Annotated in this window: 51 protein-coding genes and 1 tRNA gene (1 of these 52 cut by a window edge); 23 read left to right on the forward strand and 29 right to left on the reverse strand. The window is 66.3% G+C overall.

The window, feature by feature from the left end:
• Positions 1–568 precede the first annotated feature (568 nt).
• The 4 genes from rplI to U1701_RS05030 form a co-directional block, all read right to left on the reverse strand.
• Positions 569–1,165: a 50S ribosomal protein L9 gene (gene rplI / locus U1701_RS05015; protein WP_332781455.1), complete on the reverse strand. Its 597-nt coding sequence runs from the start codon at positions 1,163–1,165 to the stop codon at positions 569–571.
• Positions 1,166–1,176: 11 nt separating this feature from the next.
• Positions 1,177–1,401: a 30S ribosomal protein S18 gene (rpsR, locus tag U1701_RS05020; RefSeq protein WP_031393978.1), complete on the reverse strand. Its 225-nt coding sequence runs from the start codon at positions 1,399–1,401 to the stop codon at positions 1,177–1,179.
• A 2-nt stretch (positions 1,402–1,403) separates the two neighbouring features.
• Positions 1,404–1,838 (reverse strand): 30S ribosomal protein S6, encoded by a 435-nt coding sequence (gene rpsF / locus U1701_RS05025; RefSeq protein ID WP_332781456.1) that lies wholly within the window; start codon positions 1,836–1,838, stop codon positions 1,404–1,406.
• A 192-nt stretch (positions 1,839–2,030) separates the two neighbouring features.
• Positions 2,031–2,387 (reverse strand): RcnB family protein, encoded by a 357-nt coding sequence (locus tag U1701_RS05030; protein WP_332781457.1) that lies wholly within the window; start codon positions 2,385–2,387, stop codon positions 2,031–2,033.
• A 185-nt stretch (positions 2,388–2,572) separates the two neighbouring features.
• On the opposite strand from U1701_RS05030, the gene fabD reads away from it, so the two are divergent.
• The 6 genes from fabD (at position 2,573) to mltG (ending at position 7,586) form a co-directional block, all read left to right on the forward strand.
• Positions 2,573–3,532, forward strand: a complete 960-nt coding sequence (gene fabD / locus U1701_RS05035; RefSeq protein ID WP_332781458.1) for an ACP S-malonyltransferase — start codon at positions 2,573–2,575, stop codon at positions 3,530–3,532.
• A 49-nt stretch (positions 3,533–3,581) separates the two neighbouring features.
• Entirely contained in the window at positions 3,582–4,010 is a 429-nt protein-coding gene (locus tag U1701_RS05040) for a GxxExxY protein (protein WP_332781459.1), read from the forward strand.
• 1 nt (position 4,011) lies between these two features.
• The gene (gene fabG, locus U1701_RS05045; RefSeq protein ID WP_332781460.1) at positions 4,012–4,749 is read left to right on the forward strand and encodes a 3-oxoacyl-[acyl-carrier-protein] reductase; all 738 of its coding nucleotides are present in this window, start codon (positions 4,012–4,014) and stop codon (positions 4,747–4,749) included.
• A 144-nt stretch (positions 4,750–4,893) separates the two neighbouring features.
• Positions 4,894–5,130, forward strand: coding sequence for an acyl carrier protein (locus U1701_RS05050; RefSeq protein WP_258890172.1), 237 nt, complete (start codon positions 4,894–4,896; stop codon positions 5,128–5,130).
• 117 nt (positions 5,131–5,247) lie between these two features.
• Positions 5,248–6,507, forward strand: coding sequence for a beta-ketoacyl-ACP synthase II (gene fabF / locus U1701_RS05055; RefSeq protein ID WP_332781461.1), 1,260 nt, complete (start codon positions 5,248–5,250; stop codon positions 6,505–6,507).
• Positions 6,508–6,617: 110 nt separating this feature from the next.
• The gene (gene mltG, locus U1701_RS05060) at positions 6,618–7,586 is read left to right on the forward strand and encodes an endolytic transglycosylase MltG (protein WP_332781462.1); all 969 of its coding nucleotides are present in this window, start codon (positions 6,618–6,620) and stop codon (positions 7,584–7,586) included.
• Positions 7,587–7,724: 138 nt separating this feature from the next.
• On the opposite strand, the gene eda is transcribed toward mltG, so the two are convergent.
• The 8 genes from eda to U1701_RS05100 all read right to left on the reverse strand — a co-directional run bounded on the left by eda (position 7,725) and on the right by U1701_RS05100 (position 15,122).
• Positions 7,725–8,333 carry a bifunctional 4-hydroxy-2-oxoglutarate aldolase/2-dehydro-3-deoxy-phosphogluconate aldolase gene (gene eda / locus U1701_RS05065; RefSeq protein ID WP_332781463.1) on the reverse strand — a complete coding sequence of 203 codons (609 nt, stop codon included), beginning with the start codon at positions 8,331–8,333 and terminating at the stop codon, positions 7,725–7,727.
• Positions 8,330–9,298, reverse strand: a complete 969-nt coding sequence (gene glk / locus U1701_RS05070; protein ID WP_332781464.1) for a glucokinase — start codon at positions 9,296–9,298, stop codon at positions 8,330–8,332. Before glk ends, eda begins: the two co-directional genes overlap by 4 nt.
• Before the next feature lie 107 nt (positions 9,299–9,405).
• Complete coding sequence (gene edd, locus U1701_RS05075; protein WP_332781465.1) at positions 9,406–11,217, reverse strand: phosphogluconate dehydratase; 1,812 nt, start codon at positions 11,215–11,217, stop codon at positions 9,406–9,408.
• 108 nt (positions 11,218–11,325) lie between these two features.
• Positions 11,326–12,030, reverse strand: a complete 705-nt coding sequence (gene pgl / locus U1701_RS05080) for a 6-phosphogluconolactonase (protein ID WP_332781466.1) — start codon at positions 12,028–12,030, stop codon at positions 11,326–11,328.
• Positions 12,031–12,085: 55 nt separating this feature from the next.
• On the reverse strand, positions 12,086–13,555 hold the full coding sequence (zwf, locus tag U1701_RS05085) for a glucose-6-phosphate dehydrogenase (protein WP_332781467.1): 1,470 nt from the start codon (positions 13,553–13,555) through the stop codon (positions 12,086–12,088).
• Positions 13,556–13,562: 7 nt separating this feature from the next.
• Entirely contained in the window at positions 13,563–14,489 is a 927-nt protein-coding gene (gene argC / locus U1701_RS05090) for an N-acetyl-gamma-glutamyl-phosphate reductase (protein WP_332781468.1), read from the reverse strand.
• Positions 14,486–14,695, reverse strand: coding sequence for an SH3 domain-containing protein (locus tag U1701_RS05095; protein ID WP_332781469.1), 210 nt, complete (start codon positions 14,693–14,695; stop codon positions 14,486–14,488). Before U1701_RS05095 ends, argC begins: the two co-directional genes overlap by 4 nt.
• Positions 14,696–14,813: 118 nt before the next feature.
• Positions 14,814–15,122 (reverse strand): MarR family transcriptional regulator, encoded by a 309-nt coding sequence (locus U1701_RS05100; RefSeq protein ID WP_332781921.1) that lies wholly within the window; start codon positions 15,120–15,122, stop codon positions 14,814–14,816.
• 224 nt (positions 15,123–15,346) lie between these two features.
• Between U1701_RS05100 and secG the strand changes: the two genes are divergently transcribed.
• Positions 15,347–15,742: a preprotein translocase subunit SecG gene (secG, locus tag U1701_RS05105; RefSeq protein ID WP_332781470.1), complete on the forward strand. Its 396-nt coding sequence runs from the start codon at positions 15,347–15,349 to the stop codon at positions 15,740–15,742.
• An 85-nt stretch (positions 15,743–15,827) separates the two neighbouring features.
• On the forward strand, positions 15,828–17,462 hold the full coding sequence (gene pyrG, locus U1701_RS05110; protein ID WP_332781471.1) for a CTP synthase: 1,635 nt from the start codon (positions 15,828–15,830) through the stop codon (positions 17,460–17,462).
• A gap of 464 nt (positions 17,463–17,926) precedes the next feature.
• On the opposite strand, the gene U1701_RS05115 is transcribed toward pyrG, so the two are convergent.
• Positions 17,927–18,394: an Hsp20 family protein gene (locus U1701_RS05115; RefSeq protein ID WP_332781472.1), complete on the reverse strand. Its 468-nt coding sequence runs from the start codon at positions 18,392–18,394 to the stop codon at positions 17,927–17,929.
• Positions 18,379–18,561, reverse strand: a complete 183-nt coding sequence (locus U1701_RS05120) for a hypothetical protein (RefSeq protein ID WP_332781473.1) — start codon at positions 18,559–18,561, stop codon at positions 18,379–18,381. Before U1701_RS05120 ends, U1701_RS05115 begins: the two co-directional genes overlap by 16 nt.
• A 53-nt stretch (positions 18,562–18,614) precedes the next feature.
• Between U1701_RS05120 and U1701_RS05125 the strand changes: the two genes are divergently transcribed.
• A complete protein-coding gene (locus tag U1701_RS05125) occupies positions 18,615–21,017 on the forward strand; it encodes a TonB-dependent receptor (RefSeq protein WP_332781474.1) in 2,403 nt (800 codons plus the stop codon).
• Positions 21,018–21,099: 82 nt separating this feature from the next.
• Here the strand turns inward: U1701_RS05125 and U1701_RS05130 are convergent, their stop codons facing one another.
• The 4 genes from U1701_RS05130 to U1701_RS05145 form a co-directional block, all read right to left on the reverse strand.
• Positions 21,100–22,419 carry an OmpP1/FadL family transporter gene (locus tag U1701_RS05130; RefSeq protein WP_332781475.1) on the reverse strand — a complete coding sequence of 440 codons (1,320 nt, stop codon included), beginning with the start codon at positions 22,417–22,419 and terminating at the stop codon, positions 21,100–21,102.
• Positions 22,420–22,465: 46 nt separating this feature from the next.
• A complete protein-coding gene (locus U1701_RS05135) occupies positions 22,466–22,876 on the reverse strand; it encodes a DUF2147 domain-containing protein (protein ID WP_332781476.1) in 411 nt (136 codons plus the stop codon).
• 306 nt (positions 22,877–23,182) lie between these two features.
• Positions 23,183–25,501, reverse strand: coding sequence for a 3-hydroxyacyl-CoA dehydrogenase/enoyl-CoA hydratase family protein (locus tag U1701_RS05140; protein ID WP_332781477.1), 2,319 nt, complete (start codon positions 25,499–25,501; stop codon positions 23,183–23,185).
• A complete protein-coding gene (locus U1701_RS05145; RefSeq protein ID WP_332781478.1) occupies positions 25,501–26,637 on the reverse strand; it encodes a thiolase family protein in 1,137 nt (378 codons plus the stop codon). Before U1701_RS05145 ends, U1701_RS05140 begins: the two co-directional genes overlap by 1 nt.
• Before the next feature lie 149 nt (positions 26,638–26,786).
• Between U1701_RS05145 and U1701_RS05150 the strand changes: the two genes are divergently transcribed.
• From U1701_RS05150 to U1701_RS05160, 3 genes are read left to right on the forward strand one after another with little or no spacing between them, the layout of a single operon-like run.
• A complete protein-coding gene (locus U1701_RS05150) occupies positions 26,787–28,469 on the forward strand; it encodes a long-chain-fatty-acid--CoA ligase (protein ID WP_332781479.1) in 1,683 nt (560 codons plus the stop codon).
• Entirely contained in the window at positions 28,466–28,861 is a 396-nt protein-coding gene (locus tag U1701_RS05155) for a MerR family transcriptional regulator (protein WP_332781480.1), read from the forward strand. Before U1701_RS05150 ends, U1701_RS05155 begins: the two co-directional genes overlap by 4 nt.
• Positions 28,862–28,911: 50 nt before the next feature.
• Positions 28,912–29,559: a UPF0149 family protein gene (locus tag U1701_RS05160; protein WP_332781481.1), complete on the forward strand. Its 648-nt coding sequence runs from the start codon at positions 28,912–28,914 to the stop codon at positions 29,557–29,559.
• An 88-nt stretch (positions 29,560–29,647) separates the two neighbouring features.
• On the opposite strand, the gene U1701_RS05165 is transcribed toward U1701_RS05160, so the two are convergent.
• Entirely contained in the window at positions 29,648–30,313 is a 666-nt protein-coding gene (locus U1701_RS05165; protein WP_332781482.1) for an RBBP9/YdeN family alpha/beta hydrolase, read from the reverse strand.
• Positions 30,314–30,438: 125 nt separating this feature from the next.
• On the opposite strand from U1701_RS05165, the gene U1701_RS05170 reads away from it, so the two are divergent.
• From U1701_RS05170 to proC, 5 genes are all read left to right on the forward strand, one after another.
• Positions 30,439–31,200 (forward strand): TlyA family RNA methyltransferase, encoded by a 762-nt coding sequence (locus U1701_RS05170; RefSeq protein WP_332781483.1) that lies wholly within the window; start codon positions 30,439–30,441, stop codon positions 31,198–31,200.
• 123 nt (positions 31,201–31,323) lie between these two features.
• Positions 31,324–31,842, forward strand: coding sequence for a TspO/MBR family protein (locus U1701_RS05175; RefSeq protein WP_332781922.1), 519 nt, complete (start codon positions 31,324–31,326; stop codon positions 31,840–31,842).
• A 24-nt stretch (positions 31,843–31,866) separates the two neighbouring features.
• Positions 31,867–32,121 carry an accessory factor UbiK family protein gene (locus U1701_RS05180; RefSeq protein ID WP_332781484.1) on the forward strand — a complete coding sequence of 85 codons (255 nt, stop codon included), beginning with the start codon at positions 31,867–31,869 and terminating at the stop codon, positions 32,119–32,121.
• A 97-nt stretch (positions 32,122–32,218) separates the two neighbouring features.
• Positions 32,219–32,728 carry a type III secretion system chaperone family protein gene (locus U1701_RS05185; RefSeq protein WP_443026007.1) on the forward strand — a complete coding sequence of 170 codons (510 nt, stop codon included), beginning with the start codon at positions 32,219–32,221 and terminating at the stop codon, positions 32,726–32,728.
• The gene (gene proC / locus U1701_RS05190) at positions 32,725–33,537 is read left to right on the forward strand and encodes a pyrroline-5-carboxylate reductase (RefSeq protein WP_332781485.1); all 813 of its coding nucleotides are present in this window, start codon (positions 32,725–32,727) and stop codon (positions 33,535–33,537) included. Before U1701_RS05185 ends, proC begins: the two co-directional genes overlap by 4 nt.
• A 28-nt stretch (positions 33,538–33,565) precedes the next feature.
• Here proC and U1701_RS05195 read toward each other — a convergent pair whose 3' ends face one another.
• Complete coding sequence (locus tag U1701_RS05195; RefSeq protein ID WP_332781486.1) at positions 33,566–34,054, reverse strand: MarR family transcriptional regulator; 489 nt, start codon at positions 34,052–34,054, stop codon at positions 33,566–33,568.
• 59 nt (positions 34,055–34,113) lie between these two features.
• Between U1701_RS05195 and U1701_RS05200 the strand changes: the two genes are divergently transcribed.
• The 4 genes from U1701_RS05200 to U1701_RS05215 all read left to right on the forward strand — a co-directional run bounded on the left by U1701_RS05200 (position 34,114) and on the right by U1701_RS05215 (position 36,946).
• Positions 34,114–35,232: a branched-chain amino acid aminotransferase gene (locus U1701_RS05200; protein ID WP_332781487.1), complete on the forward strand. Its 1,119-nt coding sequence runs from the start codon at positions 34,114–34,116 to the stop codon at positions 35,230–35,232.
• Between the two features lie 73 nt (positions 35,233–35,305).
• Positions 35,306–35,380, forward strand: a tRNA-Gln gene (locus U1701_RS05205).
• Between the two features lie 101 nt (positions 35,381–35,481).
• Positions 35,482–36,186, forward strand: coding sequence for a hypothetical protein (locus U1701_RS05210; RefSeq protein ID WP_332781488.1), 705 nt, complete (start codon positions 35,482–35,484; stop codon positions 36,184–36,186).
• Complete coding sequence (locus tag U1701_RS05215) at positions 36,083–36,946, forward strand: site-specific integrase (RefSeq protein ID WP_332781489.1); 864 nt, start codon at positions 36,083–36,085, stop codon at positions 36,944–36,946. Before U1701_RS05210 ends, U1701_RS05215 begins: the two co-directional genes overlap by 104 nt.
• Before the next feature lie 68 nt (positions 36,947–37,014).
• Here the strand turns inward: U1701_RS05215 and U1701_RS05220 are convergent, their stop codons facing one another.
• From U1701_RS05220 to U1701_RS05240, 5 genes are all read right to left on the reverse strand, one after another.
• Positions 37,015–37,425: a winged helix DNA-binding protein gene (locus U1701_RS05220; protein ID WP_332781490.1), complete on the reverse strand. Its 411-nt coding sequence runs from the start codon at positions 37,423–37,425 to the stop codon at positions 37,015–37,017.
• A gap of 122 nt (positions 37,426–37,547) precedes the next feature.
• Positions 37,548–38,732, reverse strand: coding sequence for a beta-barrel domain-containing protein (locus U1701_RS05225; RefSeq protein ID WP_332781491.1), 1,185 nt, complete (start codon positions 38,730–38,732; stop codon positions 37,548–37,550).
• Positions 38,729–40,882 (reverse strand): type I secretion system permease/ATPase, encoded by a 2,154-nt coding sequence (locus tag U1701_RS05230; protein ID WP_332781492.1) that lies wholly within the window; start codon positions 40,880–40,882, stop codon positions 38,729–38,731. The genes U1701_RS05225 and U1701_RS05230 overlap by 4 nt, the downstream gene beginning before the upstream one ends.
• Positions 40,879–42,168 (reverse strand): TolC family protein, encoded by a 1,290-nt coding sequence (locus tag U1701_RS05235; protein ID WP_332781493.1) that lies wholly within the window; start codon positions 42,166–42,168, stop codon positions 40,879–40,881. The genes U1701_RS05230 and U1701_RS05235 overlap by 4 nt, the downstream gene beginning before the upstream one ends.
• Before the next feature lie 145 nt (positions 42,169–42,313).
• Positions 42,314–51,721 carry a BapA/Bap/LapF family large adhesin gene (locus U1701_RS05240; RefSeq protein WP_332781494.1) on the reverse strand — a complete coding sequence of 3,136 codons (9,408 nt, stop codon included), beginning with the start codon at positions 51,719–51,721 and terminating at the stop codon, positions 42,314–42,316.
• A gap of 404 nt (positions 51,722–52,125) precedes the next feature.
• Here U1701_RS05240 and U1701_RS05245 point away from each other — a divergent pair, with 404 nt between their 5' ends.
• Positions 52,126–52,449: a hypothetical protein gene (locus U1701_RS05245; protein ID WP_332781495.1), complete on the forward strand. Its 324-nt coding sequence runs from the start codon at positions 52,126–52,128 to the stop codon at positions 52,447–52,449.
• A 27-nt stretch (positions 52,450–52,476) separates the two neighbouring features.
• Here U1701_RS05245 and U1701_RS05250 read toward each other — a convergent pair whose 3' ends face one another.
• Together U1701_RS05250 and U1701_RS05255 are read right to left on the reverse strand one after the other, a co-directional pair.
• Positions 52,477–53,826 carry a M16 family metallopeptidase gene (locus tag U1701_RS05250; protein WP_332781496.1) on the reverse strand — a complete coding sequence of 450 codons (1,350 nt, stop codon included), beginning with the start codon at positions 53,824–53,826 and terminating at the stop codon, positions 52,477–52,479.
• A gap of 466 nt (positions 53,827–54,292) precedes the next feature.
• Positions 54,293–54,697 carry a winged helix-turn-helix transcriptional regulator gene (locus tag U1701_RS05255; RefSeq protein WP_332781497.1) on the reverse strand — a complete coding sequence of 135 codons (405 nt, stop codon included), beginning with the start codon at positions 54,695–54,697 and terminating at the stop codon, positions 54,293–54,295.
• Between the two features lie 89 nt (positions 54,698–54,786).
• Between U1701_RS05255 and U1701_RS05260 the strand changes: the two genes are divergently transcribed.
• Positions 54,787–55,368 (forward strand): FMN-dependent NADH-azoreductase, encoded by a 582-nt coding sequence (locus U1701_RS05260; protein ID WP_332781498.1) that lies wholly within the window; start codon positions 54,787–54,789, stop codon positions 55,366–55,368.
• Between the two features lie 67 nt (positions 55,369–55,435).
• On the opposite strand, the gene U1701_RS05265 is transcribed toward U1701_RS05260, so the two are convergent.
• Both U1701_RS05265 and U1701_RS05270 read right to left on the reverse strand, forming a co-directional pair.
• Positions 55,436–55,990, reverse strand: coding sequence for a DUF4337 domain-containing protein (locus tag U1701_RS05265; RefSeq protein ID WP_332781499.1), 555 nt, complete (start codon positions 55,988–55,990; stop codon positions 55,436–55,438).
• Between the two features lie 343 nt (positions 55,991–56,333).
• Positions 56,334–57,001, reverse strand: the end of a protein-coding gene (locus U1701_RS05270; RefSeq protein ID WP_332781500.1) for a carboxylesterase/lipase family protein. 892 nt of this gene lie beyond the right edge of the window; only the last 668 of its 1,560 coding nucleotides appear in the window; its start codon lies off the right edge, out of view; its stop codon occupies positions 56,334–56,336.

The following is a 57,001-nucleotide window of genomic DNA, read 5'->3' on the forward strand; positions in this document are numbered from 1 at the left end:
GGATCGACCCGCGAAGCCCCATGATGCGGCGGCCCATGCCGACCGCGAAGACGACCATGCCCCGGCAGACGACATCCACACACCAAAATGCGCTTGCCAAGCCCGCTATTAGACGACGGCAGCTAATCAACAAAATCGGACAATCGGGCTCGCGTCGGTATTGCGTTTTGTGACTCCACCTTGGTGAAGCTGCAGCACGGCGACATCGAGAAGCTGTTCGGACGGCGCTGAGCGGGCGGAAGGCCACAAAGGTCACACGGAAGAGGGTGTTTCGGGGACGTGTGGTGATGCGCGGCGCTGGGGTTTGTAGTCTGGACGTAAGAAAGAGCGGCGGACGGGGTGCTTCCACTTTTCCAACATTACAAGCGTCGGAAAAGGACCGGTCGCGCCCAACGTTCCGTCACCCCGGCCTTGAGCCGGGGTCCCGCTTTTTCGTCAGGCGGTACAAGAAGCGGGACCCCGGGTCGAGCCCGGGGTGACGGGCTGGTGGTGTCTGCCCCAAACGAAAAAAGGCCGCCCGGATTGCTCCGGACGGCCCTTTTCGCGTTCGACGGATGAAGAGTCGGGCTCAGCCCTGGGCTTCGTCCTGCGGCTCGTCCGAGACTTCGGCCGTGGCGCCGGGTTCGGCGTTGGGGTCGTAGTCCTCGACGAAGCCGGCTTCGTCGCGCTCGAACATCGACGACATGACGTCGACGCCCTGCGCCTGCATCTCGGCCTCTTCGGGCGAGCGGGCGACGTTGACCTTGACGGTCACCGAAACCTCGGGGTGCAGCGAGACCTTGACGGTGTAGACGCCGATCGACTTGATCGGCTTGTCGAGCACGATCGCCGACTTGCCGACCTTGTGGCCGTCCGCGACCAGCGCGTCGACCAGATCGCGGACCGCGACCGAGCCGTAGAGCTGACCGGTGTTCGACGCCTGACGGATCAACGTCACCGAAGCGTCGTTGAAGGTCTTGGCTTCGGTCTCGGCATCGGCACGACGCGATGCGTTGTCCGATTCGATCCGGGCACGGTTGGCCTCGAAGACCTTGCGGTTGGCGTCGTTCGAACGAAGCGCCTTTTTGTTCGGCAAGAGGAAGTTACGGGCGTAGCCGTCCTTCACCTTGACGACGTCGCCGATGGCGCCGAGTTTCTCGACGCGCTCAAGCAGAATGACGTCCATGGGGGCGCTCCTTACTTAACGATGTAGGGCAGCAGGCCCAGATGACGCGCACGCTTGATGGCCTGGGCCAGTTCGCGCTGCTTCTTCGCGGCAACAGACGTGATGCGCGAAGGGACGATCTTGCCACGCTCGGACACGAAGCCCTGCAGCAACCGGACGTCCTTATAGTCGATCCGGGGAGCGTCTTTTGCGGAGAACGGGCAGCTCTTGCGGCGGCGGAAGAATGGACGTGCCATGGTTATTCTGCTCCCTCTTCACGATCACGGCGCGGGCCGCGCTCGGGGCGATCGCCACGATCCGGACGGTCGCCACGACCACCCTCACGGTCGCCACGACGCTCACGGTCACGATCCTGCTTGCGCATCATCACGGTCGGGCCCTCTTCGAGGGTGTCGACCTTGACCGTCATGTACCGAATGATGTCTTCGTTGATCTGGGTCTGGCGCTCCAGCTCGACGATCACGCTGCCGGGAGCGTCGATCTCGAGCATGACGTAATGCGCCTTGCGGTTCTTGGCGATCTTGTACGCCAGCGAACGCAGGCCCCAGTTCTCGGTCTTGACGACCCGACCTTCGTTGTCGTTCACGATCTTGGTGGCGATTTCCGCCAGCGCGTCCACCTGCGCCTGTGCCAGATCCTGGCGCGCAAGGAACGTGTGCTCATACAGAGCCATGTCTCGTCCTTCATTACCGATCGCTGATGCACGCCCCGTGCGTACACCCCTCCGGCTGTCGTTCCGAAATGCAAACCGGGGCGAGGGAACGAATCCCTCACCCCGGTGGAGTGTGCCTTAGCGGATTATCCGCCAAAGGCAAGGTTGGATCCGCCACCCGGGATCAGGCCCGATGTGGCGGAAGGGTCTTCCTTACCGGAACGCGCCGTTGCGGATCTGGACGACGTTGCCGCGGGCGTTGATCAGGACCGCGTCGTTGCCCGAACGGACCCACTGGCTGCCACGCGGAGGAGCGGCAAGGCGATAGTTCTTGTAGGTCGTGATCACGCGGTAGTTCTGCGCGCGGTTGCGGTCGAACCGCTCGCCGGCGCGCCAGGCGCGCGACTGGTTCGGCTTCACGACCGTCTTGTGGGTGACGACGGTGCGGCCGTTCGCATTCTGGCGGACGACCGTGGTCTGGCGCTGCGCCTGCGCCGAGGCGGGGGCGGCGGCAAGCAGCGGGCTGGCGACGAGGGTCGTGGCGAGTGCGCTGAGGATGAACTTGTTCATGAGAAACTCCCGTTTGAAACGGCGCCGGTTACTGCGGCGTCGGAACCCAATTTGGCGCCCATCTGTCGCAGGCGATTGTCGCCGATCGCTACAAATGGTCGCGGAGTGTCGCAATCCGTCCAGGTCCGTTCAGGTTGCATGTGGCCGCGCACCTTTCTAGGGCGCCGGGCCAAAGGAGAGGCAAGATGCGTGCTTTCATTTTCCCGGGTCAGGGAAGCCAGTCGGTCGGCATGGGCAAGGCGCTCGCCGAGGCCAGCGCGGTCGCGCGCGAGGTGTTCGCGGAGGTCGACGAGGCGCTGGGGCAGAATCTCTATCGGCTGATGAGCGAGGGGCCGGCGGAGGATCTGCTGCTGACCGAGAACGCCCAGCCCGCGATCATGGCGAACGCGATCGCGACGCTGCGCGTGCTGGAGAAGGAGGGCGGCGTGCGGCTGGCCGACAAGGCGGACTATGTCGCGGGGCACAGCCTGGGCGAATATAGTGCCTTGTGCGCGGCGGGGGCGCTGGACCTGGCGACGACCGCGCGGCTGCTGAAGCTGCGCGGACGGGCGATGCAGGCGGCGGTGCCGGTCGGCGAGGGGGGGATGGCGGCGCTGCTCGGGGCCGACCTGGAGAAGGCGCAGGTCATTGCTGGTGCCGCGGTGGATGCGATCCTGGCCGAGGGCGGGGCGGAGCTGGTGTGCACCGTCGCGAACGACAATGATCCGGGGCAGGTGGTGATCTCGGGGCATCGCCTGGCGATCGAACGGGCGATCGCGTTGGCCAAGGACTTGGGCGCCAAGCGGGCGGTGCTGTTGCCGGTCTCGGCGCCGTTCCATTGCCCGCTGATGCAGCCAGCCGCGGGGGCGATGGAGGCGGCGTTGTTGGAGGCGGACCTGCGCGCGCCTCTGGTGCCGGTGTTCGCGAATGTCGATGCGGTGGCGGTGGCGGATCCGGGGGTGATCCGGGTTTCGCTTGTCGCCCAAGTGACGGGGATGGTGCGGTGGCGCGAATCGGTGCTGGCGATGCAGGCTGCGGGCGTCGAGCGGTTCGTCGAATTCGGCGGCAAGGTGCTGGCGCCGATGGTCAAGCGGACTGCCGCGGATGTCGATGCGCTCAGCGTGGTGACGATGGACGACATCGAGGCTTTGGTTAAAGTGATTTAATAGGAAGAATTTGTTCGCGCAGAGGCGCGGAGACGCAGAGGGGGGCCCGATGCACGATATCGATGTGGTCAGCGGCGACGTGGTCGACTTGGCGATACGACTGCACCGGGAGCTTGGTCCGGGACTGCTCGAAAGCGTGTACGAGACGGTATTGGCCGGCAAACTGGCTGCGATGGGATACCCGGTCGCGCGGCAGGTGCCGGTCGATATTGAGTTCGAGAGCATGCGCTTCGAGGCAGCCTTTCGGATCGACCTTCTGGTCGATCAGCGTCTCATCATCGAGATCAAGTCTGTAGAGCGGATAAGCTCCGCTCACGCAAAGCAACTGCTGACCTACCTCCGGCTTACCAAGCAGCCCGTCGGGCTGCTGATAAACTTCGGCGGCGCAACGCTTCGGGAAGGGCTTCGCCGGCTCGTCAATAACCATCACCCCTCTGCGTCTCCGCGTCTCTGCGCGAACCAAATCAACGGAGAATAGAATGTTCGACCTTACAGGCATGACGGCCCTCGTTACCGGCGCTTCGGGCGGGATCGGGTCCGAGATTGCGAAGGCGCTAGCTGCGCAGGGGGCGCGACTGGCGGTGTCGGGGTCCAATGCGGAAAAGCTGGAGCAATTCCGCGCGTCGCTGGGCGGCGATCATGTGGCCTTGCCGTGCAACCTGTCGGACGGGGCGGCGGTGGATGCGCTGGTGCCGTCGGCCGTGGCGGCGCTCGGGCGGCTCGATATCCTCGTCAACAATGCCGGCGTCACGCGCGACAATTTGGCGATGCGGATGAAGGACGAGGAGTGGGATACCGTTATCCGCGTCAACCTGGAGGCGGCGTTCCGGTTGATCCGCGCCGCGGCCAAGCCGATGATGAAGGCGCGGTTCGGGCGGGTGGTTTCGATCACGTCCGTCGTCGGGCAGACCGGGAACCCCGGGCAGGCCAATTATGCGGCGTCGAAGGCCGGCCTCGTCGGCATGTCCAAGGCGCTGGCGCAGGAGCTCGCCAGCCGGAACATCACCGTCAACTGCGTCGCGCCAGGCTTCATAGCGTCGGCGATGACCGACGCGCTGCCCGAGGCGCAGACGGTCGCGCTGACGGCACGGATTCCGGCGGGGAAGCTTGGCGAGGGGGCTGACGTGGCCGCCGCAGTCGTCTACCTTGCCAGTCGCGAGGCGAGTTATGTCACCGGCCAGACCATCCATGTGAATGGCGGCATGGCGATGGTGTGAGACCCGATCGTCCCCGTTCAGTTCGACGCCGATTCGGCGCGAGCCGGGGCGGGGACCGGATGAACTGACGCTTGCCACGAAACGGACCCCGTTCTACGGGCGTTCAGGTAGAACGAATAACCCCCAAGCGAAGAGGGAACGAACATGAGCGAGACCGCAGACCGCGTGAAGAAGATCGTCGTCGAGCATCTCGGCGTCGAAGCCGAGAAGGTGACCGAGGACGCGAGCTTCATCGACGACCTGGGCGCGGACAGCCTCGACATCGTCGAGCTCGTCATGGCGTTCGAGGAAGAGTTCGGCGTCGAGATCCCCGACGACGCGGCCGAGAAGATCGCGACCGTCAAGGACGCCATCACGTACATCGACGAGCACAAGGCCTAATCGGGGCTTCGGGTCCGAACTTTCGGACCTGCCCTGACGGGTCGGATTTGAGCGGCTCCCCGTCCTTGGGCTAAGAGGACGGGGAGCCGTTTCGTTTTGCATCACGGAGTTTATGGCATGCGGCGTGTCGTCGTCACCGGACTAGGCATGGTTACCCCCCTCGGCGCGGACGTCGAGACGGTGTGGGCCAACATCATCGCGGGTAAATCGGGCGCAGCCACGATCACGCGCTTCGACGCGAGCGACTATGTCTGCCGCATCGCCTGCGAAGTGAAGCACAAGGACCACGAATACGGGTTCGATCCCGGCAAGCGCGTCGACCACAAGGTCCAGCGCCAGGTCGATCCGTTCATCATCTATGGCATCGACGCCGCTGGCCAGGCGTTGGAAGACGCTGGGCTGCTCGATATGACGGTCGAACAGAGCTGGCGCGCCGGCGTCTCGATCGGGTCGGGGATCGGCGGGCTACCGGGGATCGAGAGCGAGGCACTCGTGCTGCACGAGAAGGGGCCGCGTCGCGTCTCCCCGCATTTCGTGCACGGGCGGCTGATCAACCTGATCTCGGGCCAGGTTTCGATCAAATACGGCCTGCGCGGGCCCAACCATGCGGTCGTTACCGCATGCTCGACCGGCGCGCATGCGATCGGCGATGCCGCGCGGATGATCGCGATGGACGATGCCGACGTGATGCTCGCGGGCGGCGCTGAGGGCACGGTGTGCCCGCTCGGCATCGCCGGGTTCGCCCAGGCGAGGGCGCTGTCGACGAGCTTTAACGACACGCCCGAAAAGGCGTCGCGGCCGTACGACAAGGATCGCGACGGCTTCGTGATGGGCGAGGGTGCCGGCGTGCTGGTGCTCGAGGAATATGAGCATGCCAAGGCACGCGGCGCGAAAATCTATGCGGAAGTTATTGGATACGGGTTGTCGGGTGACGCGTATCACGTGACCGCACCGCATCCCGATGGCGATGGCGCGTTCCGGTCGATGCAGATGGCGGTGAAGAAGTCGGGCCTGAAGCTCGAGGACATCGATTATATCAACGCGCATGGCACCTCGACGCCGCTCGGCGATGAGTTGGAACTGGGCGCGGTGCGTCGGCTGTTCGGGGATGCGATCTCCGGCCTTTCGATGTCGTCGACCAAGTCGGCGATCGGGCATCTGCTCGGTGGTGCCGGCGCGGTCGAGAGCATCTTCTGCATCCTTGCGCTGCGCGACCAGATCGTGCCGCCGACGCTCAACCTCGACAATCCGAGCGAGAGCTGCGTGGGCGTCGACCTGGTGCCGCATGTCGCGAAGAAGCGCGAAGTGCGCGCCGTGCTGAACAATTCGTTCGGCTTCGGCGGCACCAACGCGTCGCTGATCATGACGCGGGTCTGAGGCTGTAAATCTACTGCTCCCCGGCGAAGGCCGGGACCCAGTTGGGATAGCTTGGCGATAGAAGCGGACCGTTCGCCCAACTGGGCCCCGGCCTCCGCCGGGGAACTAGAATGAGAAAGATCGGCTGTTTCGGACTCATCCTAGGTCTCGGCCTGATCGTCGCGCTGTTCCTTGTCGTACAGGGCTGGGGTGGCGCTGGTCCTGCACCGCGGACGCTGACTGTGCAGGTGCCGGAAGGCGCGAGCCTTACCGCGGCCGCCATCGAACTGGAAAAGTCCGGCGCGATCCCCTCGGCCTCGCGTTTCCGGCTCTACGCGCGCGTGTTCGGGTCGGGCGATCCGATCAAGGTCGGCGAATACCGCATCCCTGCGCATCTGAGCCAGGCCGACATTCTGAAGATGCTCCAGGGCGGCAAGACGCTGCAGCGGCTCGTCGTGGTACCCGAGGGCTATCCGTCGGTGATGGTGCATGACGCGCTGATGAAGGCCGACGGGTTGGTCGGTCAGGTGGCGGTGCCGGCCGAGGGCTCCGTGCTTCCCGACAGCTACGCGTTCCAGCGCGGCGATACGCGCGCGTCGGTGGTGGCGCGGATGCAGAAGGCGATGCGCGACTATCTCGCCGCGGCCTGGGCCAAGCGCAAGCCGGGCATCGCGGTGACGACGCCGCAGCAGGCGATAGTCCTCGCCGCCATCGTCGAGAAGGAAACGGGCAAGCCGTCCGAACGGCGCACCGTAGCGGCGGTCTATGGCAACCGGTTGAAGCTCGGCATGCCGCTGCAGGCGGATCCGACGGTGATCTACCCGATCACCAAGGGGCGGCCGCTGGGGCGGCGGATCCTGCGGTCGGAGTTGCAGGCGAAGAACGGGTACAACACCTATGCCGAGGCCGGGCTGCCGGCCGGGCCGATCGCCAATCCGGGGCGGGCGAGCATCGATGCGGTGCTCGATCCGGCGCCGACGCAGGCGCTGTATTTCGTGGCGGATGGCACCGGTGGGCACGTGTTCGCGGATACGCTCGATCAGCATAATGCGAACGTGCGGAAATGGTATGCGATCCGGCGGAGCCGGGGGGAGATGTGAGCAAATCCTCCCCGGTACGGGGAGGGGGACCGCGACGCGTAGCGGCGTGGTGGAGGGGGCTCGCCACCGGCGCAGCATTTGCCGCACGCCCCCTCCACCATGCTGCGCATGGTCCCCCTCCCCGCGAGCGGGGAGGATTTAGCCGCGCAACGCGTTCGCCGCGCGTGCCTTCAACTCCACCTCGGCCATCGTGCCGCCGGTCACCCAGCTGCCGCCGACGCAAAGGACCGGCTTGAAGGCGAGCCATTCGGGGGCGTTGGCTTCGGTGATGCCGCCGGTGGGGCAGAACTGGCACTGATAGAAAGGTGCGGCGAGCGCCTTCAGGGCCTTCAGGCCGCCGCTCGCTTCGGCGGGGAAGAACTTGAAGTGCGTGAGGCCCAGGTCGAGGCCGCGCATAATGTCGCCGGCGTTGGCGATGCCGGGCAGGAACGGCACCTTGCTGTCGATGATCGGCTTGGCGAGTGTTTCGGTCAGGCCCGGCGAGACGATGAACTCGGCGCCGGCGTCCATGACCTGCGCGAATTGTTGCGTCGAGACGACCGTGCCGGCGCCGACGATCGCGCCCTCGACCTTCTTCATCTCGGCAATCGCCTCGAGAGCGGCACCGGTGCGCAAGGTCACTTCGAGCACGCGCAGCCCGCCGCGGACCAGCGCTTCTGCAAGCGGACGCGCGAGCGCCGCGTCTTCGATGACAAGCACCGGGATGACCGCGCTGGTCTGCATGATGTCGGCGATGGTGACGGTCATTGGGTGTGCTCCTGGGCGAAGGCGGCCGCGGCGCCGAACAGGCCGGGCTGGGGATGGGTGATGAGTTTGACGGGCATCGCCGCCATCATCGTCTGGAACCGGCCCTTGGCGACGAAGCGCTGGTCGAACCCCGAGCGGATCAGGCGATCCTTGATGCGGAAGCCGAGGCCGCCGGCGATGACGACGCCCTTCGCGCCCTGTGCCAGCGCGAGATCGCCGGCGACCGCACCGAGCGCGAGGCAGAAGCGGTCGAGGGCGGCGAGCGCGATCGAATCGGTGCCCTCCAGCGCTTCGCTCCAGATTGTCTTGTCGTCGTGGCTGGGCACGGCGCGGCCTTCAAGCGCGGCGAGCGTTTCGTAGATCGCGACGATGCCGGGGCCGGCGACGACCCGTTCTGCAGATACGCGCGTGAAAGTCTTACGGAGCCGCTTGAGCAGTGCGTCCTCGATGCCGTCGAGCGGGGCGAAGTCCATATGGCCGCCCTCAGTCTCCAGGACCTCGTATCCGGTCTTGTGACGCAGAACCTGTGCGACGCCCAGACCGGTGCCGGGCCCGCAGACCGTCGTGATGCCCTCGCCGGGAAGCGGCGTGTCCGGGCCGCAGAGATGGATGAAATCGCTCGCCGGCACCTGCGCGACGGCATGGCCGACCGCGCCGAAATCGTTCACTACGACCCATTTGTCGGCGTTGAGGCGCTCCTGGATCAGCGACTTACGGATGATCCAGGGGTTGTTGGTCAGGCGGATGACGTCGTTCGCGACCGGCGAAGCGACCGCGATCGCGATCGCGCGGGGAAGGGGCCGGCCGACGCCCGCGCCGAACGCCTGGTACGCGGTCTGCAAGGAAGCGTGGTCCGCGGTCTTCAGTGTGGCGGGTTCGCCGAGTGAGACGACGCGGCCGTTCTCGACTTCGGCCAGAGCGAAACGGGCGTGGGTGCCGCCGATATCTGCGGCTACGATCTGCATGCGTCTCTCCAGTTTCCGTCATCCCAGCGAAGGCTGGGATCTTTTTGTGGCAGGCGTGGCGCCCGTGCGGTGAGAGATCCCAGCCTTCGCTGGGATGACGTATAGGGTTACAATCCCGCTCCCGCGAGCATTGCGGACGCACCCTTTTCGGCTTCGTCGGCGCCGCTACGGAACATGCCGAACAGCTCGCGGCCCATACCCGACGCAGTGGCGGGCGCAGGGGCCGGTTCGCGGGCTGCCCATTCGTCGGCGTCGACCAAAGCCTCGAGCATGCCGTTCTCCGCGTCGACGCGGATCAGGTCGCCGTCGCGGATCCGGCCGATCGCGCCGTCGAGCAGCGCTTCGGGCGAACAATGAATCGCACAGGGCACCTTGCCGCTCGCGCCCGACATGCGGCCGTCGGTGACGAGCGCGACGCGGAAGCCGCGGTTCTGGAGGACGCCCAAAGGCGGGGTCAGCTTGTGGAGCTCGGGCATGCCATTGGCGCGCGGGCCCTGGAAGCGGACGACGACTACGACGTCGCGCTCGAGTTCGCCACGCTTGAACGCTTCGAGGACGTCGAGCTGGTCCTCGAACACCGCGGCAGGCGCCTCGACCACCCAGCGATCGCGCTCGACCGCGCTGATCTTGATGCAGGCGCGACCGATATTGCCGGCAAGGATTCGCATGCCGCCGTCGGGCGCGAAGGGCGCGGCAGCCGGGCGGAGAATGGTGTCGTCGCCGCTGTCGCCGACCGGGGTCCAGCCGAGCGTGTCGTTCTCGACCGAGGGGGTGTGCGCATAGGCGGACAGGTCGCCGCCGGTGATCGTCGGGATGTCGGCGTGGAGAAGCCCCGCGCCGATCAACTCGCGGATCACGTAGGGCATACCGCCCGCCGCCTCGAACGCGTTCACGTCGGCGGAGCCATTGGGATAGACGCGCGCGATCGTCGGCACCGCGCGGCTGAGGCGATCGAAATCCTCCCAGTCGATGACGATGCCGGCCGCGCGGGCGATCGCGGGGACGTGGAGCAGATGGTTGGTCGAGCCGCCGGTCGCGAGCAGGCCGACGGCGGCGTTGACGATCGCCTTTTCATCGACGCAGTGGCCGAGCGGGCGATAATCGTCGCCCCGCGCGCCGATCTGCGCGAGCCGGTGGACCGCGGCGCGCGTCAGTTCCTGGCGCAGCTTGGTGCCCGGGTTGACGAAGGCGGCGCCGGGCATGTGCAGGCCCATCACCTCCATCATCATCTGGTTGGTGTTGGCGGTGCCGTAGAAGGTGCAGGTGCCCTTCGAATGATAGGCGCCGATCTCCGCGTCGAGGAGTTCCTCGCGGCCGACCAGCCCTTCGGCGAATTTCTCGCGGACCGCGGCCTTGGCCTTGTTGGGCAGGCCGGTCGGCATCGGGCCGCCGGGGATCAGCACCATCGGCAGATGGCCGAAACGCAGCGCGCCCATCAGCAGGCCGGGGACGATCTTGTCGCAAATGCCGAGCAAGGCGGCGCCCTCGAAGGTGCCGTGGGAGAGGGCGATTGCGGTCGACAGCGCGATGGTGTCGCGGCTGAACAGCGACAGCTCCATGCCGGGATAGCCCTGCGTCACGCCGTCGCACATCGCGGGGACGCCGCCGGCGACCTGTGCGGTCGCGCCGACCTCGCGCGCCCAGATTTTCATCAGTTCGGGGTAGCGATAGTAGACCGCGTGGGCGCTCAGCATATCGTTGTACGCGGTGACGATGCCGATGTTCATGCCGGCGTCCGCCTTCATGGCGTCGCGGTCTTCGGCGGTGCCGGCATAGGCATGGGCGAGGTTCGCGCAGCCTAGATTCGGGCGGCGGACATGCGTGTCGCGCTCGCGTTCGATGAGCGCGAGGTAGGCGGCGCGGCTGGGCCGCGAGCGTTCGATGATGCGGTCGGTTACCGCGGAAACTTCGGAGTTCATCTCATCCTCGTCATGCCGGACTTGGTCCGGCATCCATCGTGCCGCACACTTACTGGCCGTTTGGTTTGCGGCACGATGGGCCCCGGAACAAGTCCGGGGTGACGTTTGCTACGCCGCCCAGTGGATATCGATCGGCAGTTCGACGTCCGCGAGCACGCGGCCAATCGGATATTCCGATAACGGGCCCTGCTTGATCGCCTTCTCGATAATGTCGCGCTTGGCCTGGCCGGTGACCGCGATCATCACCGCGCGCGCCGTCACGATGGCCTCGCGGCTCAAGGTTACGCGCGCGACGGGGGCCTCAGGCGGCAGCGGGTCGGGCATGACGCCCAGCGCGCGGCGTTCCTTGGGGCCGGCGACGGCTTCCTCGTAATCCGGGCCCGGGAAGATCGACGCGGTATGCCCGTCACCGCCAACGCCAAGCAGGCAGAAATCGAGCGGCCAGTGCAGGTCCTGCATCAGCGCGTCGGCCGAGCGGCCCGCGGCCTTATAGTCCTTGGTCGCCTCGGGAACGATCGGCTTCACCCGGGCGCCCTTAGGGAGGAAGATCTTGGCGAGCGCCGTCACGTTGGAGAGCGGGTCGCCGAGCGGCACGATCCGTTCGTCGCCGGGGATGATCGTGACCTTCTTCCAGTCGAGCTTCGCCTCGGCGAGCAGCTTGTACGCCGGTAGCGGGGTGTTGCCGCCCGCCAGCGCGATCACTGCCGAGCCGCGCGCGTCGATCGCACTCTCTATGATAAACTGGATGTCGCCGGCGACCGCCACGGCCATCTCGTCCGCGTCGTCATAATCCCACCATTCGATCTCGGTCATGTCTTCATTCCTTGAAATTTCATTCGGTCGGCCCCTCATGTGCGAGGACCAGCGCCTAATCGTCCTGCCAGGTCACCCCGTCGCGCTCGGTCAGCGCGACCGCGTTCGATGGGCCCCAGGTGCCCGAGCCGTAGCTCTTAGGCTTGGTATCGTTCGCCTTCCAGCCGGCACGGATCGCGTCGATCCAGGTCCACTGCGCCTCGACCTCGTCGCGGCGGACGAACAGTGTCTGGTCGCCCTCGATAAGGTCGAGCAGCAGACGTTCATAGGCGATCCGGCGGCGCGTGCCCTTGAACTCGCTGTCGAGGCTGAGGTTCAGTGGCACTTCGCGCAGGCGGATACCCTCGCGGTCGAGCCCGGGCTCCTTGGCCATTACCAGCAGCTGGACATATTCCTCGGGCTGCAGGCGGATGACGAGCATGTTGGGCTGCAGCAGTCCGCCGCGCCCGGCGAACATCGAATGCGGCACCGCCTTGAACTGGATCGCGATCTCGCTGCGGCGCGCGGGCATGCGCTTGCCGGTGCGCAGGTAGAAGGGCACGCCCTGCCAGCGCCAATTGTCGACATGCGCCTTGATCGCGACGAAGGTCTCGGTGTTCGACGGCTTGTCGAGCTCCTCGACATAGCCCTTGACGATCTGCCCGCCCGACGCACCTTGCGCATATTGGCCGGTCACGGTGCAGTTGGGTACGTCGGCCGGTTCGATGACGCGCAACGAGCGGAACACCTTCGCCTTCTCGTCACGTATCGCGGTGCCGTCGAAGCGCGCGGGCGGCTCCATCGCGACCAGCGCGAGCAACTGTAGGATATGGTTCTGGACCATGTCGCGCAGCGCGCCGGTGTCGTCGTAATAGCCCGCGCGCTCTTCGAGCCCGACGGTCTCGGCGATGGTGATCTGGACGTTGTCGATCCCGCGCGCGTTCCACACCGGCTCGAAGAAGCTGTTGCCGAAGCGCAGCGCGAGGATGTTCTGGACGGTCTCCTTGCCGAGATAATGATCGATCCGGAAGGTGCGCTCCTCGGGGAATACGGCGGCTACCGCGTCGTTGATCGCCTTGCTCGACTGGAGGTCGTAGCCGAGCGGCTTTTCGAGCCCGATCCGCACGGTTTCGCCAGCTAGCCCGACCTTGGCCAGTCCCTTGATCGCGCGCTCGAACAGCGACGGCGCGGTCGACAGGAAGATCGCGAGACCGCCCGATACGACGCCGACCTTTTCGGCGAGGCCCGCATAGCTTGCCTCGTCGGACAAATCGACATTGTGGTACACCACGCGCGCCAGGAAGCTGTCGATCGCATCCTGCGCCTTGCGGTCCTTCGACAGATATTTGTCGAGCGCCTCGCGCGCGAACCGCCGATAGTCTTCATCGTCGTGGTCCGCACGCGCGGCGCCAGTGATGGTCAGCCCGTCGGGCAACAGGCCGTCGGCGTGGAGGCCGTAGAGCGACGGCAGCAGCATGCGCTGGGCAAGATCACCGGTAGCTCCGAACAGGAGCAGCTTAGCCACGGGGTTGCGGATCAAAGGCATATCCTAGTCAGAGGATCAGGCCGGCATGGGTATCGAGCCCGGCCATGATGTTGAGGTTCTGCACGGCAGCGCCGCCGGCGCCCTTGCCGAGATTGTCGAGAGTCGCGACTAGCCGGGCATGCCCGGCCGCCGCGTTACCGCAGACTCGGAGCGTTAGGCGGTCGGTGCCGGCATTCTCGGCGATATCGATCGCGCCGACGTCGCCCGATCCGATCGCCACGAGCGGGGATCCCTCGAAGGCGGCGCGCAATGCGTCTTCAAGCGCATCGAGGGTGGGCGTGCCCGGCAACGCGTAAAGGTGAAGCGGCACCTCGACGACCATGCCGCGATAAGTGTTGGCAACCGCTGGCGCGAAGATCGGCGCGTGGGTCAGGCCGGCATGTGTCGTCATCTCGCCGACATGCTTGTGCGCGAGCTGCAGCCCATAGGGGCGAAAGGCAGAAGCGGTGCCGCCTTCGAACTCGGCGATCATCGCCTTGCCGCCGCCCGAATAGCCCGACGTTGCATTGATGCTGAGCGGCTGGTCGGGGGGGATCAGCCCGACGCGAACCAGCGGCGCGACCAGTGCGAGGAAGCCGGTCGGGTAGCAGCCGGGATTGGTGACGCGTGTCGCACCGGCGATTGCTGCCGCGTTACCCGGCGCGAGCTCGGCGAAGCCATAGGTCCAGCCGGCTGCGACACGGTGCGCGCTCGACGCGTCGATCACGCGGGTGCGCGGGTTGTCGATCAGCGCGACCGCTTCGCGTGCAGCGTCGTCGGGCAGGCAGAGGATCACGAAATCGGCGTCGTTGAGCGCCTCGCGCCGCGCGGCGGCATCCTTGCGTCGTGCCTCGTCGAGCATCACCACGCTCAGGTCGGTGCGGCCGGCGAGCCGGTCGCGAATCTCGAGCCCGGTGGTGCCGACCGCACCGTCGATGAAGACTGTCGCGGTCACGCCGCGATCGCCGCGGTGCCCGGCAGGTCAAGCGCGTCGCGGTCCATATAACCGACCAGGCCAGGCCCGACCGCTACGCCCCATCCTGAAACGCCGGCGATCTCCAGAACTTCGAACACGTCACCGGGCTGCAGCGCGGCGACTACTTCGCTGTCGGGCTCGCGCGCCAAGCGCAACGGCGCCGCACGATTAAGCACCGCGGGCATCGGAACGGCATAATGGGGAGCAAAAACCTGCTCGGCAAGACGGATATCGGCGATATCTCGCCGTACCCCATGGCGACGTGGGTCCAGAACGACCGACCGTCCGGTCAACGCAAAGCTGCTACGCGTGGGCGGCGCCGTGGTTTTCGCCGATGAATTGCCCGAATTCTTCAAGAAAATCTGCCCCTTCGGTCGTCCGCGCGACGAAGATGTTGCGCTTGTCGCTATCGTCGCGTTGTCGGCGCAGATAGCCGAGCGCACCCAGCCTGTTCAAGGCGCGTGTCACCACCGGCTTCGATACGTTCAGCGCGCGCGCCAGACCGCGCACCGTATGGGGCCCCGGTTTCAGATATACGAGCAGCAAAAGCGCCATTTGCCGGTTGGTTAGATCGGGCTCGCCCGAGCGGACATAGTCCACCAGCGCGCTCATCCAGTTCGATAGGGTTTCGACTGCCATTGATGCCACAGCGTTGATCCGCCAATTCTTGATGCCAGGGTTAAGGCTTCATTACGGAGGCATAACGCCCGCTTGCGCGGCTTGTTTCCCTCGCTTTGCGATCGGGTGTCGGATTGCCGCAGGTCGCGCCCGGTTGATCGCCGCGGCTGGCTCGCCTATGTGCCGGCCTTCGTAAAAGTTCCGGGGTCTCCTGCGCAATGTTCGCCTTCCTGCTCGTCGTCCACGCGATCATCGCGGCCGCTCTCGTCACGGTGATCCTCATGCAGCGGTCGGAAGGCGGCGGTCTGGGCATGGGGGGCAGTCCTTCAGGCCTGATGTCGGCACGTGGCGCGGCCGATTTCCTGACCCGCGCGACCGGCGTTCTGGCGACGATGTTCGTGCTGTTCTCGATCGCGCTCGCGGTGTTCGCAGCGACCAAGCGGTCGACCACGACGATCGACACCTCGCTGGCCCGCACGCCAGCCGCAGCAGCGACCGGGGTTCCAACCGCGGCACCCACGGGCGATGCCGCACCGTTTGCGGGCGGCGGCGAAAAGCCCGTTGCACCGGGCACCGCGCCTGCCGATAATTCGAGCGTCCCGCTCGCCAACTAAACCCGGCAATCTGTCGCATATTCGCGCGTCCGCGTTTCGCGGACGCTTGTCGTTCGTCCTCAAAACACGCTAGGCATTTCTCCCCATGGCGCGGTTCATTTTCATCACCGGCGGCGTGGTCTCCTCGCTCGGCAAGGGTCTTATGGCAGCGAGCCTCGCGGCTCTGTTGCAGGCACGCGGCTACCGCGTGCGTATCCGCAAGTTCGATCCCTATCTGAACGTCGATCCGGGTACGATGTCGCCGTACCAGCACGGCGAGGTCTATGTGACCGACGACGGCGCGGAGACCGACCTCGATCTCGGGCATTACGAGCGCTTTACCGGCGTGCCTTCGCGCCAGTCGGACAATGTGACGAGCGGGCGGATCTATCAGCAGATCATCGCACGCGAACGTCGCGGCGACTATCTGGGCGCGACCGTACAGGTGATCCCGCACGTCACCGACGCGATCAAGGCGTTCGCCCGTGCGGAAACCGACGATGTCGATTTCGTGCTGTGCGAGATCGGCGGCACCGTCGGCGACATCGAATCGCTGCCGTTCATCGAGGCGATCCGCCAGCTCAAAAACGAGGAAGGCCGCGGCAACGCGATCAGTATCCACGTGACGTTGGTGCCGTACATCGCGGCGGCCGGCGAGCTGAAGACCAAGCCGACCCAGCATTCGGTACGTGAGCTGGCGGCGCTCGGCGTGCAGCCCGACGTGCTGGTGTGCCGCTGCGAACACCCGCTGCCGCCGCAGGAGCGCGCCAAGATCGCGCTGTTCTGCAACGTGCCGGCGAGCGCCGTCATTCCCGCGCTCGATGCCAAGAGCATCTACGCCGTGCCGATGCAGTATCACGCTGAAGGCCTCGATTCGGAGGTGCTGAAGGCGTTCAACATCAAGCCCGAGGGATCGCCGGACCTGTCGCGCTGGATCGAGATCATGGACCGGCTGACCAACCCGCAGGGCGAGGTCACGATCGGCGTGGTCGGCAAATATGTCGGTCTGCAGGATGCCTACAAGTCGCTCAACGAGGCGCTGGTGCATGGCGGGATCGCGAACCGGGTGAAGGTCAACGTCCGGTGGATCGATGCCGAGCTGTTCGAAAATGCCGACAGCGATATCGCCGGCTCGCTCGAGCCGTGCGATGCGATCCTGGTGCCGGGCGCGTTCGGCGAGCGCGGGGCGGAGGGCAAGATCGCATCGGTCAAGTTCGCGCGCGAGCGGAAAATTCCGTATTTCGGGATCTGCTTCGGGATGCAGATGGCGTGTGTCGAGGGCGCGCGCGATACCGCGGCGATTCCCGATGCGTCGTCGACCGAGTTCGGGCCGACCGACCAGCCGGTGGTCGGCATGATCACCGAATGGATGGGTCGTGAGGGCTTGGAGACGCGCGCGGCCGAGGGCGACCTGGGCGGCACGATGCGGCTCGGCGCGTATGATGCGAAGCTCGACGGCAACAGCGTGGTCGCGTCGATCTATGGCGGCACCGAGATTTCGGAACGACATCGCCATCGGTACGAGGTCAACACGCATTACCAGGCGGCGCTGGAGCAGGGCGGGCTAGTGTTTTCGGGGATGTCGCCGGACGGCACGCTGCCCGAGATCGTCGAACGGCCGGATCATCCGTGGTTCGTCGGCGTGCAGTTCCATCCGGAGCTGAAGTCAAAGCCCTTCGATCCGCATCCGCTGTTCGCGAGCTTCATCGGGGCGGCGGTGAAGCAGAGCCGGCTGGTTTGAAGGCAGGTTGGTTCACGTTAAGCCGCGAAGACGCTAAGAGGGTGCGTTTTCCGAGCGCGTAGCGCTCATTCTGCAGCGATGGGCGGCGGGCGGAACCCCGTTCCGTACGCGACACCTTCGTCTTCGCGGCTTTGCGTGAATCACCCTTCTTCGGACCGACGTAGAAGAAGGTTTGTTCGCGCAGAGGCGCAGAGACGCAGAGGGTTTGGCGGCCTGCTCGGCTCTACTGCTCGATGCTGGTGGTTTCGTCTTTTGAGAAGGTCGCTGGCGCGGCGGGAGCCAATCTCTGCCCCTCTGCGCCTCTGCGCGAAACCCTGCTTCTTCTTTCCGTCGCAGGCCGTGTTCCCTTTGCTCCACCGCGTCGATGGGGCCTGTAGGTCAGCCTGTCTGGATCCCCGCCTCCGCGGGGATGACGGAAAAGAGGGCGCCCGAACCTCTCGGTGCGGACGCCCTCGGTGTATCGTTTACGCAGCTTGGTCGATTGCCGCATTGTCCTCGACGGCGGCGAGCGGTGCGCCGGTCTTGATCGCGACGGTCTTGGGCTTCATCGCCTCGGGGACCTCGCGGACCAGGTCGATCACCAGCAGGCCGTCGTTGAGGCGCGCATCCTGCACCAGCACGAAATCGGCCAGTTCGAAGCGGCGCTCGAACGCGCGGTTGGCGATGCCGACATGGAGCAGCTGGCCCTCGGACTGGGCCTCGTCCTTCTTGCCCGCGACGAGCAACAAATTCTGCTGCGCGGTGATCTCGATATCGTCGCGCGTGAAACCGGCCACCGCGAGCGTGATGCGGTAGCGGTCCTCGGCGATGCGCTCGAGGTTGAACGGCGGATAATTGTCGGAGGGCGCGGTGCGCGCGTTGGTCTCCAGCATGTCGAACAGCCGGTCGAAGCCCACGGTCGAGCGGCGGTAAGGAGTCAGGTCGAGTCGCATTTCAAATCCTCCAATGAGCGAGTTGAACACAGGTCGGCGCCCCATCCGGCGACGCCGCCACGCGGCCCCGAAGGCACCGCGCGGCGCAGATTTGGGATGGCCTGAAAGCCGTTCAAGATGCATTTTTTTCGAAGAAGCGAAACTTTTTCGCCCCCAAGCATCGCCATGTTTGATCTCCTAGCGACTCGGGGGAGATTGCGGGACGAACAAGGGGATTTCGATGTCGATCACGCTCGCGCTCATACTCGCCGCTCAGGCTACCACCCCGCCGCCGACGCAGGCCGAACCGGCGCCTTCGGAGACGGGTCGGCTGGGTACCGCGCAACAGGGGGGCGGCGACATCGTCGTCACCGCGCGGCGGCGGGTGGAAACCGTGCAGACCGTGCCGATCGCGATCTCGGTGATCGGCGGGCAGGCGTTGGCCGATACCGGCGCGTACAACGTCAACCGGCTAACGCAGCTGCAGCCTACGCTGCAATTCTATTCGACCAACCCCCGAAACTCGGCGGCCAACATCCGCGGATTGGGCGCGCCGTTCGGACTGACCAACGACGGGATCGAGCAGGGCGTCGGCATCTATGTCGACCAGGTCTATTACAGCCGGATCGCGTCGGCGACGTTCGACTTCACCGATACCGAGCGGATCGAGGTGCTGCGCGGCCCGCAAGGGACGCTGTACGGCAAGAACACCACGGCGGGGGCGATCAACATCTACACGCGTGCGCCCAGCTTCACGCCTGAAGCGCGGATGGAGTTGACGACGGGCAATCTGGAGTTCGTCCAGGCCAAGGCGTCGGTGTCGGGGCCGCTGGTCGACGATAAACTGGCGTTGCGACTATCGGCGTCGATCACGCGCCGCGACGGGACGATCCACAATGTCGTTACGGGCAAGAATCTGAATGCGCAGGATAACCAGAGTTTGCGTGGACAGCTGTTATGGCGGCCCACGGCGAACCTCGACCTGACCCTGTCGGGCGATTTCAACAACCAGAACCCAGATTGCTGCGTGCAGTATTACGTCCGCACCGGCGCCACGCAGCGGCCGCTCAACCGCCAATATGCGGCGCTGGCGGCGGCGCAGGGCTATGCGGTGCCATCGACCGACGCGTTCGACAGGGTAACCGACGTCGACACGCCGCTTCAGGCGAAGCAGCGGCTGGGTGGGGTATCGCTGGTCGGCAATCTGGATCTGGGCGCGGCGACGATCACCTCGGTCAGCGCGTGGCGGTTCTGGGACTGGAAACCGTCGAACGACCGCGACTTCATCGGCCTGCCGGTGACGACGGTGTCGGCCAACCCGTCGCAGCAGGAACAATTCAGCCAGGAGCTGCGGGTTGCGTCGAACGGCACCCGCAAGCTCGATTATGTGCTCGGCGCGTTCTATTTCTACCAGACCATCGATACCCAGGGGCTGCAGGTCCAGGGCAACGCGGCGAGCGCCTTTCTGCTGAATCCGACCAGCGCGAGCGGACGCAACCCCGCGACGCTCGACGGGCTGACGTCGCGCAACACCATCGGGTTCAAGAACACCAGTGCCGCGCTGTTCGGCAAGCTAACCTGGCAGGTCACCGACCGGTTCCAGATCGCACCCGGGCTTCGGCTCAACTATGACAAGAAAGACGGCGACTATGTCTCGGTGGTGACCAACGGTACCGGGACCGCGCTGACCGCCGACCAGCGCGGCGTGCTGGCGCCGCAAAGCTATCAGCCGAAATTCGACAGCTGGAACCTCTCCGGCGATCTGACCGCGGCGTATGAGGTGGCCGACGACATCCACGCCTATGCGACCTATGCGCGCAGCTACAAGTCGGGCGGGATCAATCTGGCCGGGCTGCCGCTGGACGCAGCCAACACCCCGATCCTGTCCTCCGCGACGGTCGAGCCGGAGACGGTCAACCATTACGAACTGGGGCTGAAGACCCAGTTTCTCGACCGCCGCGTAACTCTCAACCTAGCCGCCTTCTGGACCGAGATCAGCGATTACCAAGCGACCGTGACCAACGGCCAGCTCGGCGTGCTGCGTGGCTATCTGGCGAATGCGGGCAAGGTGCGGACGCGCGGGATCGAGTTCGACTCCGCGTTTCGACCGACGGCGCGGTTCAGCCTCTATGCCAACGGCGCCTATACCGATGCGAAATACGTCAAATTCGTCGATGCGCCATGCCCGCCGGAATTGTCGGGCGGTACCACCGCGACCGCCGGGCAGGCGGCCAGCGCGCCGGGCACGCCGGGCGGTATCAGCCCGCAGAACTGCGACATTTCGGGGCAGCGCCTGCCGGGGGTGTCGAAATGGGCGTTCTCGTACGGCGCGCAATATGATCTTCCCGCCAAGATCGGCGATCTCGAAGGGAGTTTCTATCTGGGTTATGACGGCAGTTATCGATCGAGCTTCTCGTCGAACCCCTCGCCGTCGGCCTATACCAACGTGCGCGGCTACATGCTCGGCAATGTCCGGTTGGGCTTCAAGGCGACCGACGGGCTGAACGTGTTCGGCTGGGTGCGCAATGCGTTCGATCGCAAGTATTTCGAACTGCTGGCGTTGCAGTCCGGCAGCACCGGCCTGGTGGTGGGCCAGCCGGGCGATCCGCGGACTTACGGACTGACCGTATCGCGGTCGTTCTGAGACCGCGCGACGCAGGCTATGTTGTTCAAGATCCAGTGCCACGGCTGCGTGGCACTGGATCTCTCTGTCGACGGTAGATCGATCAGAAGGTCAGGCGACCGCCCAGCGAGACTTCGAGCGCATGCGCGTTCTTGAGGAAGCCGTTGGTGATGATGTTGGTCTGCGCGAGCGTGCCGGCATAGGCCGCGGTGACGCGGTCGACCGTCGCGTTGGAGAAGTCGATATAGTTCGCACCGGCATCGAGCGCGATGTGCGGGGTCAGCTGATAGCTGCCGCCCGCCGCATAGGTCCAACGGTTCGCATCTGGCACGCGCGCGTCGCGCAGGCCGTCCTGGGTCGGCGTCTTGGCACGCTGGATGCCCGCGCGGATCGTCGCCTTCGGGGTGACGTCATAGTCGAACCCGCCCGCCAGGCTCCAGCTGTCGCGATACATTTCGGGGATCGCCGTGTTCAGCGGTGCGCCGAGATCGATCGTGTCGAACTTGCTCCAGTTGTACGCGACGACCTGTGCGTTGAGCGTCAGCTTGTCGGTGCCGCGGAAACGACCAGCTACGATCACCTGACCCGGCGTGTTGAAGCTCGCTTTGACGTTGTCGAGCGCGACGTTCGAACCGGCGAGCGGTCCGACCAGGCCCGTGATGTTCAGGCTGCCCTTGAGATTGTGGCGGATGCTCGACTTGTAGCTGATGCCGACGGTCGCGAAATCGTTGTGCAACTGCACGCCCGCGGTCCAGCCGAGATCCCAGCCGTCGCCCTTCAGCTCCTGGAAGCCGTCCGGCAGCGCCGCGGACACATTAGGCAGCGCGTTGTTGAGGGTCGCATCGGTGTATTCCACGTTCAGCGCGCCGCCGACCCGCAGCCAGTCGGTCACGGCGATGCCGATCGAGGGCTGGATGTCGATCGTGCGCAGGCGCGTCTTGTCGGCGCTGTAGCGCGCCCAGCTGTTCGCTTCGTAGTTGGTGGTGAAGCTGAACGGCGAGGTCACCGCGACGCCGATCGCGATACGGTCGGTCAGCGGATAGGCGACCGAACCGGAGGGCACGACGCCGTTGTTGATCGGATCGCTGGAAATGCTGTTGCCGCCGACGGGACGATAGGTGACCGGCGTCGCCGAGAAGGTCGGGCGGCCGATGACGGTGCCGTTGTCGATCACGTCGCCCTTCGGGCGGATCGCGGTCGCAGCGATCGCGGCGCTGCCGTCGCGGATGCCGGCGATTGCGGCGGGGTTCCACCAGAGCGATGCGGAGCCGGTGTCGGCGCCTTCGCCCGAATAGGCACGGCCGGCACCGCGGGCCGACTGCGCCTGCAGGTAGAAGGCGTTGGCATAGGCTGCGCTCTCGAAGCCGAAGGCCGAGACGAGTGCGGTGACGGCCAGAAGCGGGGCCTTGGTACGAAGCAACATATGGGGAGTCCTAGTCGGGAGTTGGCATCAGAATAATGGGTGCGTTTTAGCGGACGCGGGTCCAGGTCTGGGTCTTGCAGAGCGGGAAGAACACGCAGCCGCGCAGCTTCAGCTGGTTGGTGCCGAGCGGGGTGATCTTGCCGCTATAGGTCTTGCCGTCCTCGGCATTGTAGACCTGGCCGCTGCCCCACACACCGCCGCCCTCGGGCTTGAATCCGGAGAGCATCTGCATGCCCTGGATCGGGCGGCTGCGCAGTGCGACGTTGCTGTTCTTGGCGTCCTTCATCGACGGGTTCGCCCGGATCGCGTCGGAGGTGAGGATCTTGCCGCAGATCGACGAGCCGCAGCGGGCAATCTCGACGATGGCGTTGTGGGTTTCGGTCTTCCAGCGGCCGATGACGGTATCCGCGGTCGCGGGAGCGCCGGCGAGCAGGGCGGCAGCGATGATCAGCGACATCTTAGTTCCTCTCCAATACCCGCGGGGGCACGGGTCGTGTTCACGACGATCGTGGCGGCGCCGCACATGTACGGTCGCCGGAATAAGGTGGGTCAGCGCCGTAAAGGCTAGCCTGTTGCCGTATACGGCAATTGGTTCCCGCCTAGTTTCGTAAGCGGGCAAGTCAAGCACTCTTACCCAATTCAGGGTGAAAAAGCGTTCATGTAAGGGGGTTGGAGCGCGGCCGTTCTCCCGCGAAAGCGGGAGTCCAGGGTCACGCGCGGTACCGCCCGTGGCTCCTGGACCCTCCCCTTCGCGGGGGACCATTCAGTTGCGCAGCGGCTTGCCGGTCTGGAGCATGTGGACGATGCGAGCCTGGGTGCGCTGGTCCTTAACGCTGGCCATGAACGCGGCGCGTTCGAGGACGAGGAGTTCGTCCTCGGTCACGGTGTCGACGAGGTCGGCCTCGCCGCCGGTCAAAACTTCGCCCAGACGATCGGCGACGACGATGTCGTACTCGGTCGCCATGCCCTTCTTGTGGAAGTCTGACACCGCCATTTCGAGCCCGGTGCGGCCGCTGGCGCCCGCCATGCGGAAGGTCGGCTTTTCGGGGGCGGCATAGTTCTCGACCAGCGACAGCGCCTTTGCCTTGGCGTCGGCGAGCAGGCGGTCGCGGTTCATCGTGATGCCGTCGTCCTTGCGCAGGATCATCATCTCGCGCGCTTCCGCCGCCGACTTGGCGACCTGCGCGGTCGAGATCATCTGGAAGACCTTCGACAGCACCGGCATCGGCCCGTTGGGCAGCGTGCCCGATTTGGTCCAGCGGTCCATCATCTCGCCATTGCCGCCCCAGCCCGGGATCAGCCCGACGCCGCATTCGACGAGGCCCGTATAGGTCTCGGCATGCGCCTGGATCGCGTCGGAATGCAGCAGGACCTCGCAGCCGCCGCCGAGCGCAAGGCCCGCCGGCGCGCTGACGACGGGGAAGGGGGCGTATTTGAGCGCCTTGTACGCCGCCTGGCCCTTCGCGACGGTCGCCTCGACCATGTCCCACAGCCCTGCGCCGACCGCGAACATCGCGGCGCCCAGGTTCGCGCCTGCCGAGAAGTTGCTGGCTTCGTTATACACGACCAGCGCCTTGAAGCGGTCCTGCACGACCGGGATCGCTTCCTCGATCAGCGCGATGACCTGATCGTCGAGCGCGTTCATCTTGGTGTGGAACTCGAGCGCGGCCACGCCGTCGCCGACATCCCACAACGATGCCGACGCGTTGGTCAGGACCGGCTGCGAGCGCAGCTTGATGTCCTCGAGCAGTTCGACGCCTTCGCCACGCGGCACGTCGGCATAGTCGCCAGCGGTCGTCAGATACTGCCGCTTGCCGTCCTCGACGCGGTAGAAGGGCCGATCGCCCGCGGTGGTCAGGATCGCCGGCACGTCGCGGCCTTCGGCGGCGAGGCGCTGGGCGAGCAGCCCCGGACCCATCCGGTCGATCAGCTCGAACGGACCGTATTTCCAGTTGTAGCCGAGCTTCATCGCGTCATCGATGCCGATGATATCGTCCGCCGCTTCGCCGACCAGCATCGCCGCATAGGACAGCACGCTGCCCAGGATCGTCCAGGCGTAGGTGCCGATCTTGCCGGGCTCGGCGATCAGCGCGGCGAGGTCCTTGCCGGTCTTGCCCGGCAGGTCGGCGGGCTTCGCCTCGGGCCGGTATTCCCCGGTCACGAGATCGAGCGACAGCTTGGTGCGCGTCGCCTTGTCGAAGCGGTAGAAACCGCCTTTGCCCTTGCGGCCGGTAAAGCCCTCCGCGATCATCTTGTCGACCAGCGCCATGTCGCGCACCGTGTCGAAATAGGGATCGCCTGCGGGCAGCGTCGACGACAGGCTCTTGGTGAGGAGCGGCATCAGGTCGACGCCGACCAAATCGACGAGCCCGAAGATGCCGGTCTTGGGCACGCCCATCGGGCGGCCGCCGATCTGATCGGCTTCCTCGACGGTCAGGCCCTGGTCCATCGCCGCGTTGATCGCGACCGCCAGCCAATAGGTGCCGATGCGGTTGGCGATGAAGCCCGGCGTGTCCTTCGCGCGGACGATGCGCTTGCCCATGAAGCGATCGACGAAATTTTCGACCTTCTCGGCGACCGCGACGTCGGTGTGGTCACCGCGGACGATCTCGACCAGCCGCATGTAGCGCGGCGGGTTGAAGAAGTGGGTGATCAGGAAGTCGGCCTTGAACTGGTCGGTGCGGCCTTCGACGAGATTCCCGAGCGGAATCGTCGAGGTGTTCGACGACACCGCGGTGCCGGGACGCTTAAGCGCCTCCAGCTTGGCGTAGAGCGACTGCTTGATGTCGAGCCGCTCGACGATCGCCTCGACGATCCAGTCGCACTCGGCGACCCGGGCCAGATGATCGTCGATGTTGCCCGTCTCGACCAGTTTTGCCGCGCGCTTCGACATGAAGGGGGCGGGATCGGTCTTGAGCATCTTCGCGACCGCGCCCTTGGCCACCGCGTCACGGTCGTCACCCTCGCGGGGTACGATGTCGAGCAGCAGTACCGGGATACCGGCGTTGGCGACCTGCGCCGCGATGCCGGCGCCCATCACGCCCGCGCCGATGACGCAGACTTTCTTTACAGCGTTGTCCATCATGCGCGCTCCAGCACCGTTGCGATGCCCTGACCGCCACCGATGCACTGGGTGGCGAGCGCGTAGCGGCCGCCTTCGCGGGCGAGCAGCGCCGCGGCCTTGCCGACGATCCGCGCGCCGGTCGCGCCGAGCGGGTGACCGATGGCGATCGCGCCGCCGTCGAGGTTGATCGTCTCGTCCTTCAGGCCCAGGTCGCGGATGCAGGCGATCGCCTGGCTGGCGAACGCTTCGTTGATCTCGACCACGTCGAGGTCGGCGACGGTGATCCCGGCGCGCTCCAAGGCCTTTTGCGAGGCGTAGATTGGCCCGAGGCCCATCGTCGACGGCTCGTTGCCCGACACCGCGACCGACTTGATGCGGGCGAGGATGGTCAGGCCGTGCTTGGTCGCGAACTCTTCCGAGGTGACGAGGACGGCGGACGCGCCATCGGTCAGCGGCGACGAAGTGCCTGCGGTGACCGAACCGTCGGCGCTGAACGCGGGCTTGAGGCCGGCGAGCGCTTCGGTGGTGGTGCCGGCGCGGATCGTGCCGTCCTGGCTGACCGGGCCCGCCTTGGTCTGGATCGTCACGATCTCGTCGGACAGCCGGCCATCGGCGCGTGCCGCGGCGGCCTTGTCCTGGCTCTTCACCGCGAAGGCATCCTGCTCGGCACGGGTGATCTGGTAATCCCGGGCGACGTTCTCGGCGGTCTCGCCCATGCCCATATAGGCGCCGGCATTGATCTTGAAGAGATCGGGGTTGGGGAGGGGGTTGTACCCGCCCATCGGGACGCGGCTCATCGATTCGAGGCCCGCGCAGATGAACGCGTCGCCCGCACCGATGTTGATCTGGCCGACCGCGATATGGATCGCGCTCATCGACGACCCGCAGAAGCGGTTGACCGTCATGCCGCCGACTGACAGCGGCAGGTCCGCCAGCAGCCCGATCATACGCGCGACGTTAAGGCCCTGCTCGCCCTCGGGGAAGGCGCAGCCGAGGATAATGTCCTCGATTTCCGAAGGATCGACGCCGGTCTTGTCGAGCAGGCCGCGGATCGTCTGCGCGGCGAGGTCGTCGGGACGCACGCGGGCGAGTTCGCCCTTGCCTGCGAGGTGGAACGGCGAGCGGGCATAGCCTGCGATGACGACGTTGGTCATGGGAATCCTCTCCATTTCGATCGCCCGAACCACGCCGTCGGCGGGTCAGGCCCTTGCGGGGTGCCCTAAAGGTGCGATACCTGACCTATACGTCAAGGTGGCGCCGCTCACAATATGAGTCGGACGACACCGATTGCGAGAGGAACGCCATGCAGGATTTCAGGTTCAGCGCGACGGGTGCGCCGATGGCGCCGACGCCGCGATTGCTGGGTGATATGCTCGATCAGTCGGTCGCGCGGTTCGGTGGGCGGACCGTCCTCGATTTCCTCGGGCGGCGGATGACCTACGCCGAACTGGGCGCCGCGGTCACGAAGGCCGCTAGGGGACTGCAGGATCTGGGTGTCATCAAGGGGACGCGGGTGGCGCTGTGTCTGCCCAACACGCCCTATTATCCGATCCTGTTCTTCGCGACGCTGAAGGCAGGCGGGATCGTCGTCAACGTCAACCCGCTCTACGTCGAGCGCGAGTTGACGCATCTCATCAAGGATTCGGGCGCGGAAATCATCGCGACCTGCGACATCACGGAAATTCATGCGCGCGTGCTGAAGGTCGCGGGCGAGATGGGGGTGCGGCATGTCATCACCTGTCCGGTCGCTGGCGCGCTGCCACCGCTCAAGAGCATCGCGTATCGCGTGTTCAAACGTGCGGAGATCGGGCACGCGCCGTCGGACGCCCGGCATCTGACGTTCGACAGGTTGCTGTCCGCCAAGGGCGCGCCGACGCCCGTGGCCGTCACGCCGGACGAGGTCGCGGTGCTGCAATATACCGGCGGCACGACGGGCGAGCCCAAGGCGGCGATGCTGAGCCACGCCAATCTCGTCTCCAATGCCGATGCGATGGTCGTGTTCGTCGGCGGCGAGCGGCCCGAGCAGGACCGGGTGATGGGCGCGCTGCCGCTGTTCCACGTCTTCGCGCTGACGACGGTGCTGACCTATTCGATACGCACCGGCGCGGAGATGATCCTGATGCCGCGCTTCGAGCTGAAGCAGCTGCTGAAGATCATCGCGCGGGCCAAGCCTAGCTATTTCCCCGCGGTGCCGACCATCTATGCCGCGATCACGAACGCCGCCAAGACACAGAAGGTCGACCTGTCCTCTATCCGCGCGTGCATATCGGGCGGCGCGCCGTTGCCCGCCGAGGTCCGCCACGCGTTCGAAGCGGCGACCGGCGCCTTGGTCGTCGAGGGCTATGGCTTGTCCGAAGCGTCCCCGATCATCACCTGCAGCCCGTTCGACGGCAGCGGCAAGGCGGGGTCGGCGGGGGTACCTTTCCCGGGAACGACCATCGAGATCCGGGACCGCGAGGATCCGACCAAGCTGATGCCGATCGGCGAGAATGGCGAGATCTGCGCGCGGGGCCCGCAGGTGACGCAGGGCTATTGGAACAAGCCCGCCGCCACCCGCGACCTGTTCGTCGACGGCGCGCTGCGCACCGGCGATGTCGGGCATCTCGACGAGGACGGCTATCTGTTCATCGTCGACCGGATCAAGGACCTGATCCTGTGCGGCGGGTATAACGTCTATCCGCGCGTGATCGAGGATGCGCTGTACGAACATTCCGCAGTCGCCGAGGCGATCGTGATCGGCGTTCCCGACGCCTATCGCGGGCAGGCGCCCAAGGCGTTCGTGACGCTGGTGCCGGGGTCGGCCGCCACCCCGGCCGAGCTGCGCGACTTCCTGCGCGACAAGATCAGCAAGATCGAGCTTCCCCGCGAGGTCGAAATCCGCGACACCTTGCCCAAGACGCTGATCGGCAAGTTGTCGAAGAAGGAGCTGGTCGCCGAGGAAGCAGCAAAGGCTGCGGCGGGGGCGTCGGGAGGAGAGCAGGATTGAACGATCGGCAGGACGACCTGACGGGTATCCAGGACGTCGCACGCACGCTGGGCGTCAGCGCCCGTACGTTGCGCTTCTATGAAGACAAGGGGCTGATCGAGCCCTGCCGGATCGGCACGACGCGGATCTACACGCGGCGCGACGTCGCACGGATGCAGCTGATCCTGCGTGGCAAGCGCCTGGGGTTCAGCTTGCGCGATATCGAGGAGTTCCTCGGACTCTACGACAGCGATCCGCAGCATGTGGAGCAGATGCGCGCGCTCGCCGAACGCTGCCGCCAGCGGATCGACGACCTGGCGCAGCAGCAGACTGCGATCGCCCAGACGCTGGCCGAGCTCGAGAAGATCGAGGGCGAGGCGCTGCAGCGGGTCGCCGAGGCCCGGGTAGGTTAACGGCCGCACGGAGACTTGGCGGCTCTGTCCGCCTGCTCTAGCGGCGTGGCATGATGACCATCCCCTCCCGACTGCGCCGGCTCGAAGACGCGCTGTTCGCGTTGCCCGACGATTGCATGCTGCTGAGCGACGTCGACGGCTATCTGACCGCGCTGCTGTTGTGCCCGGAGCCGATGGCGCCGGAGGAGTGGCTGCCGGTGATCTGGGGTGGCGCGGACGCGGAGCCGCCGTTCGACGATCCGCTCGACGTCCAGGACTTTAGGGCGATGCTGGTGGCGCGGCATGCCGAGATCGCGCGCGACCTGGGCCGTGGCAAGTTCCGCCCGTTCTTCGAGGTCGATGCGCGGAACGGCGAGGTGCTGTGGGAGCCGTGGATCGCCGGATTCGCGACGGCGATGGACTTGCGCACCGAGAGCTGGGCGCTGATCGATGGCCTCGCGGGGGAAGCGCTCGCCTCCCTGCGGACTCTGGTCGAGATTGCCGACGACACCACTGAGTTGATGAGCAGCGAGGTCAACGCCATTTGCGACGGGGCGGCGGCGCGAATCGCAGGGTACGTCGCGGTGGTGCAGACCTGGCGGGCTGCGCACGGCGCGCCGATGCGCGAGCCGCCGGCGGCGGCGCCAAAGATCGGGCGTAATGACCCGTGCCCGTGCGGGTCGGGGAAGAAGTACAAGAAGTGCTGCGGCGCGACCTGACCGCGGTCGTTTCAACCGACGGATCACCGCCGCGCAGACGAGAGCCCGGAACTACAGGCCAGCCGGGTTCCCGCCGGCCCAGCAACGCTTAGCCCAGATAGTGCGCCTGTGCGGCATCGGTTGCGTTGACCGCCAGAATCGACCGCGCGTCACTCGGGCTCAAGGGTTTCCCGGTTGCCCCGCTCGCCGCTATCACGCGGCCGAGCAACTCCTGCCCCTCATCCCACCAGCCGATCCCGCTCGCCGCATTGAGGTGCCCCTGCGGACCCGCTTCGACGAAATGGCTGCCCCAATCGACCGCGAGGCTGCGCGCGCGGGCGGGCGTGATCCAGGGATCGTCACTGCTGGCGACGACGATCGACGGGAACGGCAGCTGCGTTCTGGGACTGGGCGCGAAGCTCTGCAGTTCGGCCTGCGCGCCGGCACGGTCGACGTCCGGCGGCGCCACCAGCAGTGCGCCAGCGACCGGCCACCCATAGGGCTGCGGCGACAGTTCGGCCCACCACGCCACCGCAAGGCAGCCGAGGCTGTGTGCGGCGAGGATCACCGGTGCTTCCGCGCGGCGGATCGCCTCATCCAGGCGCGTGACCCAGGCATTGCGGTGCGGCGTGTTCCACATGCCGAGTTCGACGCGCACCGTGTCGGGGCGCGCCTCTTCCCACAGCGACTGCCAATGTGATGGGCCCGATCCGCCGAGCCCGGGCACGGTCAGGATCGTCGGCTGAACGGCATCATAGGGTGCGAAGCTACACACAGCGCTTCTCCGTTTCCTGAGACCCCTCACAAGACCGAACATAATCCCACTTATTCGGTAGGCAATCGATTTGCGATCGAAGGAAGGGGCCTTGCGGCGACCGGATGGGGCGGCGATAGGGACGCATGGCAAAGCAGCGCGTGGATCAGATGCTCGTCGACCGGGGGCTTGCCGAGTCGCGCACGCGTGCGCAGGCGCTGGTGATGGCGGGCCTGGTGTTCGCCGGCACGACTAAGGTTGAAAAGTCCGGTCAGACGCTCGCCGACGACGTCGTGCTCGACGTCCGCGGACGTGACCACCCCTGGGTTTCGCGCGGCGGGATCAAGCTGGCGCATGGGCTCGACCAGTTCGGATGGGACGTGAGGGGCGCGGTCGCGATCGACGTCGGATCGTCGACTGGCGGCTTCACCGACGTGATGCTTGCGCGTGGCGCCGCCAAGGTGTTCGCGGTCGACAGCGGGACCAACCAGCTGGCCTGGAAGCTGCGCCAGGATCCGCGCGTGCTGGTGCATGAGCAGACCAGCGCGCGCATCCTGACCGAGACGCAGATCACCGAGCCCGTCGACCTGATCGTGTGCGACGCCAGCTTCATCGGGTTGGCCAAGGTGCTGGAGCGGCCGATGACGTTCGCCAAGCCGGACGCGCGGCTGATGGCGCTGGTCAAGCCGCAGTTCGAGGCGGGGCGCGAAGAGGTGGGCAAGGGGGGCGTCGTCCGCGACACCGCGGTCCGCCAGCGCGTCTGCGACGACGTGGCGGCGTGGCTGACCGAGAAGGGCTGGACCGTCCTCGGCGTCGTCCAAAGCCCGATCACCGGCCCCGAAGGCAATGTCGAGTATCTGATCGCGGCGGCGAGACCCGCCGCCGGCATCCCGACTGTACGAGAATGAACCACTAGCGGAACGATTGCGGCCGATCCGAGGTTTACCGCGCGATCGCTCTGCGGCAGGACGACGCGGACGAACGGTGGAAGGAAATGCGTGGGCGGTATCGCTTCGAAGGGCCAGTTGCGGATGTCGTTCCTGCGCTGGGCGATCGTGACCGTCCCGCTGATCCTGCTGCTGGGCTTTGCGGCGGGACGGGCGGTCCCGGTCGGGAACGAGAGCCCGTGGTACGTCGCGCTGGCGAAGCCCGCACTGACTCCGCCGGGGTGGCTGTTTCCGGTCGCGTGGACATCGCTCTACATCCTGCTGGGGCTGGCGCTGGCGATGATCCTGAACGCCCGGGGCGCTCGCGGACGCGGGCTCGCGATCGGCCCGTTCGTGGTACAGTTCGTGCTCAACCTCGGTTGGACGCCGCTGTTCTTCGGGGCGCACAAGGTCGGCGCGGCGGTGTTGCTGATCGTCGCGATGCTGGCGCTGTCGATCGTCACGACGATCCTGTTCGGCCGGATCCGGACCGTCGCGGCGTGGTTGATGGTGCCGTATATGGTGTGGATCAGCTTCGCGGGTCTGCTCACCTACGGGATCGGGCGGCTTAACCCGCATGCCGAAACCCTTGTGCCGAGGGCGCGCACGTCCCAAATGCTGTGACAGACCAGTTTGGGGTAGTGTAAGATGCAGTCCGAAAATCGCATATTCGATGATCTGGTGAAATTTGTGAATGGTGCCGCGGGGACCATCGCCGGCGTCGGTCGCGAAGCACAGAGCGATGCGCGGACGCGTGCGCGTGAATGGATCGGCGGACTGGACTTCGTCAGCCGCGAGGAATTCGATGCAGTCAAGGCGATGGCCGCCGCCGCGCGCGACGAAGTTGACGTGCTGAAGGCGCGACTCGATGCGATCGAGGCGCGGACCCGGGCCGAAGCCTGACTTTTCCACAGGTTTTAGAGACGGTCGGCTGCAAGGGGTTGTCGTCGCGGGTTCGCGGCGGCACCCTTTGTCGCGTGAAGAGGACTGCCCGGACGTGATGATGATGCTGGATCAAGCCGACCATGACCCCGACGACGCCGCCCCGATCGACATGCTCGAAACCTATTATGCCGCGCATGGCTGGGAACATGAGCGGCACGAAGACGAGATCGTCGCGACCGTAAAGGGCAGCTGGACGACATACGAGCTGCGCGCCTTGTGGCGCGAGGACGACAGCGTGCTGCAGTTCCTGGCGTTCCCGGATATCAAGGTGCCGGACGATCGCCGCGCGGCGGTGTACGAAACGATCGGACTGGTCAACGAACAGCTCTGGATCGGCCATTTCGAGCTCTGGTCGACAAGCGGGATTCTGTTGTTCCGTCATGCGGCGATGGTCGAGGGTGGCGACGACGGCACGATGTCGCTGGCGAGCGCCGAGCTGCTGGTCGAATCGGCGATCGAGGAGTGTGAGCGCTTCTATCCTGTGTTCCAGTTCGTGCTGTGGGGTGGAAAGAGTCCCAAGGACGCGATCGCCGCGGCTTTGATCGAGACGCAGGGCGAGGCGTGAGCGGTCCCGTCGCGGGTGCGGGTCCGATCTGGCTGATCGGCTGCGGTAACATGGGCGGGGCGATATTGCGTCGCTGGATCGGTGACGGGATGGATCCGGCGCGGGTTACCGTGATCACGCGCAGCGGCAGCGGCGCGCCTGAGGGCGTCCGGTCGGTGGTTGCTTTGCCCGACGAGGATGCGCCGGAGGTGCTGATGCTGGCGCTGAAGCCGCAACAGATCGACGCTACGCAGGCGCTGTTGGCGCCAATGCGGGGCAAGACGAAGCTGCTGATCTCGATCCTTGCCGGGGTCGACCATGCGACCCTGGCGGAGCGGTTCGCAGCCGATGCGGTCGTCCGGGCAATGCCGAATCTGCCGGTCGCGATCGGCAAGGGTGTGACAAGCCTGTTTACCGACGGCGCGTCGGCCGAAACGATCGCGCAGGTCGAGGCGCTGGCCGGATCGCTCGGTCATTATGAATGGATCGCCGACGAGCGCCAGTTCGACGCGGTGACGGCATTGGCGGGGTGCGGGCCGGGGTTCGTGTTCCGCTTCGCCGATGCGCTGGCGAAGGCCGGGGCGGTGCTGGGGTTGCCGGCCGACCAGGCTGCGCGGCTGGCCATCGCCACGCTCGAGGGCGCGGCGATCATGGCGGCGGCGGCGGATGTCTCCCCGGCGGTGCTGGCAGACCGCGTCGCCAGCCCGGGGGGATCGACCCGGGAGGGCTTGAACGTGCTCGATTGCGACGATGCGCTGGTGCGGTTGCTGACCGAGACCCTGGCTGCTTCGGCGGCGCGTAACGCGGAGATGGCGGCCGCCGCGCGCTGATCACGCCTCAAGGTATTACGCCTGCGCCTCAGCTCCGCAGGCTTATCACCTGATTGCGTGCGCTTTCGGGTACCAGCCCCTCCAGCACCGCCCAGAAGCCGGACACCGCCGCCTGGCCGGCGCTGGCATAGGCGGCGGACATGCGCTCGCGGACGGCTTCGAACAATTCGCTTTCCATCTTCGACCCCGCGGGCGTCAGGCGCAGCAGCCGCTGGCGACGATCGCGGTCACCGGCGCGCGTTTCGACCAGTTCGCGCTCCACCAGTTCGTTGAGCACGCGGCCCAGCGATTGTTTGGTGATCGCCAGCAGCGACAGCAACTCGCTGACCGTCATGTCGGGCTTGCGTGCGATGAAATAGAGCGCGCGGTGGTGCGCGCGGCCTAGCCCTTCGTCCGCCAAGCCCTGATCGACCGATCGCGTCAGATGGCTATGCCCGAAATACAGAAGCTCCATGCCCCGTCGCAATTCGGGATCGCGCAGGAACAGGGGTGAAGCGGTCGATGCTTGGGCAGCCATGTTGACCGGTTTAAGCATCGCCCTTAGGCGTCGGCAACCCGCGCTGTGTGAGAAAATCGATGTCCGCCTCTGCATCCGCCGTCTCGTTGTCGTCCGCGTTCGCCTTTCGACACGAACCGAACGCGAACCCCGTGGCCGCGAACGAGCGCGCCGAGCGGCTGGTCAACCCCGGTTTCGGCCGCGTCTTCACCGATCACATGGCGCTGGTCCGCTACAGCGACACCGCGGGCTGGCATGATGCACAGATCACCGCACGCGCACCGCTGACGATCGATCCGGCGTCGTCGGTGCTGCATTACGCCCAAGAGATCTTCGAGGGGATGAAGGCGTATCGGTTGGCGGACGGCGGCACCGCCTTGTTCCGCCCCGAAGCCAACGCGCGCCGCTTCAACAAATCGGCGCAGCGCATGGCGATGCCGGCGATCCCCGAAGCGCTGTTCCTCGAATCGATCGAACGGCTGGTGCGCACCGACGCCGACTGGATCCCCGAGAGCGAGGGCGGTGCGCTGTATCTACGCCCGTTCATGATTGCCTCGGAGGTGTTCCTGGGCGTCAAGCCGTCCGCCGAGTATCTCTACATGGTGCTCGCCTCTTCGGTCGGCACCTATTGGAAGAACGGCGCGTCGACCGTCTCCCTGTGGGTCTCCCAGGACTACACCCGCGCCGCGCCCGGTGGGACCGGCGAGGCGAAGTGCGGCGGCAACTACGCGACCAGTCTAGTCGCGCAGGCCGAGGCGATCCGCCGTGGCTACGACCAGGTCGTCTTCCTCGACGCGGTCGAGCGCCGGTACGTCGAGGAACTGGGGGGCATGAACGTGTTCTTCGTGTTCGCCGACGGCAGCATGGTGACGCCGCCGCTGGGGGGGACGATCCTGCCCGGCATCACGCGGGATTCGATCCTGACGCTCGCACGCGCGCAAGGGATCGACGCGCGCGAAGAACTCTATTCAATCGAGCAATGGCGTGCGGACGCCGCGAGTGGCCGGCTGGTCGAGGCGTTTGCGTGCGGTACCGCCGCGGTGGTGACGCCGATCGGCAAGGTCGCGTCGCCGGAAGGCGAGTTCGTCATCGGCAGCGGTGGCCCCGGCCAGCTGACGATGCGGATGCACGCCGCGCTGGTGGCTATTCAGCGTGGCACCGCGCCCGACACGCATGGCTGGATGCACCGCCTCGCTTGACCCGCGCGCGGCCATGCGGGGTGTATTCAGGGGCTTTCCTCCAGGCGACGCACCGCTATAAGGCCGCCTCCGTTGGGGCGTCGCCAAGTGGTAAGGCAGCGGCTTTTGATGCCGCCATTCGCAGGTTCGAACCCTGCCGCCCCAGCCAATTTCTAACTAAGTAACTGATCTAACTGGCTAACCCCGGTCCGGACGTCCCAGTGTGTACAGGGGACTGTGCCAATTGGCTGTCCGGGGAGATCATATTCCTTGGCCTCGCATCAGCATGTTTATCGCCGCGGCCATATTTTCTCGTGGCGCAGGGTTCACTTTTCGTTCCTTAATAAGCCCATTGATGTTCGCCTGTCGCTCGGAACCCCCGACCGGCTGCAGGCGCGGAACCGGGGCGCGGTGTTGACTGCGTCCTATGATCGGGTGGTTGCCATGCTGAACGAACGTGTCCGAGTTAAGCGCGACCTGACCCAGCGCGAGCTGCAGAAGATCGCGCGCGACATGTACGAGGAGCGGCTCCGGGAGCTTTGCACGCAGCAACGTGCCACGCCCGGTGACGCCGAGTTTCTCTCCGCCGCCAACACCGCCTATGTCGATTACTTTGATCGCCTGGCCAAGGCTGGCGGTTGTGTGTCGTTGATGCCCGCGGAGGAGCACCGGCTGCGGGCTGAAGGCTGGGACGAACGCCGGGTCGCCGACCTTCGCCGGACCATAGGTATGCGCGAGGAGCGCGGCATTACGCCCATTCGACGGACCGAAATAGACCAGCATCTGGGGGAGGCCGGTCTCGTGGCCGACGACCGCCTCCGCTGGGAAGTCGAGCGTGTACTCTACTCCGCCTATCGCGACGCGTACGCCGATGCAGGCCGCCAGCTTCATGCCGGATCGGGCTTCCGCCCTGAGGAAGCCGGCCTACGGCCCAGCGCTCAGCATCGATGCAAAGGCTATTTCGGTTCCCGATGACTGGCGCATGTGCACGCCGAACCAAGCCGCCGAGCGGATGATCGAGGAGACCCCGCGTTTGCTCGATCATGGCCGAGACGGGAAGCGGTCGAAAAATGGCGTCGGAGAGCAAACACTTCGGCAGATTCGGTGGGCCGCGACGCTGTTGGAGAAATCGCTGCCACCGGGCACGCCTTTTTGGATGGTGACCAAGAAGGAGACCATCGATCTCGATCGGTGGTTCGATCAGCTTCCAGTGCATTTCGGCAGGTCGATTCACGACAGGGATTCGGCGATGACGCTCGAAGCGGCGGCTGCCGACGCCGCCGAGAGGATCGTTGCCGGTGACCTCGCCCCCGAGGACGTCGGTCTGTCCACGGGTACGGCCAACAAGCATTTCAACAAGCTCGGCCAGATCCACAAGTTCATGCGCGATCAGGTTGGCAGGGTCGCGCCGATCGATTTTGGTGAATTCACTACGGCCATCGACGAGGATGAGCGCGAGGCGCGCAAGCGTTACACGCGCGGGCAGGGCGAGGTGATCTTCCGGCGTGCCCCCTGGACCGGCTGCGCCGGAACAGCCGATCGGCTGCAACCGGGCAAAAACATCGTTCACGACGGGCTGTTCTTCGTGTTGCTGCTCGTCTGGACCGGGGCGCGTCGCGAAGAGCTGTGCAAGCTGATGCTTGACGATATAGAGGAGCGGCACGGCAGCAACATCGCCGGTATCTACGCCTGCAACCCCGATTGTTCGGCCCGTCCAAAGAACGGCCAGGGGTGAATGCTCTGCATACGGCGCTCATGCAGGATCTCGGTTCCTGCAGCGGTTCCAGTAACAAGCGCGCCCGGCTAGTCGTCACCCAGAAACAGGTGCGACAACATCGCCGACATCGACTCTTCGCCCTTTGGCGTGAGAACGACCGCGACCCGACGATGGTCCTTCGAATCATGGCACCGGCGTAGCAGCCCGGCTTCCTCCAGCGAGTCAATTCGCCGCAGTGCGGAGGTGGAGGTCTCGCCTGACACCAGGACAAGCTCCTTGACGCAGATCGAGCGGCGTTCCTGCGCCCCTACAAACAGCTCCAGCATTAGGTCCCACGCGGAATCGCGAAATATGTTGCGCGGGAAGAGCTTCGCGGTCTTGTCGCGCGCGGCCTGCGCCTGTCGCGCCAATTCGAGCAAAGAGCGGGGCGTCCCCCCCGCCGTATCGATCTTTCCGGTACCGGCGCACGGCGGGCAGATCTTCTTGTACTCGGACATAATATGCGTCCCGTGTTCTTCGTTATGATCAGACCGGCGCGGCATGCCTGCCGGTCCGAAAAGTGTGTTGGCGTGGGTTTCGGGATTTCGCTTTGGCCGTCCCCGCTACCACGATGCGACGATCATCGCTCGCGCATCGCTTCGCGGGCCCGGTTCAGCGGTTTCAGAAGATATTGCAGCACCGTCTTGCTGCCGGTGTGTATGTCGACGGTCGCGATCATGCCCGGGACGATGGGAAACCGTCGTCCGACGCTGTTGACGAGGACGTCGGAGTGCGTTCGGACGAAAACACGGTAGTAATACACTTCGGGATTAACTTCGTCGCGGATCGTGTCGGGTGAGATGCTGCTCACTTCACCCTCCAACCCACCGAAAATCGAATAGTCGTAGGCGGTGACCTTGACGCTGGCGCGCTGGCCCGGGCGGATGAACGCGATATCGCGCGGCGAGATCCGTGCCTCGACGAGCAGGCGATCGTCGATCGGTACGATCTCCATCACCTTCCCGTTGGGCGGTATGACACCGCCGATCGTCCCCACCTCGATGCTCTTGACCACGCCGCGGACAGGCGAGCGCAACGTCAGCCGCTTCAGCGTGTCCGACCGCCCGCGCACGACCGGCGCGAGCGCCTCCACCTCCTCACTGACCTTCGCGAGATCCTGTCGCGCCTCGACCATATATTGCGAGCGGAGATCGGCCTTTTTCAGGTCGAGTTCGGCACGCTGGCGCTTGAGCCGGAGCACTTCGACGTTGCTCGCCGCACCGACTGCGATCAGCGATTCACCGATCGCCACCTCGCGACTGAGCAGGGCGCGCGATTCGTCGATCAGCCCCGCGGAGCTCTGCAGGCTGCGCCGACGCGCGTCGTACAACCGCTGTTGCTCGGCCTTCAGCGCGGGAAAGCGATCGAGTTCGTCGGGGAAGCGCAACGCCGTGCCCTCCACTTCGGACTGCAGCCGGGCCTGGCTGGCGAGCGCGGCGCGATATTTGGCGGCGCTTTCCTCGACGGTCGATCCCGCCTGGGTCGGATCGAGCTGCGCGAGGATCTGGCCGGGCTGCACGATATCGTCGCGCCGCACCAGCAGCTTGGTCAGGATGCCGCCCTCCAGCGACTGGAGCACCTGTTCGCTGCTCGTCGGCACCACCCGGCCGCTGCCCGTCGCCACTTCGTCGAGCGCTGCGAACCACGCCCAGACGAGCCCCACGGCGAACAGCGCGGCAATGATCCAGACCATCCGCCGGGCGACGCGCAGCCGTCCGGCGCCGTCTCCGTCGAACAGCTGGTCGGCATGGGCGAGCGTGGTCATGCCGTCTGACTCCGTCCGGCGCGCAGCATGTCCAGCGCCTTTGCCTTGGGCTGATCGAACAGGATCGTGCCCTGGTCGATCGCGATCACGCGGTCGACCAGATCGAGCACGCGGAGCCGGTGAGTCGCGACGATCACGGTGCGTTGGCGGCTCCATTCGCCGAATGAGGTGATGAAATGCCGCTCGGCCATTTCGTCCATCGCCGCGGTCGGTTCGTCGAGCAGCGCGACCGCGGGGCGACGCAGCAGCAGTCGCGCCAGCAGCAGCGACTGGATCTGCCCGCCCGACAATCCGAGCCCGCCTTCCAGGACGACGTGCTCGAGTCCGTCGCGCAGCCGCCGCACGAAGTCGCTCGCGCCGACCATCGCCAGCGCGGCGAGAATGTCGTCGCTGCTCGCCTGCGGCGCGCCCATCGTGAGATTCTCGCGCAACGTGCCGTGGAACAGCCGGCTGTTCTGGGTGAGCAGGCAGACGTCGCGGCGAACGTCGGCGGGGTCGATCTGATGCAGCGCCAGATCGTCGAGAAGAATTTCTCCCGACGTCGGCTGGAGCATGCCCGACAGGCCCTGGAGCAGCGTCGACTTTCCGGCGCCGTTGCGGCCGAGCAGCGCGATCTTTTCGCCCGCTGCGATCTGGAGCTTGGGCACGACCAGCGCCGGCGGCGCGTTCGGATCGGCATAGGTGAACACCGCGGATCGCAGCAGGAAGCTGCCGGCGACCGCGGGAAGCGGAATCCGGTGCTCGGCATCGGGGCTGTCGACCGGCAGCGCCATGATCTGGTTCAGGCTCTGAGCGGCGACCTTGGCATGCTGGTAGCGCCCCAGCAGGTGCGAGAGCTGCGCCATCGGAGCCATCATCCGCGACGCGAGCATCGACGTGGCGACCAGCGTGCCGGTGGTGATGTCGCCCGCCATCACCATCGGCGCCCCGACGAAGATCACCGCGGCATAGACGCCGTTCTGCACGCTCTGCGACCAGGTCGACAGCCCACTGGTCAGCCCGCGCAGCCGCAATTGCGCGTCGCCGGCAACCGCGTTGCAATGGTTCCACTGGCGCTGGAAGCGCTCTTCGGCCTGCAACGACTTGATGTCCTCGATGCCCTGCACCGCCTCGACCAGCAGCGCGTTGCGCAGCGACGTCTCGCGCATCGATTCGGTGGCATGCGCGCGCAGCTTGCGCTGCGCCATCAGGCTGGGAACGAGCAACGCCACCAGCGCAACGAGCGGGACGAGCGCGAGCGTACCGCCGATGAAGAACAGGATCGCGAGGAACAGCACGAAGAACGGCAGATCCGCCACCGCGGCGATGGTGGTCGAGGTGAGCATGTCGCGGACCTGGTCGAGGTCGCGGAGCTGCGCGATGAAGGTTCCGGTCGACGCCGGCCGTGCCCGGTTGCGCACCCGGAGCGCATGACCGAACACCTGATCCGACAACCGCAGATCGGCGCGCTTGCCGAGCACGTCGGTGATATCGACGCGCAGCCGCCGGAGCACGAAATCGAAGCCGATCGCGAGCAGCACGCCGAGGAACAGGATGTAGAGCGTCGGCAACGACTGCGCGGGGACGACGCGGTCATAAACCTGCATCGAGAACAGGATGCCCGCCAGCCCGAGGCAGTTGGTCACCACCGAGGCAATCGCGACATGGCTGTACGACCGCGCGTCCTGCAGCAGCGTATGGCGCAGCCAATGCTGTTCGAACGGTTTGATATAGGCGTCGACGCGGACGTCGGCGGCCGAGCGCAGCGGGCGCGGGACAACGATCCGGTCGGCGCTGTCGAGCAGGTCGGCAAGCGGCTTGCGCGAGCGTAGCCCGGCGCGGCGATCGAGCGTGAAATCGGCAACGCCATCGGCATCGACCGCGCTGACCAGCGCGAGTTCACCGTCGCGCAGCGCGATGACCACCGGCAGCGACCAGCTCGTGATCCGGCTCTTATGCGGATCCAGAAAGCCGATATCGAGGCCGCTGGCCCGTGCCACGGTGCGGATCATGCCGTCATACCCGCTGCCGGGGTTCCACTGCGCCGCCATCCGCGCGCGGTGCCCCGACAGCGGCACACGATAATGCTGCGCTGCCTGGCCGAGGATATCGAGCCATGCGTCCATTTCGGGTGGCGGCCCCGCCGAATGCGCTGCAGTCGCGACGTTCAAAGCGTCACCGGCCCGAAGCGGGTTCCGGCCAGTCCGAAGGAGTCGCGCGCGCGTCCCGAATAATAAAGACAGTCGAGCTCGAGCCGGCGCAGATCGTGCCGCGTGTTCACGGCGTCGAAGCGCCCCTGCTGAAGCTCCTGCTCGGCGTTGAGCAGATCGATCAGCGTGCGCGTGCCCATTTCGAGATATTGCAGACGGTAGAGCTTGCCGGTTTCGGTCATGTCGGCCTCACGCGCGATCAGCGTGTCGAGCAAAGGGCCCAGGCTGGCGATCTGCGCACGCGCCTCGGCGAGCCGCTGGCCGGTTTCGTTGCGTGCCTGGCTGACCCCGGCCTCGGCGGCGGTCAGCGCATAACCGGCGCCGCGAACCCGCGCGCCGGTGGCATTGCCGCCGAACACCTCGCTGCTGATGCTGAGTCCGAAATTATACCCGCTGCGCTGGGAGAGGGGGGAAAGCAGGTCGGGCGCGGCATCGCCCGCCAGCGACAGCGTCGGCAGGCGATCGGCACGGCTTCTGCGCAGCTGTGCCGCCGCGACGTCGCGCCCGGCCTCGGCGCGCATCACCGCCGGCACGGCCGTCCAGTCGACGGGACCTGAGGCGCAACTTTGCATCAGCCACTCTGGCACCGCCGACGCGACGGACGCGACCTGTTCCTGCTTGCCGCGCAGAAAGGCCAGGTTGCTGGCCCAGCGCCGCCGCTCGGCATCGATCTGCGCCAACGTCGCCTCGGCGGCTGCGATGCGCGACTGCGCCTGCAGCACGTCCGAGCGCGTGGTGGCACCCTTGGCAAAACGGTTGCCGACCAGCGCGGCGATCTCGCGAATGCGGTCCAATTGCTGCTGCGCGATGTCGTACAGCACGGCGTTGCGCTGCACCTCGACCACCGCATAGCCGGTCTCACGGATCAGCTCGTCGACCGCGAGCAGCAATTCGGCACGCCCGATCCTGGTGCCCGCGCGCGCGGCCTCGACGGCGCTCGCGACCTTGCCGAAATCATAGATCATCTGCGAGGCCGAGACCTGCGGCCGCGGCCGCCAGCTCGAACCCAGCCGATTGGCATATCCGGTGTTGAGCCCCGCGCTCACGCGCGGCAGATAGCCGGCGCGCGCGGCCGCGACGTCTTCGCCCCGGGCATTGAGCGAGGCCACGGCCCCGGCAAGGTCCGGGTGCCAGGCGAGGACCTCGCGGACCGCCTGCTGCATCGACAGCGGCGCCGACTCGGGGGCATCCTGCGCGGCCGAGCCAATGCTTTGTGCACCGGCTGTACCGAGCAGGATTGCACACACGGCGACCCTATTCCGCGCTTGCCGCGTTACGCCCCACACTAGCCCCAACTCCCCGCAACCCATTCAATGCTTTAACTTGTTTTATTGCTATGTAGGTCGAAGGGGCGGGACGCGAACGTAATCGACTCCGAGATCGGACCGAATTTCAGACTACATGGCTGGAGACCAATCGTTGGTGCTCAGCATCGTCCGCGAGACTGAGATACCCGAGCGGATCGATCGGCGTCGGCTCGACGTACAGACTGGTCGTTTCCAGCGTGGCCGCGCTTGCAAGCCCTTCCGTTTGATCCTCCGCCGAGGTGCTCCAGTCGTTCATGTAGTGGCCGAGCAGACCCTCGATCGTGTCCGAATCCTCTAGCGTGAACGGAAGCGCGGTATGTTCGGTGTCGACATGGAACCCGGATATGGATTCGGCCGAGAAGAACTCGATCGACGGCACGTCCGGTGCCGAAGCATCCGCGTCGACCATCGCCAACGTCGTCGTCGGCGCGACGCCGTTGTTGATGTCGATCGTCACGTTGAGCTGCGCGGTATCGACCGTGCCGTTCGGCTGGACCAGCTGGTAGGTGAAGCTGTCGATCGGATCCGCGGCCGAATAGGCCGGCGCCGTGTTCGGCTGGTAGGTGTAGTGGCCGAGTTCGTCGACGGTCAGCGTGCCGTACAGTCCCGCGATCGTCACCGGCGTATCGCCCACTTCGACGAACGCGCCGCCGGACTGGACATGCACTGCGGTAAACGTCCCGCCCATCACGTCGTTGTCGGTCAACGTTCCTTCCGCAGACGTCGAGGCCGCGAACGCGAACTGGTCGAGATGCGTGACCGTCTGCCCGACATAGACTCCGGTACCATAACCGGTGCCGAGCAGGTTGGTGCTGCTGACGGTATAACTGTAGCTGCCCGAAGGCAGATCCTGGAGGGTAAGCGCCAAGCCTGACCCGAGTCCCAGTCCGGCTACCGCGCTCTGCGAGATCGACCCGACCACCTGTCCCTGGTGGTTCGTGACGGTGATGGAATAGCTCGGCAGCAGGCTCAGTCCGTTCTGCGTTACCGCGGTGAGCGTCACGTCGGCGGTGCTGTTCGGCCCGACCGTGAAGCTGTCCGTCACCGAACCGGTCCGCGCCCCCGTCAGGAGGATGGCGGTCGGTGTGGCGAAGCTTGCATCGAGTGCGTCGGGAGTCGTCGTCACGACATTCTCGAACGTCGCCGAGGCGATGCCGAAATCGTCCTCGGCGGTCACCGAACCGGTCACGTCGGGGCTGCCGACCGCAATGGTCAGCGTTGCGCTCTCGAACTCGTTGTCGCTCGGGTCGCGCAGCGTATAGGTGAAGGTCTCCGTCCCGCCGATCGCCGCGGCATTGGCGTCGGGCGTGTAGCGGTAGCTGCCATCGCGGTTGATCACCAGCGTACCAAAGGCGCCGTCAACGATGGTGCCGTCGGCGGCGACCAGCGTGGTCGCGCCGCCGACCGTGACGCTGTGGACATGCGTCTGTGGCGTGACGACGTCGGTTTCGCCGTTCGGACCCGGATCCATGATGACATGGCCGTCGACGGCATTGGCCTCGACACCGCCGATATCGGTATAGTCGGTGTCGACGCCGGTGACCTCGAGCCTGCCGATCACGCCCAACCCCAGCGTGCCGTCGAAGGTGACGAAGGCGCGATAGGTGCCGGGATCGAGTACGTCGTTGGCAATCAGATTGCCGTTGGCCAGCCCCAGTTCGAGCACCGACGTGTTACCCGGCCCGTCGACCGCGACCCAGTTGGCGCCATCGAAGCGCTGGACCACGACGGTATAGCCGCTCAGCGCGCCCAGATTGAGCGTCGCGTCATAGGTGAACATGGCGTCGAGGACATGGCCGGGGTCGACCGTGAACTGCACGCTCGGAATCGCAAGCACCTGCGCATCGAGATTGATCACGCCGAGGGAAACGAGCACGAGATAGTTCGCGGTGCCCAGATCCCGGTCGGTGGTTGTCGGCATCACGTCGACCGATGCGATCCGGAAATTGTCGAACGCGTCGATGTCGGCCGGTGCGGTGATCGGCACCGCGCCCGACTGATTGCCCGCCGCGTCGCTTTGGCTGACGGTCAGCGCCTCGCCCGCGGTCTGCGGATCGTCGAGCACGACCGCGAAGCTGCCATTGGGTGCGACCGTGCCGGTGCCGATCACGTTACCGTCTGCGTCGCGCACCTGCGCGGTCGCGTTGGGTTCGCCGGTGCCGGTCACCACCGTGCCTTCATCGTTGATCGCGACGGTTCCGGGTGCCGCGGGCGGCGTGATGTCCGGGGCAGCGGCCGGCGTCGGTGGGGAGACGTTTCCGGTCGGATCCGCCTGGGTGACCTGCAGCGTTCCGCCATTCGCCTGCGGCGTCAGCAGCGTCGCCGAATAGGTGCCGTCTGGTGCGACCACCGCAGTACCGATCTCGGTTCCCGCGGCGGTGACGATCCGCACCGTCGCACCCGCTTCACCCAGGCCCGTCACCACCGTGCCGTCGCCGTTCACCGCCGCCGTCGGCGCTGCGGGCGCGGTCAGATCGGGGGCAAGTGCGGCCACCGTCGGCGAGACATTGCCCGCCGCGTCCGCCTGGGTGACCTGCAGGGTCTGCCCGTCGCGCTGTGGCGTGGTGAGGACGACGTCGTAAGCGCCGTTGCTCGCCACCAGCGCCGTACCGAGCACGGTACCGATCGGGTCGCGGACCGTCACCGTCGCACCGGGCTCGCCCCGACCCACCACTACCGTGCCCTCAGGATTGACGGCTGCCGCCGGAACCACCGGAGCGGTCTGATCGGGAGCGACCGCCGGAACCGCCGGAGAGACGTTGCCGGTCGGATCGGCCTGGGTCAGCGTCAGGCGCTCGCCGTTGAGCTGGGCCGGCGCAATCCCCGCGGTATAGCTGCCGTCGGGTGCGACCAGCGCGGTTCCGATCGCAACCCCGGCAGGGTCGCGGATCACCACCGTGGCGCCGGGCTCGCCGGTGCCGACAACGCTTGCGCCATCGCCGGCGACGGTGCCCGTGGGCGCGGCCGGGGCGGTAACGTCCGGTGCGGGGGTGCCAGTCGAGGGCGAGACGTTCCCCGCCCGATCGGCCTGGCTGACCTGCAGCACCTCGCCATTGAGCTGCGCGACGGGCAGGGCGACCGCATATGCGCCATTGGCGCCGACGATCGCGGTCGCCAGCGGCGCACCGGACGGATCGCGTACGGTGACCGTGGCGCCCACTTCACCGGTGCCGCTGACCACCAGCCCGCTGGGATCGACCGCGGCGGTTGGGGCATTCGGGGCGGTGCTGTCCGGCGCCGTCGCCGGCGTCGGGGGCGAGGCATTGCCCGCAGCATCGGTCTGCACCGCGCTCAACAGTTCGCCGTTGCGTTGCGGTGTCGCGAGTGCGGCGGTGTAGCTGCCGTCGGCCGCGACCAGGGCGGTGGCGATCGGCGTGCCGGCCGCGTTGGCGATCGTCACCGTCGCCCCGGGCTCGCCGGTTCCGACCACGCTCAGGCCGTCCGGCGCGACGGTCGCGGTGGGGGCAGGCGGTGCCGTGAAGTCGGGCGCGTTCAGCGCCGCGGGGGCCGACACGTTGTTCGCGGCATCGACCTGCGTCACGGTCAGCGCTTCGCCATTGACCTGCGCCGCGGTCAGCACCGCGGTGTAGAAATTGCCGTTGGCGTTGACCACCGCCGTGCCGATGATGGTGCCGGTCGCATCGGCGATGCGCACGGTGGCGCCGACTTCGCCGGTCCCCGACACGATCAGGCCGGTATTGTCGATGGTGGCGGTCGGTGCGTCCGGGGCGGTGAGATCAGGCGCGATTGCCGTCGTCGGCGGCGAGACGTCGCCATCGGCATCGGTCTGCGTGACGCGCAGCGTCTCGCTATTGCGCTGCGGCGTTGCGAGCGTGGCGAGATAGGTACCGTCCGTTCCCACGATCGTGGTGCCGAGCAACGCGCCATTGGCACCCGTCACCCGGATCGTGTCACCGACCTCCCCGGTGCCCGAGACGGTCGCGCCGTCCGCGGCGACTGCCGCGGTCGGTGGGGGCGGAAGGGTGTTGAGCACCAGATCGGGCGCAACCGCGCTGCCATCGGGCGATACGTTGCCGGCGGGATCGGTCTGGATAAGTCCGAGCACCTCGCCATCGATCTGCGCCGGATCCAGCGCCGCCGTGAAGTTGCCGTCGGGATCGACGACGGCGCTCCCGATCGGAACACCCACCGGATCGGTGATCAGGACGGTAGCGCCTGCTTCACCGGTCCCGGTGATCGAAGCGCCGTCGGCAGCGACTACACCCGCGGGCGCCAGCGGGGCTGTCAGGTCGGGCGCGATCAGCGCGATCTCGGGCGAGACATTGCCGGTCGCATCCGACTGCTCGACGCTGACCTGCTGACGATCCAGCTGCGCCGGTGTCAACGCGATCGAGTAATTGCCGCGCGCGTCGACGGCGCCGGTGCCGATGATCGTATCCGCGGGATCGCGGATGACGATCGTCGCGCCGGGTTCGCCGGTACCGGAAATGACGGCACCGGTGGGATCGAAGATGCCGGTCGGTGCGGCGGGCGCGGTAGTGTCGGGAGCGGTGAACGCAGCCTGAGGCGAGACATTGCCGGCGGCATCGGCCTGCGTGGCGGTCAAGGCCTCACCATTGGCCTGCACGCCGGCCAGGGCTACCGAATAGCTGCCATCGGGCGCCACCAGGCCGCTGCCCAGGATGTTGCCGGCGGCATCGGTGACGGTCACCGTAGCGCCGGGCTCACCGGTGCCGATCGCGGTCGCTCCGTCGGTGCTCAGCCCCAGCACGGGCGCCGCGGGGGCGGTGATGTCGGGCGCCAAGGCGTCGACGGGCCCAGATTCGTTGTTGGCGCGGTCGGTCTGCGTGACCTGCAGGGTTTCGCCATTGGCCTGCGCCGTCGTCAACTGGATGGCATAGGCGCCGCTGGGTGCGATCACCCCGGTGCCGATCTGCGCGCCCAGCGGATCGCGAACAATGACCGTGGCGCCGGGTTCTCCGCCGCCGGTGACGATCGTCCCGGTACCGTTGACGGCGGCGGTCAGCCCAACCGGCGCCGTGAAGTCGGGTGCGATCGCGCTCACATCGGGGGATGCATTGCCCGTCGGGTCCGACTGGCGGACATCGAGCACTTCGCCGTTGGTCTGTGCAGGCGTCAGCGCTGCGGTAAAGGTGCCGTCGGTGCCGACCAGGCCCGTGCCGATCACGCTTCCGGTCTGGTCGCGCACCGTCACCGTGGCACCGGGCTCACCCAGACCGGTGACGGCATCGCCACCTGGCGACACCGTCGCGCTGGGGGCGAGCGGCGCGACCAGATCGGGCGCCGTCACCGGGACCAGCGCGGACGCGTTGCCCGCTGCATCGGCCTGCGTTACCTGCAGAGTCTCACCGTTTACGCGCGCAGGATCCAGAACGACCGCATAGGTGCCGTTGGCGAGCACGACGTCGGTCCCGATCACGGTTCCGGCTGGATCGCGCACGATCACCGTCGCGCCAGCCTCGCCGAAGCCGGTGACTTCCACGCCGGCAGGATCGATCTCGGCAGTAAGCCCGACCGGCGCCGTGATATCGGGCGCCAGCACCGCCGTCGCGGGCGAGACGTTGCCGGTGGGGTCCGCCTGGGTGAGCTGCAGCGTCTGGCCGTTCGCCTGCGCCGGGGTCAGCACCGTGCTGTAGGTCCCATCCGCCCCGACCAGCGCCGTGCCGACGGTGCCCGATGGGTTGCGAATGGTCACGGTTGCGCCGGGTTCGCCGATGCCGTCGATCCGCAAGCCATCGCTAGAGACGAGGCCTGACGGGGCGGCGGGCGCGGTATAGTCGGGTGCGACCACCCGCACCTCGGGCGCGCTATTGTTCGCGGCGTCGGTCTGCGTGACCGCCAGCGTTTCGCCATTGCCCTGCGCCGCCGTCAGGATGACGGTGTAGTTGCCGGCGTCGTCGATGTCGGATGCGCCGATAATCGTGCCAGCTGCGTCGCGCACCGTGACGGCGGCGCCGGGCTCGCCAATCCCGGAGACGATCAGCCCGGTGCCGTCAATCGCGGCGGTCAGCCCGATCGGGGCCGTGATGTCGGGCGCGACGATCACCGCGTCCGGCGAGGCATTTCCCGCACCGTCGGTCTGCATGACCAGCAGCAGCTCGCCATTGGCCTGAACGGGATCGAGCGTCGCGGTATAGCTGCCGTCTGCGGCCGCGATCGCGCTGCCGATCGGGTTTCCCGCTTCATCGCGCACCTGGATCGACGCGCCGGCCTCTGCCGTTCCGCTCACCACGGTCCCGTCGTCCGACACAATCGCCAGCGGAGCGTCGGGGGCGGTGAGGTCGGGGGCGGCGACCGTCACGGTCGGCGAGGCATTCCCGGCGGGGTCGGCCTGCACAACGTTGATCAGTTCGCCATTGGTCTGCGCCGGCGTGAGCGGTACGACGTAGAGCCCGTCGGGCCCGACGACGGCGCTGCCAAGCGAGCCACCCGCGGGTCCGGTGACAGAGACCGTCGCACCAGGCTCGCCGGTGCCGCTCGCCGTGGCGCCGTCGGTCGCGATGAGCACGACAGGGGCCGCTGGCGCCACGAGGTCGGGAGTCGTTACCGCCGTTGCCGGCGACGTGTTGCCCGCTGAATCGGTCTGCGTGACGCTGATCGTCCCGCCGTCCGCGGCGCCTGCGGGAAGCAGGGTCGTGAAGCTCCCGTCAGCGCCAACCGGCGCGGTGCCGATCGGCTGCCCCGCGGCATCGCGCACGGTGACCGTCGCACCGGGTTCGCCGGTACCCGAGACGGCGCTTCCGGCAGGATCGACGACGGCCGTAGGTGCATCGGGCGCAACCAGGTCGGGCGTCGCGACCGTCGTGGTCGGCGACGTGTTGCCCGCCGCATCCGTCTGCGTGACGCTGATCGTTCCGCCGTCGGCTTCGCCTACCGGCAGGGGCACGGTGTAGCTGCCGTCAGCGCCCACCGGCGCGGTGCCGATCGGCTGCCCCGCGGCATCGCGCACGGTGACCGTCGCACCGGGTTCGCCGGTACCCGAGACTGCGCTTCCGGCAGGATCGACGACGGCCGTAGGTGCATCGGGCGCAACCAGGTCGGGCGTCGCGACCGTCGTGGTCGGCGACGTGTTGCCCGCCGCATCCGTCTGCGTGACGCTGATCGTTCCGCCGTCGGCTTCGCCTACCGGCAGGGGCACGGTGTAGCTGCCGTCAGCGCCAACCGGCGCGGTGCCGATCGGCTGCCCAGCGGCATCGCGCACGGTGACCGTCGCACCGGGTTCGCCGGTACCCGAGACGGCGCTTCCGGCAGGATCGACGACGGCCGTAGGTGCATCGGGCGCAACCAGGTCGGGCGTCGCGACCGTCGTGGTCGGCGACGTGTTGCCCGCCGCATCCGTCTGCGTGACGCTGATCGTTCCGCCGTCGGCTTCGCCGGCGGGCAGCGGCACGGTGTAGCTGCCATCGGGCCCGACGGGTCCCGATACGATCGGCAGCCCGCTGTTATCGCGCACCGTCACGGTGGCGCCGGGTTCGCCGGTACCCGAGACTGCGGTTCCGGTAGGATCGACGACGGCCGTAGGTGCATCGGGCGCAACCAGGTCGGGCGTCGCGACCGTCGTGGCCGGCGATGTATTGCCCGCCGCATCCGTCTGCGTGACACTGATCGTTCCGCCGTCGGCTTCGCCTACCGGCAGGGGCACGGTGTAGCTGCCGTCGGCGCCAACCGGCGCGGTGCCGATCGGCTGCCCCGCGGCATCGCGCACGGTGACCGTCGCACCGGGTTCGCCGGTGCCCGAGACGGTGGTTCCGGCGGGATCGACGGCGGCCGTAGGCGCATCGGGCGCAACCACGTCGGGCGTCGCGACCGTCGCGGCGGGCGACGTGTTGCCCGCCGCATCCGTCTGCGTGACGCTGATCGTACCGCCATCGGCGTCGCCTGCAGGCAGAGGCACGGTGTAGCTGCCGTCAGCGCCAACCGGCGCGGTGCCGATCGGCTGCCCCGCCGCATCGCGCACGGTGACCGTCGCACCGGGTTCGCCGGTGCCCGAGACGGTGGTTCCGGCGGGATCGACGGCGGCGGTAGGCGCATCGGGCGCAACCAGGTCGGGCGTGGTGACCGTCGCGGCGGGCGACGTGTTGCCCGCAGCGTCGGTCTGCGTGACGCTGATCGTTCCGCCATCGGCTTCGCCGGCGGGCAGCGGCACGGTGTAGCTGCCGTCAGCGCTAACCGGCGCGGTGCCGATCGGCTGCCCCGCGGCATCGCGCACCGTGACCGTCGCACCGGGTTCGCCGGTGCCCGAGACGGTGGTTCCGGCGGGATCGACGGCGGCCGTAGGCGCATCGGGCGCAACCAGGTCGGGCGTGGTAACCGTCGTGGCGGGCGACGTGTTGCCCGCAGCGTCGGTCTGCGAGACGCTGATCGTACCGCCATCGGCTTCGCCGGCGGGCAGCGGCACGGTGTAGCTGCCATCGGGGCCGACGGGTCCCGATACGATCGGCAGCCCGCTGTTATCGCGCACCGTCACGGTGGCGCCGGGTTCGCCGTTACCCGAGACCCTGGTGCCGTCGGGGTCGACCGTGGCCGTAGGCGCGCCGGGCACGGCGAGATCGGGTGTCACGACGCGCGTCGGCGGCGATGTGTTGCCCGCCGCATCGGACTGGGTCACGGTCAGGATGGTACCGTCGGCATGCGCGGTGGTCAGCGTGACCGCGTAATTGCCCTGTGCATCGACGGTTGCCGTTCCGATGACGGCATTGTTCGCGTCGCGCACCGTGACCGCGGCGCCGCGCTCGCCGGTGCCGGTTACGATCGTTCCCGCGTCGTTGCTTGTGGCGGTCGGCGCGTCGGGGGCCGTCAGATCGGGCGCCAGCGCGGTGGCCGGGGGCGACAGGTTTCCGCTGCTGTCAGCCTGCGTGACGGTCACGCTCTCGCCGTTGGTTTTTGGCTGCGTCAGCGCGGCCGAATACCGACCATCGGCGCCTGCCGTGGCGCTGGCGATCACGGACCCGCTCGCATCGCGGACCTGGACCAAGGCACCCGGCTCGCCCAGGCCGCCGACGCTTGCGCCGTTTGCGGCGAACGCTGCCGTGGGTGCTGCAGGCGGCGTGGTGTCGGGCGTGCTGCCGTCGCTCCGGTCGCCATCGTCCGCACTGGACCCGCCACCGCTCGCGGCGGCAGCGGCAAGTCCGCCCGCGCCGGCGACGCCGAGCAAAGCCGGCATCAATGCGCTGGAGCCGTCCTCGTCCGCCGCGAGCAGGTCCTCGATCTTGCCGAGCCGGGTGAACCGCGCGGCGCCGGCGGCGGCGTTCGGGTTCGCAACCCACAGGCTTCGATCGCCTTCGCGCAGCACGAGATCGTGCACCGCTTCGCCCTGCTGGTAGAAATCCTTCACCTGAATCGGGTCGCCATCGGCGAGGCGCACCACCAGATGCTGCCCGTCCCGCTCGAACGCTGTGACTTGCGAGCGGTCGATATCGAGGCGGACGACTGCGGGATCATCAAGGTCGATGCTGTTTCCGGCGACCCGAGTTGCATTGCCCGTCGCCTTAACGATAATATCTGCAGCCATGTACCCGCTCCGAGCAATAGTTAAGATCGTATTAACCAACTAAGCCTGCTTCGAAATCACAATGAAGTCGCGGCTGACCCGTCATATGCGGTTGAGATAGAGTACTATTATTGGGAATCAGAGGTGGTATATAGTCCATAAGCGGAGCTAATCATCGTGAAGCTCGGATTTACTCTTTCCGTTCTCGGCGCGATTATGGAGCCGTCTTTGGAGAGCAGGCATTTGCAGGGAATGATCGCTGGCTGTCGGCGCGTTCGCAGCGAAGGGGGCATGACGTGACGCTGTATATCGCCGCGGTCAGTCTATGCCGTCGGGCTTAGGCGCCTGCTTCACCTGATGTCGGGTGGGCCTTCGCGTCGGCGAGGGGTTGGTTCCCTGCGATCGCGCCCGGTTCGCCTACCGACGTGATCGAAGCGCAGGACTCGGACGACGCCCATACCTCGCCAAACGTCACCCCAATCCCAGCGTGGTCGCATGCGTGCGGGTTTGCGGAAGACGACGACGTGATGCCGATGACGTGTCCCGCCGATGAGGGTGAGCTTGCTGAGCGCGATCAGAAGATTGCTGCGGCGCCATCGGGTTTTTGGCCGCGCTCGATCTATCATTCGTACAACACGAAGCCATCCAGCCGACACTCGGGAACCGTCTCGGCGAGAATGAACGTATGGCCGAAATCGGGTAGCGACCGGCCGGCTTTGGACGTCTGCCTTTGGGTCTTCGGAGACTGAACGGGAAGAGTCAGCTTCGTCAGCATCCTAGCGCCGCACCTTGCATTGGACATCCGCTACCGCCTCATCGGCCACGATGCGGAACGCGGCTAGAGGCTGGTCGAGCGGGGCGAGTTCGGGCGCCTCGACCCGTATATGGTCGACGCCCGCAGACCATTGGCGCTGCCACCAGTCACTACCGGTCTGAGCGCTGACCGTAGGCAACCAGGATCGGGCATGTTCCAGTAAAGTGTTCGGCAGGACAGGGTTCTGGCCGGCCGCAAGTGCATGCGACAGGTCCTTCGCAATTTCTACGTTCGCGACGCCGGGCATTTCGTTGACGCGGTGTTCGAGGTCGTGAATCACTGCCTGCCGCGCGATGTCCCACTCCCGCACGGAAAAGCCGGCCGTGCGCAGTTCGCACGACAGGCTCGCCAGGCCAGCGACGGCGGGGCGCCATTGATCGATCGAAAAATTGTCCCACAGCATGATCTGGCGGAAACCCTGATCGCCGTTTTCGATGAACATCCCGCGCTTCCCGGCCGGATTACCCGGCTGCGTGCTGGTCAGCCGGTCGTTGACAACACGCGTCACCACCAGGTCCATCAGCATAGCCGCGACCTGCCCGGCCCGCGTCGAGGGCGGCTGCGGCGTCGGCAATACAACGGTGATCAGCGCGGTCCTCCGCCCTTGCGGCAGCGCCGACACGCTGATTGGGACGATACGTTCAGCTTGGAACGCAGGCACGTACGGGAGGGTGGGGACCGGATTGGACACCCGCCATGCACCGAACCGTTTCTCGATCATCGCCTTGGTTCGCTCAGCGTCGACGTTTCCGACGACCACGATCATCATGTTTTCGGGCCGATACAGTCGGCGATAGAGCGCGCGGATCGTCGCGATCGACGCGGTCGGCACCTCGTCCGAATTCTGTGCGTCGATCACGTCGTTGGGCGACCCCGGGGCGACGGCGGCGATGTAGCCTGCAAAGATCCGATTGCCGAGCTGCTTCTCCGCCATTTCACGCATCACATCAGTGCGCTGACTATCGACCGCGTCTGGCCGGAAAGTCAGGTCGGTCGCGACCTCACGCAATAGCCCGAGCATCGTGTCCAGATCGTAGGGCTGCGTCGTGTTTGTCGAGAAATAGTAGTTCGATTCGCGCCAGCTTGTTGAGGCGGGCCTCCCGCCGGCGACCGTCACCTTCAGCCCGACATGCGGCAGATGGTGCAGATCGTCCGGGGCACCAACGGTTGGGCTGACGAAGGCGATATGCTCGATCAGATGCGCTAGGCCGCGCTCCCCTGGCCGCCGCTCGGCGATGAAGCCGCCCTCGTTACGCATCAGCACGCCGACCCCGGGCTCGTTCGCTCTTCGCGGAAGGATCGCGAAGCGCACGCCGTTTGTGAGGCGTCCCGTAATTACCGGCTGCGATTCAGCGGCACGCGAGGCGGGCCGGTGGATCGGCTCCTGGGCCCGCGCGAGGGGGGCGAACGCCGAGAGGATCAGCGAACATAGCCAAAGCTTTGACACGGAGTTCGAATGCACGACACGCTCTCCTTCAATTCAGCCGCCTTTATGGCTCAGCGGATTTTACCGAGCTTTGCGGCAGTTTCGCGGCGGGAAGTCGCAGATATCTTAACCATGTGGTTGCCCCGGGCGAGCGTGTAGAGGCAGTATCGCAAGCCTTAGGGTGTATGCGGGGCAGTTTTCGACGGGCGCAATTGGCAGAAAAGTGAAGCTGAATGAATGGCAGATGATGGAGGGCCGCGAGAGGGTCTGACTGTCGCCTTCTGGGTCTGTTCCGACGCTACGTGGGCCGCCTCGCGAGCGCTTTGCTGGTAGCCATGTGTGCCATGCAGACTCACGGCGTGTCGGAAGCGCTTTTGCCTAGCTCGCCGTCTCGAACGGTATCATAACGAACACGGTTCCCGTCAATTTCCTCGAGATGCGCGCCTGCCCAGGCACCTAGGGCGCGAAGCGGCTCGGCGAGCGAATAGCCCAGTTCCGTCAGCGCATATTCGACCTGGGGCGGCACGGTCGGATGGACCGTGCGATTGACCATGCCGTCGCGATCGAGCGCCTTCAGTGTGCGGGTGAGCATCTGCTGCGATATGCCGCCAATCGTCCGCTTGATGTCGTTGAAGCGGCGCGGGCGCTCGATCAGCACCATGACGATCATCACCGTCCATTTGTCGCCGACGAGGCTGAGCACGCTGCTCATCCGGCGGCAGTTGGCGGTTACGCCGGTGGGGGCGGGCATATCCATGTGACCTGGTCCTAAAAATATGCGTCCTTGGCGGGTCGCAGTGGGTCACATAACTGCTCCTGGTCACAAATCCAGACCGGAGACTCTCCATGAAACTTCTTCATCTCGATTCCAGCATCATGGGCGAAGGCTCGGCCAGCCGCGCGATTTCCGCCGCTATCGTAGAGCAATTCCGGAAAACGGACCCGAACCTCGATGTCGTCTATCGTGATCTGGTCGCCGAGCCGATCCCGCACCTGACGCTCGATGCCTTCCTGAAGCTGGATGAAGGTGAGGACGTTCAGCAATTCCTCGACGCCGACGTCGTCGTGATCGGCGCAGGCTTCTACAATTTCTCCATCCCCGGCCAGTTGAAGGCCTGGATCGATCGCATCGCGGTGAAGGGCAAGACCTTCACCTATGGCGAAAGCGGCCCCGTCGGCTTGGCGACCGGCAAGCGCGTGATCGTCGCGCTCGCACGCGGCAACGTCTATGGCGTGGGTTCGCCCTATGCGGCGTACGAGCATGCCGAAACGCTGCTGCGCTCGCTCTTCGGCTTCGTCGGTGCCGATGTCGAAGTCATCGTTGCCGAAGGCCTCGGGCGTGGCGAGGATGTGCGTCTTGCCGCGATCGAAGGCGCTATCGCGCAAGCCCGCCAGTTGCCGCAATCTTCTCTAGCCGCCGCGGCCTGATCGGGGGGGGCACGCGCCTGGTCACCGGTCGCTCGGAACAGGCGCGTGTCGGATCGCTAAAAAGCTCTCATCCGAGGAACTGGCTTAGAATATCAGGATGGAAGCCCCAGCCGGCAAAGCCGCAAACGGCCATGAACAAGCCGAAGATACCGAAGACGCAAGCCCCCGCTAGCACCCAACTGCTTTCGACCAGCGCAGCAACGGCTGCAACCGATATCGCCGTCGACAGGAGCGCCTCGCTTGCGTCGAATTGGTCATCATGTGTGTTCAGGGCATTGTAGCGGTCTGCAAGCGCTTTTGCCTGAGCGGCGAGCCGCGGTGCTTCGGCGGTGTATTTTTCGAGGTCGCGATCAAGGGACGCCACGGCGTCGCGGGCGGTGGGTGTGTTGCCGAGCGCGGCGATCTCAGCCCGGGCCGTCAGCGCGATGTGGGCCTTGGTCTTGGTAGCCTGATACTCGTTCCAGCGATCCACGGAGTCCGCTTTGGCCTGGTCCATGTTCTGGACGATATTGCCATCCTTGATGTTGCCGAGACCCATTGCAACCGAGAGCAGTACGACGGTGATGGCAACTGCGCGATTGAGCCGCTTGTCCTTCGCTTCGGCGCTGACCTCGATTTCCATGGTCCGGCTTTCGGCAGAACCTCCCGGACGCGCCAGTGAAAAACGCGTCATCTGGTCGTCGGTGGATCGCTATGTTCAACCGCCCGGCAACTATGACAGGTGGCAGCTTTCCGGACGCCTGAGAGGAGCGCGGACCGTCGCATCTGGGTCCCTTCGATGCTGTAAAGCTTGCGGTCAGCCCTTCGCCCATGCCCGGTCGTTTAGAAGAGCCATCGGCGGCCCCCGAAACGAACATGCAAAGCGCCGATCATTCGACCGGCTGTTCTAACATCGGCTGTTCCGCTCAGCATGCCGGGTATCTGAGGAACCGAGGGGAGCATTGATCCGGGATGATCCAGAACCCCTACCGCAGACTTCCGTCGAGGAGCGTCACAGCCTTCGGATAGCTTGCCTGGAAGCCGAACGGCTCGCTCCGGGTATTTACATCGATCACTTGTCGCGTCGCCGTGTCGCCGTTCGCCCCCGCGGCGTTCCAGCGAGGAAATCCGGCGGCATTGGGATCGCCTGCCTTTACAAAGGCGGTGAAATAGCCCTGCATCGTGCTGGAGATGGATCGGTCCTCGTTCGTCCAGGCATAGAGCGGGTTCGCGTCGAGATTGCCGAGCGCGTATTCGATTTCCGCGCTGTGCACCGCGCCGAGCGGTGCCGGCGTGTCGTTGGTCAGCGGCGGACGCGCGGCTGGGCGAACATGCGCATAGTGATAATAATAGGTCGGCTCGCCACTGCGCCGGTGCAGGTCGAACCACTGCCACGTCGACGCACCCAGAAAGCGGTCGCTTGCCAGCCGCATTGCCGTCGCGGGCACATCGGCATCGCTCGCCGCCGGGTATAAGGCAAACAGCGACGTCCCCCGCCCCGGGAACAGCCGCTCCAGCGCCGTGCGGTAATTCATCACCGTCGGCGCCGCATCGCCCAGGATCGAAGTCCACGCACCTTCCTGCGAGTTCGAGCCGACCAGCAGCGGCACCTTGGCGGCGCGTCCGGCGGCGTAGCTCGCCGCGGGCGTCTCGG

It is taken from the genome of Sphingomonas rhamnosi, assembly GCF_036663615.1.
Taxonomy (GTDB): Bacteria; Pseudomonadota; Alphaproteobacteria; order Sphingomonadales; family Sphingomonadaceae; genus Sphingomonas.

What these genes read in the sequence shown, in the direction of transcription:
- rplI (WP_332781455.1), bottom strand. Translation starts at nt 1,165, where the DNA reads ATGGACGTCATTCTGCTTGAGCGCGTCGAGAAACTCGGCGCCATCGGC.
- rpsR (WP_031393978.1), bottom strand. Translation starts at nt 1,401, where the DNA reads ATGGCACGTCCATTCTTCCGCCGCCGCAAGAGCTGCCCGTTCTCCGCA.
- rpsF (WP_332781456.1), bottom strand. Translation starts at nt 1,838, where the DNA reads ATGGCTCTGTATGAGCACACGTTCCTTGCGCGCCAGGATCTGGCACAG.
- U1701_RS05030 (WP_332781457.1), bottom strand. Translation starts at nt 2,387, where the DNA reads ATGAACAAGTTCATCCTCAGCGCACTCGCCACGACCCTCGTCGCCAGC.
- fabD (WP_332781458.1), top strand. Translation starts at nt 2,573, where the DNA reads ATGCGTGCTTTCATTTTCCCGGGTCAGGGAAGCCAGTCGGTCGGCATG.
- U1701_RS05040 (WP_332781459.1), top strand. Translation starts at nt 3,582, where the DNA reads ATGCACGATATCGATGTGGTCAGCGGCGACGTGGTCGACTTGGCGATA.
- fabG (WP_332781460.1), top strand. Translation starts at nt 4,012, where the DNA reads ATGTTCGACCTTACAGGCATGACGGCCCTCGTTACCGGCGCTTCGGGC.
- U1701_RS05050 (WP_258890172.1), top strand. Translation starts at nt 4,894, where the DNA reads ATGAGCGAGACCGCAGACCGCGTGAAGAAGATCGTCGTCGAGCATCTC.
- fabF (WP_332781461.1), top strand. Translation starts at nt 5,248, where the DNA reads ATGCGGCGTGTCGTCGTCACCGGACTAGGCATGGTTACCCCCCTCGGC.
- mltG (WP_332781462.1), top strand. Translation starts at nt 6,618, where the DNA reads ATGAGAAAGATCGGCTGTTTCGGACTCATCCTAGGTCTCGGCCTGATC.
- eda (WP_332781463.1), bottom strand. Translation starts at nt 8,333, where the DNA reads ATGACCGTCACCATCGCCGACATCATGCAGACCAGCGCGGTCATCCCG.
- glk (WP_332781464.1), bottom strand. Translation starts at nt 9,298, where the DNA reads ATGCAGATCGTAGCCGCAGATATCGGCGGCACCCACGCCCGTTTCGCT.
- edd (WP_332781465.1), bottom strand. Translation starts at nt 11,217, where the DNA reads ATGAACTCCGAAGTTTCCGCGGTAACCGACCGCATCATCGAACGCTCG.
- pgl (WP_332781466.1), bottom strand. Translation starts at nt 12,030, where the DNA reads ATGACCGAGATCGAATGGTGGGATTATGACGACGCGGACGAGATGGCC.
- zwf (WP_332781467.1), bottom strand. Translation starts at nt 13,555, where the DNA reads ATGCCTTTGATCCGCAACCCCGTGGCTAAGCTGCTCCTGTTCGGAGCT.
- U1701_RS05095 (WP_332781469.1), bottom strand. Translation starts at nt 14,695, where the DNA reads ATGCCCGCGGTGCTTAATCGTGCGGCGCCGTTGCGCTTGGCGCGCGAG.
- U1701_RS05100 (WP_332781921.1), bottom strand. Translation starts at nt 15,122, where the DNA reads ATGAGCGCGCTGGTGGACTATGTCCGCTCGGGCGAGCCCGATCTAACC.
- secG (WP_332781470.1), top strand. Translation starts at nt 15,347, where the DNA reads ATGTTCGCCTTCCTGCTCGTCGTCCACGCGATCATCGCGGCCGCTCTC.
- pyrG (WP_332781471.1), top strand. Translation starts at nt 15,828, where the DNA reads ATGGCGCGGTTCATTTTCATCACCGGCGGCGTGGTCTCCTCGCTCGGC.
- U1701_RS05115 (WP_332781472.1), bottom strand. Translation starts at nt 18,394, where the DNA reads ATGCGACTCGACCTGACTCCTTACCGCCGCTCGACCGTGGGCTTCGAC.
- U1701_RS05120 (WP_332781473.1), bottom strand. Translation starts at nt 18,561, where the DNA reads ATGGCGATGCTTGGGGGCGAAAAAGTTTCGCTTCTTCGAAAAAAATGC.
- U1701_RS05125 (WP_332781474.1), top strand. Translation starts at nt 18,615, where the DNA reads ATGTCGATCACGCTCGCGCTCATACTCGCCGCTCAGGCTACCACCCCG.
- U1701_RS05130 (WP_332781475.1), bottom strand. Translation starts at nt 22,419, where the DNA reads ATGTTGCTTCGTACCAAGGCCCCGCTTCTGGCCGTCACCGCACTCGTC.
- U1701_RS05135 (WP_332781476.1), bottom strand. Translation starts at nt 22,876, where the DNA reads ATGTCGCTGATCATCGCTGCCGCCCTGCTCGCCGGCGCTCCCGCGACC.
- U1701_RS05140 (WP_332781477.1), bottom strand. Translation starts at nt 25,501, where the DNA reads ATGGACAACGCTGTAAAGAAAGTCTGCGTCATCGGCGCGGGCGTGATG.
- U1701_RS05145 (WP_332781478.1), bottom strand. Translation starts at nt 26,637, where the DNA reads ATGACCAACGTCGTCATCGCAGGCTATGCCCGCTCGCCGTTCCACCTC.
- U1701_RS05150 (WP_332781479.1), top strand. Translation starts at nt 26,787, where the DNA reads ATGCAGGATTTCAGGTTCAGCGCGACGGGTGCGCCGATGGCGCCGACG.
- U1701_RS05160 (WP_332781481.1), top strand. Translation starts at nt 28,912, where the DNA reads ATGATGACCATCCCCTCCCGACTGCGCCGGCTCGAAGACGCGCTGTTC.
- U1701_RS05170 (WP_332781483.1), top strand. Translation starts at nt 30,439, where the DNA reads ATGGCAAAGCAGCGCGTGGATCAGATGCTCGTCGACCGGGGGCTTGCC.
- U1701_RS05175 (WP_332781922.1), top strand. Translation starts at nt 31,324, where the DNA reads ATGTCGTTCCTGCGCTGGGCGATCGTGACCGTCCCGCTGATCCTGCTG.
- U1701_RS05180 (WP_332781484.1), top strand. Translation starts at nt 31,867, where the DNA reads ATGCAGTCCGAAAATCGCATATTCGATGATCTGGTGAAATTTGTGAAT.
- U1701_RS05185 (WP_443026007.1), top strand. Translation starts at nt 32,219, where the DNA reads ATGATGATGCTGGATCAAGCCGACCATGACCCCGACGACGCCGCCCCG.
- U1701_RS05195 (WP_332781486.1), bottom strand. Translation starts at nt 34,054, where the DNA reads ATGGCTGCCCAAGCATCGACCGCTTCACCCCTGTTCCTGCGCGATCCC.
- U1701_RS05200 (WP_332781487.1), top strand. Translation starts at nt 34,114, where the DNA reads ATGTCCGCCTCTGCATCCGCCGTCTCGTTGTCGTCCGCGTTCGCCTTT.
- U1701_RS05215 (WP_332781489.1), top strand. Translation starts at nt 36,083, where the DNA reads ATGCAGGCCGCCAGCTTCATGCCGGATCGGGCTTCCGCCCTGAGGAAG.
- U1701_RS05220 (WP_332781490.1), bottom strand. Translation starts at nt 37,425, where the DNA reads ATGTCCGAGTACAAGAAGATCTGCCCGCCGTGCGCCGGTACCGGAAAG.
- U1701_RS05225 (WP_332781491.1), bottom strand. Translation starts at nt 38,732, where the DNA reads ATGACCACGCTCGCCCATGCCGACCAGCTGTTCGACGGAGACGGCGCC.
- U1701_RS05240 (WP_332781494.1), bottom strand. Translation starts at nt 51,721, where the DNA reads ATGGCTGCAGATATTATCGTTAAGGCGACGGGCAATGCAACTCGGGTC.
- U1701_RS05255 (WP_332781497.1), bottom strand. Translation starts at nt 54,697, where the DNA reads ATGGATATGCCCGCCCCCACCGGCGTAACCGCCAACTGCCGCCGGATG.
- U1701_RS05260 (WP_332781498.1), top strand. Translation starts at nt 54,787, where the DNA reads ATGAAACTTCTTCATCTCGATTCCAGCATCATGGGCGAAGGCTCGGCC.
- U1701_RS05265 (WP_332781499.1), bottom strand. Translation starts at nt 55,990, where the DNA reads ATGGAAATCGAGGTCAGCGCCGAAGCGAAGGACAAGCGGCTCAATCGC.